Genomic DNA, 55,965 nt, shown 5'->3' on the forward strand with positions numbered 1-55,965 from the left:
CCCATGTCCAGTCCAGGAAAAACAGACCCCTCCAGGGTGGCACGATCGATGCCGAACTTGGCGTGCATCGCCCAGGCCGCATAGGCGCGAATGTCGCGCAGCGGCATCAGGTCGCGCCCGTCGTACAGATCGCCCTCGGCCAGACCCGGCCAATCGCCCATCATCCGCCCGCCGCGCACGGCGCCCCCCGCCACCAGCAGCGTGCCCCCGGTGCCGTGATCGGTCCCCGCCGATCCGTTCTCGCGGACGGTGCGTCCGAACTCGGTCATCGCCATGACGGTGGTGCGGTCCCAGTTCGCGCCCAGATCCGCCTTCAGCGTCAGGATCGTGTCGGCCAGCCGCCCCAGCATCCGCGGCAGCGTCCCCGCCTGCCCCGCATGGCTGTCCCAGCCGCCGATGGAAAAGCTGGCGATCCGCGTCTGGCCGTTCAGGCGGTCCCGCGGCAAAACGCGCGATCTCCAGGTGGTCCTGTCCCGGCTTGCCGGTGGCAAGGTCCGGCGACAGGCTGGCCACAATTTCCATCGCCTGCGCACTGGCGTCGCGGAACAACGGGTCATCGTGATAGATGCGCGTCAGCAGCTGCTCGGCCTGCGGGCTGAGGTCCATCTGCGCCTTGGGGGTCCAGCTTTTGGCCGGGGCCTGCCCCTGCAGGATGCGCATCTGCGACACCCCCACAGAATAGGCAGTCTCCGACGCCTGCCCCGGCATCGCCTGCAGCAGCCGGTTCAGCCAGCCGTCCTGCTGGGCATCCAGGTTCAGGTCGGTGCCGGTGCCGGCCTCCAGCATGGTCTGGCCGTCGAAATGGCTGCGCTTGTCGCGATAGGGCGTCGAGACCGCGGGCGCGAAGGCCAGCTGCCCGGCCTGCCACAGCGGCAACAGGTCCGACAGGCCCGGATGCAGCGCAAAGAACCCGTCCAGATCGGTGGCGCCGTGATCGGGTCCAAGCGACAGGGTCTGGCGCAGCCCCCGAAGTGCGGGGTCGCCATAGGGCTGAAACGCGTCCAGCCCGTCCATCGCGCCGCGCAGGATGATGACGACCAGGCGATTGTCGCCCGGCGCCGCCGCGAAGGTCGCCGAAGACAGCAGCGGATGCGCGGCGGCCGAACAGCCGATCAGCGCCGTCGATTTCAGGAACAGCCGCCGAGACAGCATCGCGTCACCTCCGGTTGAAATCGGCCGAGGCCAGGACCAGGGCCACGCCCTCGGCCTGGCTTTCGGCGCGCGGGACCGCCCAGGACAGCGCCTCGGACGCGGTGTCGCCCAAGGCCGCACGCAGCAACTGGCGTGCGTCGGGCAGCGGGTCGGTCAGCCGCGACGGCGCGCTGAGCGCCCAGGTGATGCGCATCGCCAGACCTTGGGGGCTGGCCCAGGCCGCCTGATCCTCGGGCCAGCCGTCGGGCCCCATGGGGCTGCCCCAGGCCTGCCCCATGGCGGTCATCGGCTGCAGCAACAGCCGCTGCAGCTGGCCCGGCTTCATGTCGCGGACCTGACGCCCGTCGACGCCAAGGCCGCGCAGGGCGGCCACCAGAAAGTCGAAGGGCTGCCGCATCTTCTGGCGGAACTGCTGCCGCAGTTCCGGCGCCTCTGCCAGCGCCAGGTTCATCGCGCCCAGATCGCCGCCGGTATCGGCGAACACGGCCGCCAGCCGGTCGACCAGCGGCTGCGGCGGTTCGTCCGCGACGAAAATGCACGGCCATCTTGCGGGCGATATGCCGGGCGGTCGCCGGATGGCGGGCCAGATCGGCGATGACCCCGCGAATGTCGTCCAGACTGGCTCGCCCCCCGCCATAGCGGGCGCCTAGAACCGTCTCGGCCCCCGGTTCGGCCTGGCCGGGACGGAAGATGCCCGTCTGCCGGGGGTGATAGGCCAGTCCGGTCAGCAGTTCGGCCAGCTGCGTCACGTCCTGCTGGGAGTAATCGGCCCCCACGCCAAGACTGTGCAGTTCGATCATCTCGCGCGCCAGGTTCTCGTTCAATCCCAACGGCTTGTCGGGATTTCTGCGCGCGCGGGCCGAATTGGGGCCGACCGACCGGTCCTGATCCAGATAGCGCACCATCGCCGGATGGGTTTCGGCCGCCAGCATCATGTCGGCGAACCGACCGGTTAGATACGGACGGATCGCATCTTGCACAAAGGCGTCGGTCATCAGGTTCCAATAGACCGTGCCACCGGTGACGGTGAAATGATCGGCCCAGAACCAGACCAGACGTTCCCCAAAGCCGGATGGGTCATCGACTGCGCGCGCGAAACGGTTCTGGATCGCCGCACGATAGATGCCGCCCAGCCTGCGCCGATAGGCGACATCGCGATCGCGGGCGGCAGGATCGCCGGCGCGGGCGGCGGCGCCAAGGTCAAGGCCCTTGTCCTGCCAGGCGCGGACCTTGTCCAGCGTCACGGCCTGCGGCCCGAACTGCGTGGCCGCCGCAACCGATGCCGCCATTCCCGACGGCTCGGCGGGCGGTGTCAGGCGCGGCGACAGGCCGAAGCCAAGGCGGATCGCGGCGATTTCAGCATAGGACGGCATCGGGCGACAGGCTCCGGCTGGTGCTGCTGTGCAGCATCATGCCATGCCCGCCGCCCGGGGTCAGGTCACTCTTTCGGCAACGCGCGCAGACGCAGGTCGCGCATCTGTTCGTTGGTGGGCTCTGACGGGGCGCCCATCATCAGGTCCTCGGCGCGCTGGTTCATCGGGAACATGATGACCTCGCGGATGTTCTGCTCGTCCGCCAGCAGCATCACGATGCGGTCGATGCCCGCGGCACAGCCCCCGTGCGGCGGCGCGCCATAGCGGAACGCCTTGACCATGCCCCCGAACCGCTTTTCGACCTCGGATGCCGGATAGCCGGCCAGCTCGAACGCCTTGAACATGATCTCGGGCTTGTGGTTGCGGATCGCGCCGCTGATCAGCTCATAGCCGTTGCAGGCCAGGTCGTACTGGTATCCCAGAACCTCCAGCGGGTCGCCCTGCAGCGCCTCCATCCCGCCCTGCGGCATCGAGAAGGGGTTGTGGCTGAAGTCGATCTTGCCGTCGTCGGTCTTCTCGTACATTGGGAAATCGACGATCCAGGCGAACTTGAACTGGTTTTCGTCGATCAGGCCCAATTCACGGCCGATTTCCGTGCGGGCGCGGCCCGCGACGGCCTCGAACTGGTCGGGACGGCCGCCCAGGAAGAAGGCCGCATCACCCTCGGCCAGGCCCAGCTGCGTGCGGATCGCCTCGGTCTTCTCGACGCCAAGCGCCTTGGCGATGGGACCGGCGGCCTCGGTCGAACCGTCCTCGGCGCGGCGCCAGATGATGTAGCCCATGCCGGGCAGGCCCTGCCCTTGCGCAAAGGCATTCATGCGGTCGGCGAACTTGCGGCTGCCGCCGGTGGGCGCGGGAATGGCGCGGACCTGCGTGCCCTCCTGCTCCAGCAGCTTGGCAAAGATGCCGAAGCCCGACCCGCGGAAGTGATCGCTGACCACCTGCATCTCGATCGGGTTCCGGAGGTCCGGCTTGTCAGTGCCGTATTTCAGCAGGCTGTCGGCATAGGGGATCAGCGGCCAGTCGGCATCCACGCGGCGGCCGCCGCCGAACTCCTCGAACAGGCCCTGGATCACCGGCTGGACGGTGGCGAAGACGTCCTCCTGACGGACGAAGGACATCTCCATGTCCAGCTGATAGAAGTCGGTCGGGCTGCGGTCGGCGCGCGGGTCCTCGTCGCGGAAGCAGGGCGCGATCTGGAAATACTTGTCGAAGCCCGCGACCATGATCAGCTGCTTGAACTGCTGGGGCGCCTGCGGCAGGGCATAGAACTTGCCCGGATGCAGCCGCGACGGCACCAGGAAGTCACGCGCGCCCTCGGGGCTGCTGGCGGTGATGATCGGCGTCTGAAATTCGGTGAAGTTCTGGTCCCACATGCGGTTGCGGATCGATCGGATGACCTTGGACCGCAGCATGATGTTGTTGTGCAGGCTGTCGCGGCGCAGGTCCAGAAAGCGATAGGCCAGCCGCGTCTCCTCGGGATAGTCCTGGTCGCCGAAGACCGGCAGGGGCAGTTCGTCCGCGGGGCCCAGCACCTCGATCTCGGTGGCATAGACCTCGACCTCGCCGGTGGGCAGCTTGGCGTTAACCAGCGACGCGTCACGCATCTTGACCCGGCCGTCGATGCGGATGACGGTCTCTGCCCGCAGCTTGTCCATCGCGGCAAAGGCCGGGCTGTCGCTGTCGGCCAGGACCTGCGTCATGCCGTAATGGTCGCGCAGGTCGACGAACAGCACGCCCCCGTGGTCGCGGACCCGGTGGACCCAGCCCGACAGGCGGACGGTGGTTCCGGCATCGGCGGCCTTCAGGTCGCCGCAGGTATGGCTGCGATAGGCGTGCATGAGCGTTTTCCCCAGTTTTTCAGCCCCCGCACAAAGCGCGGGCCGGGCGGGAAGTCAACCTCTTAGAGCGGGCCTTCAGAACGGCCGCACCACGTTGCCGCTGTAGAAATAGACGCCCATGCCGACGGCGAACAGCACGTTCCCGGCCACCGCGTGCAGCGCCCAGGCCGCCGGAAAGCCGTGCCGCAGATAGGCGCGGGCAAAGAACCAGCCGCCCACGAAGGTCATGATCGCCACGATCCAGGACCAGTACATCAGATGCGCGAACGAAAAGATGGCCGCGTTCAGCGCGATGGCCGCCCGTCCCTGGGGCAGGATCGCGCCGTAGCGGTGAAAGAACAGCGGTCGGAAGATCAGCTCCTGCGGCAGCGCCGACAGGATCGGATAGAAGGTCCAGATGACCAGCAGGAATTCGGGCCGGTTGCGGGGGATCGAGAACAGCGCTTCGGGGCGCATCCAGGCCAGGATCAGCCAGCCCGCTGCCAGCGTCGCCAGCGCGATGCCCGCCAGCTCCTGCCAGGGCATCCGCCGCCAGCCCCGCACCAGCACGCGCCAGCGGAACCCGCCGGTGATCCACAGCAGCGCCATTCCGGCCAGGCTGAACAACGCCAGCGCGGTGAACAGCTGATCGGGCGGCAGGAACAGTGCGATGGCCAGCGGCGCCCCGACATAGAGCGCCGCGAACTCGACCTGCAGCCAACGCCGCGGGGCTAGCGAACCAGACGCGCCTGCAACCATCGCGCCCAATCCGCAGCCGAGCCCGCAAAGGCGTTGATGTCCGTGTCACCGCGGATGCCCGGAACGATGCCCGTGCCGGTATACTGCCAGAACGTCCAGCGCTGGCCCGGATAGGTGACACTGGGATGATCCGCGACCGAGCGCAGCCAGAACTCGGCGTTCATGCGGCCCATCTGGTTCTCGCGATAGAAATCGACGGTGGTGTAGATGATCGGGCGCTGGCCGTAATGACGGCCGACGATCTGCATGAAGACCTCGGCCTCGCGCAGGACCTCGGCAGCCGGGGGTCGACGAGGGCAGTTGCGGGAATTGGTCCACTCCATGTCCAGGACGGGCGGCAGCGATCCGGCCTCGCGCGGGACGTTCTGGATGTACCAATATGCGTTCTCGGCGCCAGATCGACAGAAATAGTAGAAATGATAGGCGCCCCGCGGGATCCGGGCCTGCGCGGCCTCGTACCAGTAGCGGCGGAAGTTCGGGTCGGCGTGATCGCCCCCTCGGTCGCCTTGATGAAGGCGAAGCTGATGCCCGCGCCGCGCACCCGGTTCCAGTCGATGTCCCCCTGCCAACGCGAGATGTCGATGCCGTGCACCGCATGCCCATAGGGCGCGCCGTTGCGCCACTGGTGCGGCGCGCGATCGCCCAGCTGCGGGTTCGCCCCGGGTCCGGGCGCGACCTGATAGCCGCCGGGCGCCTGCCCCCGTGGCGGCGTCCGTCCGCAGGAGACGGCGAATGTCACCACCGCCAACCCCAGCAACAGCTTTGTCAGAAATTTCATGCCTGCCCCTTCTTCTGTCCGAAGATACCGCCCGCGGCGCTTTGCGCGCCATTCTGTGGCCGTTATCTCAAACCCGTGAGGCAATGTCATCGGCCCAAGCCGGTCACGGTTGCGTCAGAAGAACGCCCGGACCGTTTCGGGTCCGGGCGCGGGGAACGCGGAATGTGGGCTCGGCTCAGTTCGCGGGGGCGTCGTCGCCTGCGGGCCGGTCGGCGGTGCCGGTGGGGGCGGTGGTACCATCGGCCGGGGTATCCGCGCCGGGCGTGGTGGGTTCGCCGACATCCTCGCCCAGACCCTCGGCATCGCTGATCGGCGTGTCGGCGGGCGGGGCGGTCGTGGCGATGCCGTCTTCCTGTTCGTCCACGCCGGGCGTGAAGACGAAGAACACCAGTGCCGCCACGACCAGCGCGACGATGATGGCGATGATCGCGGGCTTGTGGTTGCGCGCGGCTTTTTCCGGCTCGTGGTTGTGGGACATGGGATCACTTTCCTGTTGGACTCGCAAGGAAACGTGGCCGGGGGTGGGCGGTTCCGCAACAGCTTGGCAAACCCCGCGCCCGTCTGCCATGAAGGCCCGACACCCGCCCCGATCAGGACCCGCGCCGATGACCGATCCCACGCTGCCCCCCGGACTAGTCGCGGACGGACCTGCGACAGCACGCCGCGCCTTCGTCACCCTGGTCAGCAATGCCGCCTACCTGCCCGGCGCCGAGGCGCTTCTGCGTTCCCTCAGGCTGACCGGAACCTCCGCCGATCTGGCGGTGATGCATCGCGGCCTTGATGCGGATGCGCTGGCGCGCCTGTCCGCGCTTGGCGCCCGGCTGATCCGCGCCGACCTGCTGCCCACGTCGGACGCCTTCGACCAGGCCCATGCCCGCGACGCGCTGCATGCACGGGCCGCATTCCTCAAGGGCGGAAAGCCGGATTTCCATACCCCCTTGGACAATTTCATCAAGCTGCGTCTGTGGCAGCTGGACTACGACGCCTGCGTCTTCATCGACGCCGACGCGATCGTGCTGCGCCCGGTCGACAAGCTGTTCGATTTCCCGGAATTCTGCGCCGCGCCCAATGTCTATGACGGGCTGGACGGGTTCGGCCGGATGAATTCGGGTGTCTTCACCGCACGCCCCGATCCCGCGACCTTCGCCGCGATGATGGCCCGTCTGGACCGGCCGGGCGCCTTCTGGCGGCGCACGGACCAGACCTTTCTGCAGGAGTACTTTCCCGACTGGCAGGGGGCTTTCGATCCACCACAACCTGCTGCAATACGTCTGGACGCACATGCCGCAGCTGTGGGACTGGACCCAGATCCGCATCCTGCATTTCCAGTACGAGAAGCCTTGGCAGGATCACCCCAAGGCCGACAGTCTGCGCCCGCTGATCGACCTCTGGCGCCAGATCGCGGCGGGCGGACCCGTGCCCGACCTGAACGCCCTGCCCGGCCCGCCCGCCTGATGCGCGTGGCCCTGACCGGCGCGTCCGGGATCGTCGGGCGCTATGCCGCGCGCGCTCTGGGCCGGGCGGGCCACGACGTGACGCCCCTGGACCGGGCCCATGGCTGGGCGTTGGGCGACCCTGCGCCGCTGCAGGGCCATGACGCGCTGATCCATTGTGCCTTCGCCCACGCGCCGGGCCACTATCGCGGCGGAGAGGGCGACGACCCCGCGGCCTTCATCGCTGCCAACCTGGACGGCACGCGTGCCCTGTTCGATCAGGCCGTGCGGCAGGGGGTCGGGCGGGTGCTGTTCCTGTCCTCGCGCGCGGTGCATGACGGTCATCCGCCGGGGATGCGCCTGCCCGACGACCTGCCCGCCGCGCCGACCACGCTCTACGGCCAGGTCAAGGCCGGGGCAGAGGCGCATCTGGCATCGCTGCCGCTGGCGGGCTGCGCGATCCGTGCGACCGGCGTCTATGGTCCCGGCCCGGCGCATAAATGGCGGACGTTGTTCGCCGATTACCTGTGCGGTCGCCCCATCGCCCCGCGCATCGCGACCGAGGTTCACGCCGCCGACCTCGCCCGGGCGCTGGTCCTGCTTCTGTCGACGGGGGTGCTGCCATCCACCGTCAACTGCAGTGATCTTGTGCTGGATCACCACGACCTGCTGGCGATCGTCCGCGACGCCACCGGCAGCCGTCACCCGTTGCCCCCGCGTGCCGATGCGTCACGCCTGCGCCTCCCGGACTGCACGGCACTGATCGGCGCCGGATGGCAACCCGGGGGTGATCGCCTGCTGCGCCACACGATCCGTCGATTGCTGCGGGACTAGGTCCCGGATCAGCGATGCCCTCGGGGGGTCCGGGGGGCAGCGCCCCCCGGCGTCGCGGGACGCAATCAGCCTCGCCGGATCGACGCCATGCCCAGCACCCGCGCCCGCTTGCGCGGATCGCTGTCGAACAGCGCCGCCAGCTGCTCGGTGATCGCCCCGGCCAACTGCTCCGCATCGGTGATCGTCACGGCCCGCTGATAATAGCGGGTGACGTCATGGCCGATGCCGATCGCCAGCAGCTCGACGGCGCGGCGCTTCTCGACCATGGCGATCACGTCGCGCAGGTGGCGTTCCAGGAAGTTGGCAGGGTTGACCGACAGGGTGCTGTCATCGACCGGCGCGCCGTCCGAGATCACCATCAGGATCTTGCGTGCCTCGGGGCGGCGGGTCAGGCGCTTGTGCGCCCATTCCAGCGCCTCGCCGTCGATGTTCTCCTTCAGCAGCCCCTCCTTCATCATCAGCCCCAGATTGGGGCGGACGCGGCGCCAAGGCGCATCGGCGGACTTGTAGACGATGTGGCGCAGGTCGTTCAGGCGGCCGGGCTGGGCCGGACGGCCCGCGGCCAGCCACGCCTCGCGCGACTGCCCGCCCTTCCAAGCGCGCGTGGTAAAGCCCAGGATCTCGACCTTGACGTTGCACCGCTCCAGCGTGCGGGCCAGCACGTCGGCGCAGATCGCCGCGATGCTGATCGGACGCCCGCGCATCGACCCGGAATTGTCGATCAGCAGCGTCACGACCGTATCGCGGAACTCGGTGTCCTTCTCGATCTTGAAGGACAGCGGCATGGTCGGGTTCGCCACCACGCGCGCCAGGCGGCCGGCGTCCAGGACGCCCTCCTCCTTGTCGAACTCCCAGCTGCGGTTCTGCTGGGCCTGCAGGCGGCGCTGCAGCTTGTTGGCCAAGCGGCTGACCGCCCCCCGCAACGGTTCCAGCTGCTTGTCCAGATAGGCGCGCAGGCGCTCCAGCTCGGCGATGTCGGCCAGATCCTCGGCGCGGATCTCCTCGTCCCAGGTCTGGGCAAAGACGCGGTAATCGGGGCTGGCCTCGCTGACCGGGGGCGGCAGGTCGGGCGGGCTGTCCTGATCGGGCATCTCCGCCTCGTCCGCCATCTCGTCCTCGGCGGTGTCGTCCATGCCGACCTGGGCCTGGCGCTCGTCCTGTGTCTGCTCCTGGCTGCGCTCGGGGCTGGCGTCGCTCTCCTCGCTGTCGTCCTGATCCTGCGATTCGCTGTCGCCGGATTCCTCGTCCTGCTCGGCGTTCTCGTCGCTGTCGTCATCCTCGGGCTGGTCCGGATCCTCGCCCAGCTGGTCGCCATAACCCAGGTCGGTGATGATCCGCCGCGACAGCCGAGAGAACGCGGCCTGATCCGCCAGCGCATCGTTCACGTCCGCCAGCGCCCCCGAGGCCTGGCTCTCGACAAACGGCCGCCACAGGTCGGCGACATGCTGCGCGCCCGCGGGCAGCGCACGCCCGGTCGCCGCCTGGCGCAGGATGTAACCCGCCGCCACCGACAACGGTGCATCGGCCGGGGCCTTGATCTGGGCATAGCCCTTCTTGTCGGCCTCGGCGCCGATCTTGGCGTCGATGTTGGACAGCGCCCCCGGCATGTCGCGCGCGCCAAGCGCCTCGCAGCGCGCGGTCTCCAGCGCCTCGTACAGCTCGCGGGCCATCGGGCCCGCGGGGGAATAGCGGGCATGGGTGCCCGCATCGTGGTGGCGCATCCGCATGGCCAGCGCGTCGGCCGTGCCGCGCGCCAACAGCACCTCGTCGCGGCCCATGCGGCGGCTGATCTGCGGCAGGCGCATCGTGTCGCCCGCAACCCCGGCCGGGTCCGCGCTGAAGGTCACGTTCAGTTCGTGTTCGCCCGCCAGCGCGCGCGTCGCCTCGGTCAGGGCCTTCTTGAACGGGTCGGCGGGGTTGTCGGATTTCTTCATCTGCGGATGGCCCCCTTGGCCGCGCGGGCCTCAGCCCGCCTTGGCGGCTGCGCTTTCCGGCAATTCCTCGTCGAACAGGCGCTGATAGAACTCTGCCACGGTCTGGCGTTCCAGCTCGTCGCATTTGTTCAGGAAGGTCAGGCGGAACGCGTATCCCACGTTGTCGAAGATGCGCGCGTTCTGCGCCCAGGAAATGACCGTGCGCGGGCTCATGACGGTGGACAGGTCGCCCTGCATGAAGGCGGTCCGCGTCAGGTCGGCCAGCGTCACCATCTGGTTGATGGTCTTGCGGCCCTTCTCGGTGTTGTAATGGGGCACCTTGGCCAGCACGATCGCGGCCTCGGCGTCGTGACGCAGATAGTTCAGCGTCGCGACCAGCGACCAGCGGTCCATCTGGCCCTGGTTGATCTGCTGGGTGCCGTGATAGAGGCCGGTCGTGTCGCCCAGGCCCACCGTGTTGGCGGTGGCGAACAGCCGGAAATAGGGGTTCGGCGTGATGACCTCGTTCTGGTCCAGAAGCGTCAGCTTGCCATCGGCCTCCAGCACGCGCTGGATCACGAACATCACGTCCGCGCGGCCCGCGTCGTATTCGTCGAAGACGATCGCGGTCGGGTTCCTCAGCGCCCAGGGCAGGATGCCCTCGTGGAACACGGTGACCTGCTTTCCGTCGACCAGCTTGATCGCGTCCTTGCCGATCAGGTCGATCCGGCTGACATGGCTGTCCAGGTTCACGCGCACGCAGGGCCAGTTCAGGCGCGCCGCGATCTGTTCGATATGGGTGGACTTGCCCGTCCCGTGATAGCCCTGGACCATGACGCGGCGGTTGTAGGCAAAGCCTGCCAGGATCGCCATCGTCGTGTCGGGATCGAACTTGTAGGTGCTGTCGATCTCGGGGACGCGATCCGTGCGGTCGGCAAAGCCCTTGACCTTCATGTCGCTGTCCAGACCGAACACCTCGCGCAGGTCGATCTCTTCGGTGGGTTTCGCGTTCATGTCCAGCATCGGCCCTAGCCCTTTCCATCACATCGGCGCATTGATCGCGCATTCGGGCAACGGGTGCAAGGCACGGCGCGGGCGGCCGCCACCCCGTGCGCGCGTTGACGCGCGAGGGTGTGCTTCATAAGGTGCCCACAACCCTTGGAAGGATGCCCCGGTTTTGACAGACGCACGCCGTTCCGAACTGGAAACCCTGATCGCCCGCACCGCCATGGGTGATCGCGACGCCTTTGACCGCCTGTACGACGCGACATCGGCCAAGCTGCACGCCGTGTGCCTGTCGGTCCTCAAGGACCGCCCCGAGGCCGAGGAGACCTTGCAGGAGGTCTATATCCGCGTGTGGCAAAGCGCCGCGCGCTATGCCTCGAACGGGCTGTCGCCGATGACCTGGCTGATCACCATCGCCCGCAACCGGTCCATCGACAGGCTGCGCGCCCGCGGATCACGACCGGTGACCGCGCCCGAAGATGCCGCGGCCTTCGTCGCCTGCAGCGCGCCGGGTCCCGAATCGGCGACGATCATGGCCCAGGAACGCCGCATGCTGGACGACTGCCTGGCCAGGCTGGCCGAGGCGCAGGCGGGCGCCGTGCGTGCCGTCTACCTCGAGGGGGTCAGCTATGCCGACCTGGCCGCGCGCGAGGGGCTGCCCATCAACACCGTGCGCAGCTGGCTGCGCCGCAGCCTGCTGCGACTGAAGGATTGCGTAAGCCAATGACCGACGATGCCCCGCTGACCCCGTCCCAGGAAGACCAGGCGCTGGCGGCCGAGCTGGCGCTTGGCCTCTTGGACGGACCCGAGGCCGCCGCCGCGACGGCCCGCATGTCCACCGACCCGGATTTCGCCCGCATCGTCCACGACTGGTACGAACGCATGGCCGGCATCGCCGAGGCACTGACCCCGGTCATGGCCCCTGCCCGCGCACGCCAGGCGATCCGCGAACGGTTGGGCCACGTCACGCCGCCCCTAGCCAACGACCCGACCGAACGGCGGGCCTGGTGGCGCGGTCCGATGGGCGCGCTGGCGGGGTTGCTGGCCGTCGCCGCGACCGCCACGTTCCTGTGGCTGCCCGGGCTGCAGCACCCCGCCGCCCCCGCCTATCAGGCACAGCTTGCGACCCAGGATCAGGCCCTGCGCGTCGCTGCCCGCATCGACGGGCGCGACATGGAGATCGCGCTGGAAAGCGGCGCCGCCCCTGATGACCGCGACTGGGAGATCTGGTGGGTGAAACCCGACGGCTCGGCCCCGGTATCGATCGGGCTGGTCCCGCGCGACGGCACCTTGCGCATGACGCTGCCGGACGGGCTGGACCCCTCGGCGGACATCCAGATCGCGCTGTCGGACGAACCGGCGGGCGGATCGCCGACCGGCCAGGCGACCGGGCCGGTGGTGGCCATCGCGCCGCTCACGTCCTTGTGATCGCGGATTGACCGGGGGGTTGCGCAACTAACCCGCGCCTGCCGCGTGTTTGGGAGTGTCGGGCGCAGAAATGCCGCCCAGAACCAAAACCGGAGGAAGTCCATGACCACCCGCTTTACCAAAGTCGGCGCTTCGATCATCGCTGCCACCATCGCGCTTGGCGCACCGGCCTTTGCCCAGAACACCATGGTGGGCGGCGCCGAGATGTTCCCGAACCGCAACATCGTCGAAAACGCCGTGAACTCGGCCGACCATACCACGCTGGTCGCCGCCGTGCAGGCCGCGGGCCTGGTCGAGACGCTGTCGGGCCCGGGCCCGTTCACCGTCTTCGCCCCCACCAACGCGGCCTTCGAAAAGCTGCCCGACGGCACCGTCGAGGATCTGCTGAAGCCCGAGAGCCTGCAGACCCTGCAGACCATCCTGACCTGCCACGTCGTCCCGACCGAGGCGATGTCGTCCGCCGTGGGCCGCATGATCCAGCAGGGCGGCGGTTCGGCCGCGCTGGAGACCGTGGGCGGCTGCACGCTGACCGCCAGCATCCGCGCCAGCGACAATGCCCTGCAGATCACCGACGAGAACGGCAACGTCGCCACCGTGCTGATCCCCGACGTGGACCAGTCGAACGGCGTGATCCACTCGATCGACACCGTGCTGCTGCCGGCGTCCTAAGACGCCCCGCAGGACCTGCCGTCCCCCGACAGGCAGGTCATGGCCCGCGCAGTCCCCTCTGCGCGGGCCTTTTTGCATGCCGATCCGTGAGTGATGGTGAAACCGCTTGCCTCGACGCGCGTTGCCGGGTGCTGATGGGCTGCGGCACGGCGCCGCATCGGGCCAATTTCCGAAGGGACACTGCATGAGCGGGTTGATCGCGCTTCTTGACGACGTAGCGGCAATTTCGAAGGTGGCGGCGGCATCGATCGACGACGTGGCAGGCCAGGCGGCCAAGGCGGGCGCCAAGGCCGCGGGGGCGGTCATCGACGACGCGGCGGTGACGCCGAAATACGTCCACGGCTTCGACGCCAGCCGCGAGATCCCCATCGTCTGGAAGATCGCCCGCGGATCGCTGTTCAACAAGCTGGTGATCCTGCTGCCGGTCGCGCTGCTGCTGTCGGCCTTTGCGCCCTGGGCCATTCCGCCCCTGCTGATGCTGGGCGGCGCCTATCTGTGCTACGAGGGCGCGCACAAGGTCGCGCACCTGTTCCACAAGACCGACACCCATGACAGCGAAAAGCACACCCATCCCGACACCGACGGTGCCGCGCTGGAGGAGGCCCGCGTCGCCGGCGCCATCAAGACCGACTTCATCCTGTCGGCCGAGATCATGACAATCGCCCTGTCCACCATCCCGACCGACGACAGCCTGCTGATGAAGGCGGTCATCCTGGCGCTGGTCGCCGTGGCGATCACCGTCGCGGTCTATGGGTTCGTGGCGCTGGTGGTGAAGGCCGACGATGTCGGGGTGCACCTGGCACAGCGCCGCACCGGTGCCGTCGCCGTCCTGGGCCGCGGCATCGTCAAGGTCATGCCCGGCTTCATGAAGACGCTGACCGTGGTCGGCACCGCCGCGATGATCTGGGTCGGCGGGCAGATCATCGTGCACGGCCTGGAGCAGCTTGGCTGGGGCGCGCCCTATCACCTGATCCATGACTGGGCCGAGGCCGCCGCCGCCGCCGTGCCCGCGGCCCCCGGCGTGGTCGCATGGGTCGTCACCGCCTTCTGCGACGGCGTCATCGGCCTGATCCTGGGACTGGCCCTGCTGCCGGTGGCGACCAAGGTCATCAACCCCATCATCGGCGCGGTGATGGGGGCATTCGCGCAACTTCGTAAAAAACCGAACGCCAACGAAACCCGTTGACCCAAACCTCCCGACGTCACAAGACTGTCACATGAGCGTTGCGATGCTGTCGTGAACTGCCGATAGGCGGGGTCAGCATCGCAACTCTGTAAGGGAGGGAAGACAACATGATCCGATACGGAACCGCATCCGCGGTGGCGCTGGTGGCGTCGCTGACTGCCGCGCAGGCAGAAACGAACATCGAATGGTGGCACGCCATGGGCGGCGAGCTGGGCGCGAAGCTGGAGGAGATCGCCCAGGGCTTCAACGACAGCCAGGACGAATACACCGTCACCCCCGCCTACAAGGGCACCTACCCCGAGACGATGACCGCCGCGATCGCCGCGTTCCGCGCGAACCAGCAGCCCGCCATCGTCCAGGTGTTCGAGGTCGGCACCGGCACCATGATGGCCGCCCAAGGCGCCATCGTCCCGGTCCACGAACTGATGGAGCAGCACGGCCAGGCCTTCGACCAGGCGGCGTTCCTGCCGGCCGTCGTCGGCTATTACACCGATACCGACGGCAACATGCTGTCGATGCCCTTCAACAGCTCGACGCCGATCCTGTATTACAACAAGACCGTGTTCGAGAAGGCGGGCCTGGATCCGAACACCCCTCCCAAGACCTGGGCCGAGCTGGAGCAGTTCAGCAAGCAGATCATGGAATCGGGCGCCGCGACCTGCGGTTTCACCACGCAATGGATCAGCTGGATCCAGACCGAGAACCTGTCGGCCTGGCACAACCAGCCGATCGGCACGCTGGAGAACGGCATGGGCGGCCTTGATGCGCGGCTGTCGCTGAACGGGCCCGTTCAGGTCAAGCACTGGGAGAACCTCAAGCGCTGGTCCGACGAGGGCATTTTCAAGTACGGTGGCCCGGTGGGCGCCGACAATGCGGGGCCGATGCTGTACTCCCAGGAATGCGCAATGCTGATGGGCAGCTCGGGCAGCCGTGCCGGCGTCATCGCCAACTCGACCGCCTACGAGGTCGGCTATGGCATGCTGCCCTATTACGACGACGTCGAGGGCGCGCCGCAGAATTCGATTATCGGGGGCGCCTCGCTGTGGGTGCTGTCGGGCAAGACGGACGAGGAATATGCGGCGACCGCCGCCTTCCTGGAATACCTGACCCAGCCCGAGGTGCAGGCCGATTGGGCATCCTTCACCGGCTACCTGCCCATCACCGCCGCGGCGCGTGAGCAGATGGCAGGCTATTATGCCGAGAACCCCGGCGCCGACACCGGCATCAACCAGATCACTCTGAACGAGCCGACCGAGAACTCCAAGGGTCTGCGCTTTGGCAGCTATGTCCAGATCCGCGGCATCATCGACGAAGAGTTCGAACAGCTTCTGTCGGGCGACAAGGACGCGCAGGGCGCGCTGGACGCGGTCGTCAGCCGCGGCGACGCGCTGCTGGAAGAGTTCCAGGCGCAGAACCAGTAACCGCCCCACCCCCTTCGGCCGGGGCCGCGCATCACGCGCGGCCCCGGTCTTTTCCCGTTTTCGCCCCAAGGTCCCGCGATGAAGCGCACCATTTTCCGAAACCAGCTGCTGCCATGGCTGCTGCTGGCCCCCCAGCTGATCATCACCTTCATCTTTTTCCTGTGGCCCGCCGGTCAGGCCATCCGTCAAAGCTTTCTGCGCGAGGATGCCTTCGGCACCCGGACGACCTTTGTCGGACTGGAGAATTTCGCCCGCCTGTGGGGCAGCCCCGAATATCTCAACAGCCTGCAGGTGACGGCGGTCTTCGCCATCTCGGTCACGGTGCTGTCGATGGGGCTGTCGCTGCTGCTGGCGATCGCGGTGGACCGGATGATCCGCAGCACGCGTGTCTATACGACGCTGCTGGTCTGGCCCTACGCGGTGGCGCCTGCGGTCGCGGGCATCCTGTGGTGGTTCATCTTCAACCCGACCATCGGCATCATGCCCTATCTGCTGGGGGGCTTGGGCTATGACTGGAACCACATCCAGGACAAGGGCGACGCCATGACGCTGGTCGTCATCGCCAGCGCGTGGAAACAGATCAGCTACAACTTCCTGTTCTTCCTGGCAGGGCTGCAGGCGATCCCGGCCAGCCTGCGCGAGGCCGCGGCCATCGACGGGGCGGGTCCGGTGCGGCGGTTCTTCGACATCACCTTTCCGCTGCTGTCACCGACGACGTTCTTCTTGCTGGTGGTCAACATCGTCTATGCGATGTTCGACACGTTCGGCGTGATCGACGCCACGACCGAGGGCGGCCCGGCACAGGCCACCAACATCATGGTCTACAAGGTCTATTTCGACGGCTTCGTCGGGCAGAACCTGGGCTCGTCCGCCGCGCAGTCGGTGGTCCTGATGGCGCTGGTCCTGGTGCTGACGGTGATCCAGTTCCGGTTCGTTGAGAAGAAGGTGGCCTACTGATGATCGAGAACCGTCCCTTCCTGAACCTGGCCGCCCACCTGACGCTGATCCTGGGCGTCTGCGTCGTGGCGCTGCCGGTCTGGGTGGCCTTCGTGGCCTCGACCCACAGCGCGACCGCCTTCATGTCGGGCACCATCCCGATGTGGCCGGGCGACCAGATGATCCAGAACTACAGCCAGATGCTGGGCGCGGGCGTGTCCACCAGCGGCACGCCCCCGGTCGGCGTGATGATGTTCAACAGCCTCGTCATGGCGCTGGCCATCGCCATCGGCAAGATCGTCATCTCGGTCCTGTCGGCCTTTGCGGTGGTCTATTTCCGCTTTCCGCTGCGCGGCCTGGCCTTCTGGTGCATCTTCATCACGCTGATGCTGCCGGTCGAGGTGCGCATCGTGCCCACCTTCCAGGTGGTGGCCGATCTGGGCATGCTGAACAGCTATGCCGGCCTGTCGATCCCGCTGATCGCCTCGGCCACGGCCACGTTCCTGTTCCGCCAGGTCTTCCTGACCATCCCGGACGAGCTGACCGAGGCCGCCCGCATCGACGGCGCCGGGCCCATGAAGTTCTTTCGCGACATCCTGCTGCCCTTGTCGCGCACCAATATCGCAGCCCTGTTCGTGATCCTGTTCATCTATGGCTGGAACCAGTATCTCTGGCCGCTGCTGATCACGACCAGTTCGGATTATTACACCATCGTTGCGGGGATTAAGCGCATGGCGGATGCCGTGGACGGTCTGCCGCAATGGCACCTGGTCATGGCGACCGCGATGCTGGCGATGATCCCACCCGTGATCGTGGTGGTCGCCATGCAGCGCCTGTTCGTCAAAGGTCTTGTCGAGACGGAGAAATAAGATGGCATCCATCACCCTCAACAATGTCGGCAAGGTCTATGCCGGCGGCGCCCGCGCCGTGGGCGGCGTCAATATCGACATCGCGGATGGCGAATTCCTGGTCCTGGTCGGCCCGTCGGGCTGCGGAAAATCCACGCTGCTGCGCATGGTCGCGGGGCTGGAGAGCATCACCGAGGGCGAGGTCCGCATCGGCGACCGCGTGGTCAACGAGATCGAGCCCGCCGATCGCGACATCGCCATGGTGTTCCAGAACTATGCCCTGTACCCGCACATGTCGGTGCGACAGAACCTGGCATACGGCCTGAAGAACCGGGGCACCCCAAAAGCCGAGATCGAACGCCGCGTGGGCATCGCCTCGGACATCCTGCAGATCGGCCCGTTCCTGGACCGCAAGCCGCGCGCCCTGTCCGGTGGTCAGCGCCAGCGCGTTGCCATGGGCCGCGCCATCGTGCGCGAACCGGCCGCGTTCCTCTTCGACGAGCCGCTGTCGAACCTGGACGCGAAACTGCGCGTCGCCATGCGCCTTGAGATCAAGGAGCTGCAGAAGCGCCTGCGCACGACCTCGATCTATGTGACCCACGACCAGCTGGAGGCGATGACGCTGGCCGACCGGCTGGTGGTGCTGAACGGCGGGCAGATCGAACAGATCGGCACGCCGCTGGAGGTCTATCGCCGCCCGGCATCGGCCTTCGTGGCCAGCTTCATCGGCAGCCCGGCCATGAACCTGATCGAGGCCAGCGCCGTCCCGCACCTGCCCGGAACCGGGCATGCGGGCCATGTGGGCATCCGCCCCGAGGATCTGAGCGTCACCGCCGACGGCCCGATCGAGATGTCGGTGCTGGCGGTCGAGGAACTGGGCGCGCAGCGGCTGGTCCACGGCAAGACCGGCGATGCCCGCATCACCATCACCCTGCCGTCCGATGCCCCCCTGTCCGATCACATGCGCCTGTCCTATCGCCCCGGCGGGCTGCACCTGTTTGACAAGGTCAGCGGCAAGCGCATGGACTGACGTGAATGAAACGTGAACATCTGACCCTTGCGGGTCGGGCGTTCCATGCTACCTTGGGGTGAACCAACGCGGAAAGGTCGCCCCATGTGCCTGTCGTTCGGCTGCTCTCACCACAATCCCATCGCCTGCATCGTGCCGCCCTATATGCTGCGGGTGCTGGCGCTGCGGGGTGACCCCGCGACGGCGGACATGGCGCGCACGCTGCTGCGCCATGACGAACAGCTGCGCGAGGAGCGCGCGGCCTGGGCCAGCCTGCCGCCCGCGCCGCAGGGCATCGCGCCCGATCCCGACCTGTGCTGCCCCGACCGGCGCATCCACGACGGCGAATTCCGCGCCGCCCTTCCCGGCCGCCTGGTCCGGGCCGAGGGCGACGCGCCGTCCGGCATCGCGGATGCCGACCTGGCCTATGACAGCGCCGGCCAAGTCTTCGCGATGTTCGCCGAGGAATACGGCCGCAATTCGCTGGACGGGCGGGGCATGCCGCTGGTGGCGACGGTCCAGCACCGCCGCAACTACAACAACGCCTTCTGGGACGGGCAGCAGATGGCCTATGGCACGGGCGACGGCAAGATCTTCCGGACCTTCCTGCAGCTGTCGGTCATCGCGCATGAGATGACCCATGGTGTCATCCAGCATTCCGGCGGGCTGATCTATGAGAACCAGTCCGGCGCGCTGAACGAACATGTGGCCGACGTCTTCGGCGCGCTGGCCGAACAGCGCGTGCTGGGTCAGACCGCACATCAGGCCGACTGGCTGATCGGGCGCGGCATCCTGGGCGCGGGCATCAACGGCGTGGCGCTGCGCAGCATGAAGGCACCGGGCACGGCCTATGCCGACGACCTGCTGGGCACCGATCCCCAGCCCTGGCACATGGATCAGTTCAACACCACGACCGACGACAATGGCGGCGTGCACATCAATTCGGGCATTCCGAACCACGCCTTCTACCTGTTCTGCAGCTATCTGGGCGGCAACGCGTGGGAGCTGCCGGGCCGCATCTGGTACCGGACGCTGCAGGACCTGAACAATCCGATGGCCAGCTTTTCCGATTTCGCCGACCAGACCCTGCGCAGCGCGGCAGCACTGGCAGGCGCGGGCAGCCAACAGGCGCTGCTGCTGCGACGCGCGTGGAAACTTGTGGGAATCGCGGTCTGATCCTATGATCCGCGGACCGGAGGACCGCATGATCATAGAGATCCGCAGCCACGGCGGCTTTGGCGGCATCACTGCCGCCACCTCGCGCCGCATCGACACCGACGCCCAGCCCGAACCCCGGGCGCAGGAGCTGTGCGCGGCCTTCCACCCCAAGGCGTTGGCCGACATGGCGGCCACCCCCTGTCCCGGCTGCCCGGATCGGATGCGCTATGCGATCACCGTGACGGACGCGACCGGCCCGCACGCCATCACCCTTTCTGAGGGTCAGATGCCCCCCGAGATGCTGGACCTGCTGGACGATCTTTAGATCCAGCCCTTCCAACGCAGGAACAGCCATGTCCCCAGGGTCGTCCCGCCCATCAGGATCAGGGCGAAGGCATAGCCCCAGGGTTCGTCCAGCTCCGGCATGTTCGTGAAGTTCATCCCGTAGACGCTGGCGATCAGCGTCGGCGGCAGGAACAGCGCCGCGACGACCGACAGGATGCGGACCGTGTTGTTCTGTTGCAGGTTGATCAGGCCAAGCGTGGTGTCCACCGCCAGGCTGACCCGCCCGCCCAGGAAATCGGCATGCACCTCCAGCGCCTGGATGTCGCGCATCTGCGCACGGGTGGCGGCGCGCAGGCGGCCCTCCTCGGGGCGGTCCTCCAGCGTGGCGGTATAGAACGCCTGCATCCGCTCGACCGTCAGCAGGGCCAGGCGGACGCGTGCCATCGTCTCGGCCTCGCGTCCGACATCCTGCAGCGCGGCCTGCAACCGGTCCGAGGCCGCGGCGACCGCGCGGCGTTCGAACACAGCAGCGGTGGTCTGGTCCAGCGTGCGGCCCGCCCCTTCCAGGATGTCGGCCAGCCGGGCGATGATCTCCTCGACAAGGCCCAGGAACAGCCGGTCGGGCGTGCCGCAGCCCAGGGTCGAGCGTTCGGCGCGTTCGGGATAGGTCAGGAACGGCCGCGGCGAATGGTGGCGCACCGTCACCAGCCGGTCCGGCGACAGGATGAACGTCACCGGCATCGAGATCCGGTCACCCCCGGCGCGCTCTCCCGGCAGCATCGCGGTCATGTAGTCCAGCCCGTCCTCGCGATAGAGGCGGTTGGACAGCTCGATCTCCTCCATCTCGGCCAGGCTGGGAACAGGCACGCCAAGCACGCGCAGCTGCGCGATCTCGGCGTCGTTGGGCTGGATCAGGTCAATCCATGCCGCGTCCGCGACATCGCGTTCTGCGGCAAGGCGCACCAGGCGACCGTTCTCGATGGAATAGGCGTAATACATGCGACGCTCCGGTCGGTTCGCCCCCGTGGTGCCCTACCGCGGACAAACGATCAAGCGGATGTGGAAAGGGGCGCCCCGGATGGGACGCCCCTGATCACCCGTTGCGGCAGAGCGATCACTTGTCGCGATAGTAATCGTCGATCTCGCGGTCGGCCTCGTCCTTGGTCCAGCCGTATTTTTCCTGCAGCTTGCCGGCCAGCTTGTCCTTGTTGCCGTCGATCTGATCCAGCTCGTCGTCGGTCAGTTCGCCCCATTTGACCTTGGTCGCGCCTTTCAGCTGCTTCCATTTGCCTTCGATGATATCCCAGTTCATTTCCGCCTCCTTTTCAGACGTTCATATGCCGGAATAACGCCCGCAGCCGCGGCAGGTTCCTAGCGGACAAGGTCCGGCGGAACGCCGCCGTCGATATGGGCCTGCAGGTTCGCCAGCGCGCGCAGGCCCATGCGGGTGCGCGTGTCGTCGGTGGCCGTTCCCAGATGCGGCAGCAGCGTGGCATTGGGGGCATCCAGCAGGGCCTGGGGCACATGCGGCTCTTGCGCATAGACGTCCAGGCCCGCGCCCGCGATGCGGCCGTCCACCAGGGCTGCGATCAAGGCGTCCTCGTCCACCACGTCGCCGCGGGCGATGTTGACCAGCACGCCTTGGGGGCCCAGGGCCTCCAGTTCGGCCACGCCGATCAGGCCGCGCGTGGCCGCACCCCCCGGCACGGCGATCACCGCCACGTGGCAGGCCGCCAGCATGGCGCGCAGATCACCGATCTGCCGGGCCGGAAAGTCCAGCCCCGCGACGGTCGAGCGGTTGAAGAACACCACCTCCATCCCGAAGCCCAGATGCGCGCGCCGCGCGATGGCCTGACCGATCCGGCCCATGCCGACGATGCCCACGGTGCGGCCCGACATCTCCGCCCCCAGCAGCTGCGTGGGGTTCCACCCGGTCCAGCCGCCCGCGCGCAGCAGGCGTTCGCCCTCGGACGCGCGGCGCAGCACCATCAGCATCAGCGTCAGCGCGATGTCGGCGGTGGCGTCGGTCACCACGTCGGGCGTATTCGTGACCGCCACACCGGCGGCGCGGGCAGCGGCGATGTCGATATGGTTGAACCCCGCGCCGAAATTGGCCAGCAGCCTGCAGCGCAGATCGCCCTGGAAGGCCTCGGCCCCGAAGGCGTCGCCAAGCGTCGGGATGATCGCCTCATAATCGCGCATCGCCTCGCCCGCCTGATCGACGGTCAGGGGCGTGTTGTCGCGGAATGTCGCGTCGCAGGCCGCGCGGATGGCGGCGGTGGCGCGGTCGGTCATCGGGCGGGTGACAAGAACCTTCAATAGAGGCGGCCTCCGTTGGGGACGGTCAGATCGGGGCGGATCAGCACGACCTCTCCGTCGGGGTCGGGCACGCCCAGGACCAGCACCTCGGACATGACGGGGCCGATCTGGCGGGGCGGAAAGTTCACGACGCACAGCACCTGCGTACCGACCAGCGTCTGGGGGTCGTAATGACGGGTGATCTGGGCCGAGGACTTGCGCTCTCCCAGATCGCCCAGGTCCAGCCACAGCTTGATCGCGGGCTTGCGCGCCTCGGGGAAGGGTTCGGCGCGGGTGATGGTGCCGACGCGGATGTCGACCTTCAGGAAATCGTCAAAGGTGATCATCCGCGACCCAGCTCCCGCCCGCGTTCGGTCGCGGCCGCCACGGTGCGCACCATCAGCGGCGTCAGGCCCACGCCCTCGTCCATCAGCACGGCCAGCCCCGCCGCGGTCGTCCCGTTGGGAGAGGTCACGTTGCGGCGCAGCACGGCCGGGTCCTCGTCCGCATGGACGGCCAGCGCGCCCGCACCCGCCACGGTCGCGCGCGCCAGTTCCAGCGACAGCGCGGGCGACAGGCCCTGCGCGACGCCTGCGGCGGCCATCGCCTCGATCAGGTGGAACACATAGGCCGGGCCGCTGCCCGACAGGCCGGTGACGGCGTCCATCTGGCCCTCATGCTCCAGCCGGACGACGCGGCCCACGGCGCGCATCAGCGCCTCGGCCAGGTCCAGGTGCGCGGGCGTTGCGGCACCGTTGCCGATCATCGCGGAAATGCCCTGACCGATGGCCGCGGGCGTGTTGGGCATCACCCGGATCACGGGGGCGCCGGGAAAGGCCGCCTCGAAGGTCGCGATGGTCGTGCCTGCCGCGACCGATATCACCAGGCTGCCCGACAGGTCCGGCATGGCAGACAGCGCGCCGCCCATCATCTGCGGCTTGACCGCCAGCACGACCACGGCCGGATCAGCCGGCAGGTCCGCATTCACGCGCAACCCGCGGTCCTGCCATTCGGGTGCCAGGTTCGGGTCGATGACCGTGACCGCGCCCGCGTCCAGCCCGCGCGCCAGCCACCCCTGCAGCATCGCCCCGCCCATGCGGCCGCATCCGACCAGGACCAGTCCGCGCGCGTTGATGTCGTCGAAATCGTTCATGTCAGGCCCGTCCGTAAGTTTCGCCCAAGGCAATCTCCAGCGCCGCGGCGGGCGAGGTGCCGCCCCATCCGGCCAACTGGAACGAAGGATAGAACCGCTCGCACGCGGCCAGGGCGGTGCCGATCATCTGGTCCACCTGCTCCGGCAGCGCGATCGCGTCCCCCGCCAGCACCAGCCCGTACCGCCAGACCATCTGCCTCTGCGGCGCGCAGAAGGTGAAGGCCCCGTCCCAGACCCGGTCGTTGGCCAGGTTGATCGTCTGATAGATGGCCGGCATGCGGTCCGCCGGCGGGTCCATGTCAAAGCTGCAGATCAGCCGCAGGACCGCGTCGCGGGGCGACCATGCCAGGGTCAGCGCATAGCGGCGCCACTGGCCGTCCACATCCATGACGATCTGATCCTCGGCCAGGCGGTCGAACTCCCAGGCGTGATGCGTGGCCACGGCTTCGACGATGTCGATCGGGTGGATGTCGTCGATGCGCATGGAGGAATCGATCTGCGTCATGGTCTGCCTGTGGCTGCGGTCTTGCGCCGCGGTGGTCCTTGGGTGGCCACACAACACCGGGGGTCGGCGGCCATGGCGCTTACAACATATCGTGGTCGGCTTTACCACTGGTGTAAAGTCCGAATTGCCCCCGCGGCGGTGGTGTCCTAGCAGGGGCGGACAGGACCAAGGGGGCGGCATGGCACGCGATCACGGCGGCAATCTGGATGCGGCGCAGGCACGGTTCGGCACGGGCGACTGGATCGACCTGTCGACCGGCATCAACCGCAGGCCTTGGCCGGTCCAGCCCCTGTCGGACACAGCCTTTCGCGCGCTTCCGATGGCTAGGGCGGAACGGGCGCTGATCCGGGTCGCCGCGGAATGGTTCGGCTGCGCGGACGACCACGTCCTGCCGATGGCCGGGGCCACGGCCGCGATCCAGCTGGTGCCGCGCCTGCGGCCCGCGGGCCACGCGGCGGTGCTGATGCCCAGCTACAACGAACATGCGGCCAGCCTGACCGCTGCGGGCTGGCGCGTCACCCCCGCCCCCGACTTGGACAGGATGGATGGCGCCGACCTGGCCGTCGTCGTGAACCCCAACAACCCCGACGGGCGGGAATGGTCGCCCCTGGTCCTGGCCGCGCTGGCACGGCGGGTCGGCCTGCTGATCGTCGACGAAAGTTTCGCGGATGCGCGCCCCGACCTGTCGCTGGCCCGGTCCCTGCCCGCGAATGCGGTGGTGCTGCGCAGCTTTGGCAAGTTCTGGGGTCTGGCCGGGCTGCGGCTTGGCTTTGCGCTGGCGGACCCGGCCCTGCTGTCACAGCTGCGCGAGGCCGCGGGCCCCTGGTCCGTCAGCGGCCCCGCATTGGAGATCGCGACCGCCGCCATGGCCGACCGGGCCTGGGCCGACGACACCGTCACCTATCATGCCGAAGCCGCGCTGAACCTTGACCGGCTGGCCGCGCGCGCGGGCTGGCGGCCCCTGGGCGGGACGCATCTGTTCCGCCTGTACGACACGCCGGACGCGCAGGTGGCCCAAGACACGCTGGCCCGCGCACATGTCTGGACCCGGCGCTTTCCCTATTCGGACCGCTGGCTGCGGCTTGGCATTCCCGGCAGCCGGGAAGAGTTCGCCCGCGTCGGGCAGGCCCTGACCCGCTAGCGCTTGCGCAGGAATTCCGTGCGCAGGACCAGGCCCCTGATGCCGTCGTGGCGACAATCGACCTCTGCCGGGTCGTCGGTCAGGCGGATGCCGCGGATCACGGTGCCCTGCTTGATCACGGTGCTGCTGCCCTTAACCTTCAGGTCCTTGATGACGACCACCTGGTCGCCGTCGGCCAGCGGCGTGCCCGCGCTGTCACGCACGATGCCGGCGGCGGCGGCCTCGGCCGCGACCTCAGAGGCGGGGCGCCATTCGTCCGTGGCCTCGTCATAGACATAGTCGTCGTCGGCCATGGTCTGCCCTTTCGCGGCTGGCGGCGCAGGGTGCCGCCCGTCACGCCTTAGGCCGCAGGGGCGGGACGCGCAACCTCTGGCGCAGGGCGTGGGGTTTGGCCATGATGGGCCTGCGAAAAGGATGCCCCCGATGATGCGACTTGCCCTGTTTCTGACGATGCTAGCGGCCCCCGCGGCCTTGGCCGACGCGCCGCTGATGGTGCTGGACCGCACGCAGCTGCCGTTCGACCTGGGGCCCGGGAACCCCGCCAACAGCCCCGCGCGGCCGGGCAATGCGCCCCATGCGGCCTGGAACTCGGCCGGAAACACCGCGAACGCGCCGACTGCACCGGGCAACCGCCCCACCGACCGCGTGAACGAGGGGCGGGTGATCTTCACCTCGGACGGGTCGGTGGTAGGCTATTACGCGCCGAACGCGGTCGGGGTGCTGAACCTGTTCGACACCCAGGGCCGGCGCATCGCCTATCGCCCGGCGCGGGGCACGAAAAGCCTGTTCACCGTGCAGGGCGCCTGGTGCGGCACGGTCGACGGGCTGCGCGACGGCAGTCTGGTGCTGGCGGTCACGCCCGATTGCGCGCGCCAGTTCATGCGCTGACACCCTATCGTCACATTCCGTCCCTAGACCGCAGCAAAGCCACCGGAGACGCAGATGAACGACTACAAGGACTGGCTGCAGGCAGAACTGCAGGAGACCCTGGACGAGGATATCGAGCTTGAGATGGAGGACGCCGCCCTGTCGGCCGAGATCCGGCGCATCTATCGCAGCCACCATCCCGACCAGATGGACCGCAAGCTGTATTTCCGCGAACTGCTGCGCCTGCAGTCCGAACTGATCCGCCTTCAGGACTGGGTCAGCCACAACAACGAACGTGTCGTGGTCCTGTTCGAGGGGCGCGACAGCGCCGGCAAGGGCGGCGCCATCAAGCGCATCACGCAGCGGCTGAACCCGCGCGTGGCCCGCGTCGTCGCCCTGCCCGCCCCGTCCGACCGGGAAAAGACGCAGTGGTATTTCCAGCGCTATGTCCCCCACCTGCCGGCGGGCGGAGAGATCGTGCTGTTCGACCGCAGCTGGTACAACCGTGCGGGCGTCGAACGCGTCATGGGTTTCGCCACCGAGGATCAGGTCGAACAGTTCTTCCAGGATGTGCCCGAATTCGAACGCATGCTGGTCCGGTCGGGCATCCGGCTGGTCAAGTACTGGTTCTCGATCACGGACGAGGAGCAGCAGATGCGGTTCCAGATGCGCATCCACGACCCCCTCAAGCAGTGGAAGCTGTCGCCCATGGACCTGCAGTCCCGCGTCCGGTGGGAGGCCTATACCAAGGCCAAGGAGGACATGTTCGAACGCACGAACATCCCCGAGGCGCCCTGGTACATCGTACCCGGCAACGACAAGAAGCGCGCGCGTCTGAACTGCATCGACCACCTGCTGGGCCTGATCCCCTATGGCGACGTGGACCACGAACAGATCACGCTGCCCGATCGCGTCTTCAACCCCGATTATGAGCGCGACGCGGTCCCCCGCGAGCTGTATGTTCCGCAAAAATACTGAACCGGGGCGACGATGCTAGAATATCATGTCTATGACGTCTTCACCGACCGGCCCTTTGCGGGCAATCCGCTGGCCGTGGTCATGGGGGCCGATGCCCTGAGCACACGGCAGATGCAGACCATCGCCCGCCAGTTCAACCTGTCCGAGACGATCTTCGTCATGGCGCCGCGCGATCCCGCGCACCGCGCCCGCGTCCGCATCTTCCTGCCGCTGGCGGAGATTCCCTTCGCGGGCCACCCCACCATCGGCTGCGCGCTGCACCTGTCGGCGGGCGACGGCGATCTGGTGCTGGAGGAGGAGGCTGGGCCGGTCCCGGTGACCATCCGAGACGGCCTGGCCGAATTCGCGGCCCCCGTGCTGCCGCAGCTGGGCGATGCGTTTGCAGCTGACCTGGCCGCCGCGGGCCTGGGCCTTGGCGCGGACCGGATCGGCTTTGGCAACCATCGGCCGGTCGTGGCCCATGCGGGTCCGGCCTTCATCTTCGTGCCGCTGCGCGACGCGCAGGCCCTGTCCGATGCCCGCCCCGCGGGGGCCGCGTTCGAGGCGCTTACGGCACGGGTCGGCAAGGTCTATGCCTATGCCCCCGACGGCGCGGGGTTCCGCGCGCGCATGTTCGCCCCCGGCAGCGGCGTCCCCGAGGACCCCGCCACCGGATCGGCCACCGCGACCCTGGCCGCCCCCCTGCTGGCCGCAGGCGTCCTGCCCGAGGGAGAAAGCCGCCTGTCCCTGCGCCAGGGGGTCGAGATGGGGCGCCCGTCGCAGCTGGGCCTGCGCATCGCCGTCAGGGGCGGCGCGCTGGCGCAGGTCTGCGTGTCCGGCCGTGCCGTTCCCGTGGCCCAAGGCCGCATCCGCATCCCGGAGGACACATGACCAAGGCTTATTGGATCGCCCATGTGACGATCGACGACCCCGACGCCTATGACGCCTATCGACGGGCCAATGCCGCGCCCTTTGCCGAATACGGCGCGCGCTTCCTGGTGCGCGGCGGGCCGCAGCAGGTGGTCGAGGGCCAGGCCCGCCCCCGCAGCGTCGTGATCGAGTTTCCTTCGCTGGAGGCGGCGCAAGCCTGTTACGACAGTCCCGGCTATCAGGCGGCCAAGGCGCTGCGCGAGCCGGTCTCTGCCGCAGATGTGATCATCGTCGAGGGCTGGCCCGGCTAGACCGCGGCCGTCTGCAGGGGCATCCTTCGGTCATGTTCATGGACCTTCTGACACGCCTGATGGGCGATACCGCCGCGCCGATCGACCGCGACGAGGCCGAACTGGCCATCGCCGCGCTGCTGGTGCGCGTGGCGCGGGCCGACGATCATTACGATCAGGCCGAACGCGACCGCATCGAACAGGTCCTGTCCCGCCGCGGCCTGACTGCGGCCGAGGCCGCCACCCGCCGCGCCCAGGCCGAGGCGCTGGAGGCGGAGGCCAGCGACACCGTCCGCTTTACCCGCCAGATCAAGGACCGCATCGCGCTGGAGGATCGTCGTGCCGTTCTGGCCGCGCTGTGGGAGGTCGCCTATGCCGACAACAGCCGCGGCGCGGATGAGGACAGCCTGATCCGCCTGGTCTCCAGCCTTCTGGGCATGACCGACCGCGAATCGGCCGAGATCCGTCAGCAGGTGCTGGCCCGGATGGGCCTAGAACCCTAACCGGTCGCGCAGCCCGAACCACGCCATCCCCGCCACCAGCAGCGGCTTGCGCAGGGCCGCACCGCCCAAAAAGGGGCGGGTGGGAACAGCGGCCATGGCGTCGAAGCGTTCGGCCTGGCCCGCCACGGCCTCGGCCATCAGCCGCCCCGCCAGCGTGGCCATCGCCACGCCATGCCCGGAATATCCGCTGGCCGACAGGCAGTTCGGCGCGGGACGGGTGAAGCAGGGCATCCGGTTCATGGTGATGGCCAGCGTCCCGCCCCAGGCATGGGTCAGGGGCACGTCCCGCAGCTGCGGATAGACCGACAGCAGATGCGGGCGGACCACCGCCGCAATGTCGCGCGGAAAGCGGTAGGTGACCGTCTCTCCACCGCCGAAGACCAGCCGCCGGTCGTCGTCGACGCGCCAGTAGTTCACGACGAATTTCGTGTCTGCCACAGCGATGCGGTCCGGCAGGATCTCGGGGTGATCATCCAGCGGCGGGGTCGCGACGATATAGTTGTTGATGGGCATGACCCGCGCGGCCACGCCCCGGTCCAGATCGCCCAGATAGCCGTTGCAGGCCAGGATGACGTGATCGGCCCGCAGCACGCCCTGATCGGTGCGGATGATGCTGGGCGCACCATGGGTCAGGCCGGTGACCTGCGCGCGCTCATGGATCACGACGCCCGCATCCCGCGCCAGCCGCGCCATCCCAAGGGCCAGCGCCAGCGGCTGCACATGCCCCGCCCCGCGGTCCAGATCGCCGCCGACATAGGCCGTGCTGCCCAAGGCCGCCGCCAGCCCGTCGCGGTCCAGGGGCGTGACCCGGTCGTAGTCGTAATGCCGCGCCAGATGGTCGGCCATGTGGCGGGCGCGTTCGACCTCCGCCCCGCTGCGGCAGGCATGGGCGATGCCGTCGCGGACCGGCACGCCGGCTTCAGCGGCGATACCGCGGACGGCGGCCTTGGCCTCCTCGGCCAGACCCCACAACCGGCGGGCCATGTCGCGGCCCAGCTGCGCCTCCAGCCAGTCGACCTCCTGCCGCTGGCCGGACCCGATCTGGCCGCCGTTGCGGCCCGAGGCGCCGAACCCCACGCGCTGCGCCTCCAGCACCCGGACCGACAGGCCGCGACGCGCCAGATGCAGCGCGGCGGACAGCCCGGTATAGCCCGCCCCGATCACCGCGACGTCCGCCCGCGCCTCGCCCCGCAGGGGCGGCAGGTCGGGCTGCGGCCCGCACTGGTCGGCATAGAGGCTGGGCGGATAGGCCCCTAGCCCGTCGTTCAGGTGCAGCAGGTTCATACGTTCAGCAGCAGATGTTCGCGTTCCCACGGGCTGATGACCTGCAGGAACTCCTTGTATTCATTGCGCTTGACCGATTCGTAGACGGCGCAGAAATCCTCGCCCAGCACGCCGCGCATGGGTGCGCTCTCGGACATCAGGTCCAGCGCGTCGCCCAGGTTGTAGGGCAGCTCGTCCTCGGACATGTAGGCGTCGCCCAGGCATTCGGCGCGCGGGTTCTCGGCCTCCAGCAGGCCCAGATAGCCGCAGGCCAGGCTGGCGGCGATGCCCAGATAGGGGTTGCAGTCCATCCCCGCCAGCCGGTTCTCCAGCCGCCGCGCCTCGGGCCCCGAGATCGGCACCCGCAGGCCCGTGGTGCGGTTGTCGCGCCCCCATTCCAGGTTGATTGGCGCCGCGAAGTCCGGGACATAGCGGCGATAGCTGTTCACATAGGGCGCCAGCAGCGCGATGGCCGCGGGCAGGTGCTTCTGCATGCCGGCGATGAAATGCAGGAAGGCCGGCGTCTCACGGCCCTTTTCGTCGGAAAAGATGTTCCGGCCCGTTTCGATATCGGTGATCGAATGATGGATGTGCATGGCGCTGCCCGGCTCGCCCTCGATGGGCTTGGCCATGAAGGTGGCAAAGCAGTCGTGGCGCAGCGCGGCCTCGCGGATCAGCCGCTTGAAGTAGAAGATCTCGTCGGCCAGGGCCACCGGATCGCCATGGTTCAGGTTGATCTCGACCTGGCCCGCGCCGCCCTCCTGCAGGATGCCGTCGATCTCGAAACCCTGGGCCTCAGCAAAGTCATAGATGTCGTCGATGACTTTGCCGTATTCGTCCACCGCCGACATGGAATAGGCCTGTTTGGCCGCCGCGCGCCTGCCCGTGCGGCCCATGGGCGGGATGATCGGCTGGTTCGGGTCGATGTTGCGGGCGACCAGGAAGAACTCCATCTCGGGCGCCACGACCGGGTTCCAGCCCTTGTCACGATAGAGCTGCACCACGCGCTTCAGCACGTTGCGCGGCGCGATGGGCATGGGGTTGCCCTGCTGGTCGGTCGCGTCATGGATGACCTGGATGGTCCAGTCCGCGGTCCAGGGCGCGGCGGTGGCGGTCGAATAATCCGGAACCATCACCATGTCCGGTTCGGTGAAGGCGCCCGACGGGTTGTCGGCCCATTCCCCGGTGATCGTCTGCAGGAAGATCGAATTGGGCAGGTAGAACTGGTTTTGCCGCGCGAATTTCGACGCGGGCATGGCCTTGCCACGGGCGACGCCCGCCATGTCGGCCACGATGCATTCGACCTCGTCCAGGCGGCGCCCGGACATGAAGTCGCGCGCGGCCTGGGGCAGTTTCTCGGTCCAGTCGCTCATGCGGCACCTTTGTCGGCTTGCGCCAGGGCGCGGGGTTGCTTGAAGAAGGCCTCGATCCGGTCGGCCAGCAGGGACGCGCCGTCTGCCTGCCCCATGCGGGCCGCAGCCCCGGCCAGCAGGTCGTCCGGAACGACACCCTTGGCGCGGGTGTCCATCAGCCCTTGGATGAAGTCGTCGCCGAATTCCGGATGCGCCTGCACGGTGAAGGCCCTGTCGCCGTAGATCAGCGCGGCGTTTTCGCAGAAGGCGTTCCGGCCCGCGACCTGCGCGCCGGGCGGCAGGGCCACGACCTGATCCTGGTGCCAGGCGTTCAGCGTGACGGGCTGGCCGCCGAAATCGTAATCCTGCGCGCCCACGGCCCAACCGCCGGGATGCTTGACCACGGTGCCGCCTAGGGCCTGCGCGATGATCTGATGACCAAAGCAGATGCCGACCATCGGCACGCCCGCATCGTGGACGCGGCGGATGAAATCCTCCAGCGGCGGGATGAAGGCGTGATCCTCATAGGCCCCGTGGCGCGAGCCGGTCAGCAGCCAGCCGTCCGCATCGTGGATGTCCTGTGGAAACTCCATTCCCTCGACATGCCAGGTGGTGAAGTCGAATCCGCGCCCGGCCAGCAGGCGCACGAACATGTCCGGATAGTCGCCCAAATCCCGCTTCAGCTGCGCCGGCGACTGGCCGCATTGAAGGATGCCGATCCGCATGAAAAACCTTGATGTTGCTTGTGTCCGAAGCCTAGTCGCCCCGCAGGGTGGGCCGCAAGGGGGGCGTTTGCGCCTTTTGGCGGTCTGGCCGCGCGGACGCACAGGCGCTAGGCTGCGCGCAACGGAAAGGATGCACCCATGCCCCATCAGCGCCCCGAGATCGACCCGGACGGCCTTGACGAATTCTCGGTCGTGTTCACCGACCGGTCCCTGAACCACATGTCGAAACGCTTTCAGCAGGTCATGCGCGATCTGTCGGCGGGTCTGTGCGAGGTCTATGGCGCGGCCCAGGTGGCGATCGTGCCGGGCGGCGGCAGTTATGCGATGGAATCGGTCGCGCGCCAGTTCGGGCGCGACGCGCATGCGCTGATCGTCAGGAACGGCTGGTTCAGCTATCGCTGGAGCCAGATCTTCGACGCGGGCGCCTTTGCCCGCGAGGTGACCGTGGTCAAGGCCCGCCCGCAAGGGAACGCGCCCCAGACCGCCTATGCGCCCCCGCCCATCGACGAGGTCGTGGCCCGCATCCGCGAGACGCGACCTGACGCGGTCTTTGCCCCGCATGTGGAGACCTCGGCCGGGCTGATCCTGCCCGACGACTATATCACCGCGCTGGCCGATGCCGCGCATGAGGTGGGCGCCCTGATGGTGCTGGACTGCATCGCGTCAGGCGCCATCTGGGTCGACATGCGGGCCACGGGCGTGGACGTGCTGATCTCGGCCCCGCAAAAGGGCTGGTCGGCCTCGCCCGCCGCAGGCCTTGTCATGCTGTCCGATCGCGCCGCCGAACGACTGGCCACCACCGACAGCGACAGCTTTGCGCTGGACCTTAAGAAGTGGCGCACGATCATGCAGGCCTATCTGGATGGCGGCCATGCCTATCACGCGACCATGCCCACCGACGCGCTGCTGGGCCTGCGCGACGCGTTGGAGGAGACCCGCGCGATGGGTTTTGACGCCGCGCGCGACGCGCAATGGCGCCTTGGCCGGGCGGTCCGCGACGAACTGTCCGCGCGCGGCATCCGCTCGGTTGCGGCCGAGGGGTTCCAGGCGCCGGGCGTCGTGGTCAGCTATACCGACGACCCCGAGGTCAAGTCCGGCAAGGCCTTTGCCGCCCTCGGCACCCAGATCGCGGCCGGCGTGCCATTGGCAGTGGATGAAGGGGCCGACTTCTCGACCTTCCGCATCGGGCTGTTCGGTCTGGACAAGCTGCGCGATGTCGACGGCACGATGGCCCGGCTTGTGCCGGTGCTGGACCAGGCGACCGCCCCGCGCGGCTAAGCCTTTGACGCGCGCGTCACGGCGGGATAGTGCCCCGCCGTGACCATGTGGCGACAGGACCCCGACATGACGCTGACGATCGACCTGGAAAGCCCGCTTGGGCCCGACCTGGACCTGCTGTTCCAACGCCACACAGCCGAGATGCATGCCGATACCCCGCCGGGATCGATCCACATGATGCCCAAGGAGGCGCTGGAGAACCCCGCCATCGCTTTCTTCGTCGTGCGCGACGCGGGCCAACCTGTGGCCATGGGTGCCATCAAGGATCTGGGCGCATCCGAGGGAGAGCTGAAATCGATGCACGTGCTGTCCGAACAGCGCGGGCGGGGCGTGTCGCGGATGCTGCTGCGGCACATGCTGGGTCACGCGCGGAACGCGGGCTATGCCAAGCTGTCGCTGGAAACCGGCGTGCAGCCCGGATTTGTCGCAGCGCGTGGCCTCTATGCCCGCGAGGGGTTCACGGAATGCCCGCCCTTCGGCAGCTATCGCGCCGACCCGCATTCGGTCTTCATGACGCTGATGCTGTAATGCAAACGGCGCGCATCCTGCGATGCGCGCCGTCGTCTTCCTGTCGATCAATCAGTGCTCGTGCGTGGGCAGAGCCTTCAGATCATCCTTGGTCCAGTTGGTCCGGGCATGTACGGTGCCGCTTTCGTCGCGCATGAAGTCCAAATCGGTCGCCGGAACCATGACCGGCTTGGCGCCGATGCCCAGGAACCCGCCAACGTCCAGAACGACCTTGGCCGAAGCGCCCATGCCATGCGTGTGCGACACGCTGCCGACGGTTTCGTCGCCCGGGCCATAGACGGTCGCGCCGTCCAGAACGGCCTCGGTCAGTTCGTCGTGGGTCAGTCGCGTGTGGTTTGCGTGGTCCATGTCGACCTCCTTCAGGTGGTGTGGCACATCAACACCGGCCCCGCGGGTGCCGTTCCATGGTCATGGGAAGGCCCTGCGCACAAGTTCGTGCTTGCCGGGGCGATTAGCGTCTGGATTGCCGATGCGCCTGCCGCTAAGAAAGGCCAGCCCGCCGGCCCCGTAGCTCAACTGGATAGAGCAATTGACTTCTAATCAATAGGTTGCAGGTTCGAATCCTGCCGGGGTCGCCATTTTCCGTTTCAGCTCAGACCCTTACCGCACCAATCGGTGCATCTTTTCCTGTCCATAAGGACAGGATGACGCCGCCACCGACTTCAGACAAAAGAGGCTTATCGGCCGGGCGTCCTTGGTGGTTGGTTTAAAGAGTTCAGACGCCCGGCCGATCTGTCACCCCTGCGGTCAAGTGCCATCCGCGGGCGTCCCCAGATCCCACCACAGCCCCGCCATGATCGCCAGCGCCTGCCGCGACAGGCTTTGCAACGCATGTTCGTCGGGCGCGTGCTGACAGCAGCCACGATAGGAATGGGGCACCCAGATCGTCGGCAGGCCCAGGATTTCCGCAAAGCATTCGTTGGGCAGCGACCCGGCCAGGTTCGGCAGCAGATGCGGGTCCTGCCCGGTCGTCCGCCGGACCGACACCGCGACCCGGCGCACCCAGTCATGGTCGGGCATCAGCCGCGTGGCATGGGCGGGATCGCCGTCCCGCGGCACGATGCGCACCGCGTGATGGCCGTGGCGGTCCAGGTGGCGGCGCAGCGCCGGCAGGATGTCGTCCGGATCGGTCCCCACAACATAGCGCAGCTGGCAGGTCGCCCGCGCGCGGCACGCGATGGCGTTCACGGGTGCGTCGGGCACGCCGGCGGTCATCGCCAGCACCGCGAAGCTGTTCCAGCCAAAGGCGCGTTCGGTGGGTGTCAGCCCGACCTCTCCCCAATCGGCATCGACCTGGGGGCCGCCCGCCTCGATCACCGGCAGGTCGCGCAGGGCGTCGCGCAGCGCGGGCGTCAGGCTGTCGGGGCGCCATTCCGGGACCTGGATCTGGCCGCGCCGATCGCAGATAGTGGCCAGCGCATGGGCCAGGATCATCGCCGGATCCGCCAGAAGACCGCCCCAGTTTCCCGAATGATGCGCCCCCGACCGCAGCTCCAGCACCAGATCAAAGGCCAGCGCCGCGCGCGATCCCATGAACAGCGTCGGCACGTCGGCCTGCAGGCGCGGGCCGTCGGATGCGATCAGCACGTCGGCCGCCAGCGCATCGGCATGGTCCCGACAGACCTGGGCCAAGCCGGGCGACCCGGTCTCCTCGGACATCTCGAAGATGATCCGCATGTTGAAACCAAGATGCCCGCGCGTGTCGATGACCGCCTGCAGCGCGGCCAGGTTGATCAGGTGCTGCCCCTTGTTGTCGGCCGCGCCACGGCCGTATAGGCGGTCGCCCTCGGCGGTCAGGACAAAGGGCGACAACCCGTCGCGCCACTGGTCGGTCTGGGCGCGGACCACGTCGCCATGACCATAGGTCAGGACCGTGGTCAGGGCCGGATCCTCGATCCGTTCCGCGATCAGCAGGGGGCCGCCGCGCGCGTCGGGATTGTCCAGCACCCGCGTGGCGAAACCCAGACCGGACAGGCGCGGTATCACCGCCTCGGTCAGATAGCGGTCCAGATGGGGCCGCTGCGCCGGGTCCTGGCTTTCGGTCGGATGTGCCACCAAGGCTGCCAGATCGGCCTGGAATCCGCCCTGGTCGAAATAACCTTCGGCGCGGGCGACCGCATCCTGTCGCGCATCGGTCATGGGCGGGCCTCCGGGCGATATCCGGCGGACGCCTCGATCAGGTGGGTGGTATAGGGCTGGGCGCCCTGCCCCGCCCGCAGATGGGACGCCGGCAGGATCTCGACGATGCGGCCGCGCTGCATCACGGCCAGCCGGTCGCACATATGGGCGATCACCGACAGGTCGTGGCTGACCATCAGATAGGTCAGCCCGTGTTCGTCGCGCAGATCGGCCAGCAGGTTCAGGATCTCGGCCTGGACGCTGACGTCCAGCGCGCTGGTCGGCTCGTCCAGCAGCAGCAGGCGCGGCTCCGCCGCCAGCGCGCGGGCGATTGCCACGCGCTGACGCTGTCCCCCGGACAGCTGGTGCGGATAGCGGAAGCGGAACCCCCGGCCCAGGCCCACGTCGTCCAGCAGCTTGACGATGCGCTGGTCGATCCGGTCCATGCCCTGCAGGCGCAGGGTTTCCGCCAGGACGGCATCGACGGAATGGCGCGGATGCAGGCTGGCATAGGGGTCCTGGAACACCATCTGGACGGTGCGAAAGAACGCCCGGTCGCGCCGCTCTCCCTTCTGGGTCTGACCGTCGACCGCGATGTGGCCGGACCAGCCGGGGATCAGACCTGCGATGGCGCGCAGGATGGTCGACTTGCCCGAACCGCTTTCGCCGACCAGGCCAAAGCTTTCGCCCTGCGCCACGTCGAAGGCCGCGTTGTGGACGGCGGTGACGCGGTCGGGCTCCTGCCCGAACCAGACGATCAGATCGGCAACGCTCAGCATCTCAGAGGCCTTTCACGACGGGGTCGCGCCAGCTGTCCTGGCGCTGGAGGACCGACAGGCGCGACACCGGCGCGTCCAGCCGCGGCAGGCTGTCCAGAAGCCCGCGGGTATAGGGGTGCTGCGCCCGGTGCAGGTCGCGGGCGGGCAGCGTCTCGACCACGCGGCCGGCATACATGATCAGCACGCGGTCGCAGAACTGCGCCACCAGGTTCAGGTCGTGGCTGATGAAGATCAGCCCCATGCCGCGGTCGCGGACCAGCCGGTCCATGATGTGCAGCACCTCGGTCCGGACCGACACGTCCAATGCGCTGGTCGGTTCGTCCGCGATCAGGATCTGCGGATCGGGGGCCAGCATCATGGCGATCATGATGCGCTGACCCATGCCGCCCGACACCTCGTGGGGATAGCTGTCCATGACGCGTTCGGGGTCGCGGATCTGCACGGCCTCCAGCATCTCCAGGGCCTTCGCGCGGGCGGCGGCGCGGGGCGCGCGGGCGTGCAGGCGATAGGCCTCGATGATCTGCTGGCCCACGGTCATCACCGGGTTCAGGCTGAACTTGGGGTCCTGCATGACCATGCTGATGCGCCCGCCGCGGATGGCGCGCATCTGCCGGTCGGGCAGGTTCAGGATGGACTGGCCCTCCAGCTCCATCCGGACGGCCTCGACCCGGCCGGGCGGACGCACCAGGCCCAGGATCGCGCGGCCGGTCATGGACTTGCCCGACCCGCTCTCGCCCACGACGCCAAGGCGTTCGCGGCCCAGGTCGAAATCGATGCCGCGCACGGCCTGGAATTCGCCCTGCCGGGTCGGGAAGGTGACGCGCAGGTCGCGCACGGACAGAAGGGGTTCGGTCACGACTTGTCTCCCTTGGGGTCCAGCACGTCGCGCAGCCCATCGCCCAGCAGGTTGAAGGCCATCGACACCAGAAAGATCGCGATGCCCGGCATGGCCGCGACCCACCAGAAGTCCAGGATATAGCCCCGCCCGTCCGAGATCATCGCCCCCCATTCGGGCAGCGGCGGCTGTGCGCCGAGGCCCAGAAAGCCCAGGCCCGCCGCCGACAGGATGATCCCAGCCATGTCCAGCGCCACCCGCACGATCAGCGACGACAGGCACAGGGGCCAGATGTGGCGGATCAGCAGGCGCAGCCGCCCCGCCCCCTGCAGGCGCGCGGCGGCGATGAAGTCGGCGTTGCGGATGGTCAGCGTCTCTGCCCGCGCCAGGCGCGCATAGGGCGGCCAGGCGGTCAGCGCCAGCGCCAGCACCGCATTGCCGATGCTGGGCCCCAGGGCCGCGACGAAGGCCAGTGCCAGGATCAGCTTGGGGAAGGCCAGAAAGATGTCGGTCACCCGCATCAGCACCTGGTCCACCCAGCCCCCGGCGAACCCCGCCACCGTGCCGATCAAGAGCCCGATGACCGGCGCGATCAGCGCGACCGTGCCCACGATGAACAGCGTGATGCGCGAGCCATGGATCAGCCGCGAGAGGATGTCGCGCCCCAAGGCGTCGGTGCCCAGCCAATGCGCGGCAGACGGCGGCTGCAGCCGGTCGGCCAGGTTCTGGGCATAGGGGTTCTGCGGCGCGATCCAGGGCGCCAGGATCGCCATGCCGATCAGCAACACCAGGATGATCAGCCCGACCATCGCCAGCTTGTTGGCGCGGAAGGTCAGCCAGCCCTGATAGATCGCACCAAGCCGCGCCTGACGGCGGGTCTGGGGCGCGTCGGACAGCAACCAATCGCGGCGTGTCATGGCGCTCATGTCGACCTCGGATCCAGGAAACGATACAGGATGTCGCTGAACAGGTTCAGCACGACGAAACACACGCCCACGACCACCGTACCGCCCAGCACCGCGTTCATGTCGCCCGACAGCAGGCCGCGGGTGATGTAGCTGCCCAGGCCCGGCCAGCTGAAGATGATCTCGGTCAGGACCGACCCTTCCAGCAGAGAGCCGAAGGACAGCGCGATGACCGTCACCAGCGGGATCGCGATGTTGCGGAAGGCGTGGCCCCAGATGACCGCGCGTTCGGACAGGCCCTTGACGCGGGCGGTGGTGATGTATTCCGCCGACAACTGCTCCAGCATGAAGCTGCGCGTCATGCGGCTGATATAGGCCAGCGAATAATAGCCCAGCAGGCTGGCCGGCAGGATGATGTGAGAGAACGCATCGCGGAACGCGCCCCAGTCCCCGGCGATCAGGCTGTCGACCAGGATCATGCCGGTCACGTTCGGCACCATCCCGTCATAGATGATCCCCTGCCGCCCCGGCCCCCCGACCCAACCCAGCATGCCATAGAAGATCAGCAGGCCCATCAGCCCCAGCCAGAAGATCGGCATCGAATAGCCGACCAGCGCCACGACCCGCGCGACCTGGTCGATGACGCCGCCACGCCGCGCCGCCGCGATCACGCCAAGGGGCACACCGATCACGACGCCGATGAAGGTCCCCAGGGCCGCCAGTTCGAAGGTCGCGGGAAAGACGCGGGCGATGTCCTGCGCCACCGGCTGCCCGGTGGAGATGGACCGTCCGAAATCGCCGCGCAGCACGTCGCCCACATAGGACAGGAACTGCACGATCAGCGGCTGGTCCAGCCCCATCGCGACATAGGCGGCGTCGTACTGGGCCTGGGTGGCGCGGTCGCCCACCACCTTCAGCACCGGGTCGATCGGCATGACCCGCCCGATGATGAAGGTGACCAGCAGCAGCCCCAAGAGCGTCAGAGCCAGCGACAGGACGGTGCCCGCCACGCTGCGCAGGCGCCTGCGGGTCAGGGCGCGGCGCCGCGACGATGCGGTCGCGGCGCCGGTCGGATCGGTCAGGGCCATTTACTCGCCCTTCGTCACCTGACGATACATGACCGACGAAATGGCGCCGCCGCTCCACCAGTTCTGGACGCCGTCGCGCAGGCCGACCTGTTCGATGCGCTGGAACAGCGGAACGATCGGGGCCTCGGCCTGGTACTGGCGCTGGATGTCCTGGTACATCGCGGCGCGGGCGTCGGCGTCCTGCTCCAGGGTGGCGGCGACAGTGGCCTCGTTCATCTCGGCCGGCACCTCATAGGCATTGCGCCAGGCCAGCAGGCCCACGGCCGCGGCCTCGTCGCTGTTGTCGGGGTTATAGGCGAAGGTCGCGGCATTGGTGTTCGGGTCCGAGTAATCCGGCCCCCATTCGCCCAGGAAGATCGGCACCTCGCGGGCGCGATAGGCGTCCAGCACCTGCGCGCCGGTCATCTGCTCGATCTCCAGCGTCAGGCCGACCTGGGCCATCGACGCCTGCAGGGTCTGGGCCACGTCCACGTATTCGCGCAGGTCGCGCACGCGGGTGGTGATGGTGCCACCCTCGATCCCCGCATCGGTCAGGATCTGGCGGGCCTTCTCCACGTCATAGGTCCAGGGCTGCTCGTCCAGCACGCCCAGATAGCCCTGGGGCAGGAAGGTCTGGTGGGTGACGAACTGACCCTTCAGGAAGCTGCCGGTGATGCCCTCGTAATCGACAAGGTGCTTCATCGCCTCGACCACGGCGGGGTTCGACAGCAGTTCGTCCTTCTGGTTCAGGCCCATGTAGAGGATGCGGCCGCGCGGCTCGTCCTGGATGGTCACGCCCTCGACCGCGGCGATGGACTCCACGTCCGTCGGCGTCAGGTTGCGCGCCACGTCGATGTCGCCCTGCTCCAGCAGCAGCCGTTGCGCGCTGGATTCGGCGACGTTGCGCACGATCACGCGCTTCATCTCGGGGGCGCCCTGCCAGTACTCCTCATAGGCGGTCAGCTGCACCGCCTCGTTCGGACGCCAGGCCGACAGCACATAGGCGCCCGACCCGGCCTCGTTCGTGTTCAGCCAGGCATTGCCCATGTCGCCGTCGACCTCGTTGGCCATGACGGTCTCCATGTCGACCACGCTGGCGATGTTGGCGGTCAGGCAGTTCAGCACGAAGGTCGGCGCATAGGGCTTGTCCATCGTCAGCGTCAGCGTGTTGCCGTCGGCGGTGATCATCTGATCGACGTTGTCGGCGGTAAAGCCGAACTGGGTCAAGATGAAGGCCGGGGTCTTGTCCAGCTTGACCGCGCGCTGCAGCGACCAGGCGGCGTCCGCGGCGCGCACGGGGTTGCCGGAATGGAAGGTCGCATCCTCGCGCAGCGTGAAGGTGATGGACAGGCCGTCCTCCGACACCGCCCATTCGGTCGCAAGGCTGGGCTGGAAGCCCGCGTCCGGGTCCAGCGGGTTGAAATCGACCAGCCGGTCATAGGTGTTGTTGTTGACGTCGTTGCCCGCGAACTCGAAGCTTACCGCCGGGTCCAGGCTGATGATGTCGTCGATCGTGTGGGCCACGACCAGGGTGTCGGCCGGCGTCTCGGCCCAGGCCGCGGGTGCAAGCGCCAGCGCCGAGGCCAGAAGCATGGCGCGCATGGTCAGGGGATATGTCATGTGAGGTTCCTGTCGGTGATCGGCCCCCGCTGTGTCGCGGGGTTGCATGTCATGCAGCCTGCCGCAGGCCCGTCTGGCATTCAATGCCAATCTGACGGCCGGCCCGACGGGAAGGGCCTAGCCCGCCCTGACATCCCCGACGACCGGCCCATCCAGCGCGGACGCGTCGCGCAGCGGGTGATCGGCGCTCATCACCTGTCCGCTGACGCGGTTTCGCCCGGCCAGCTTGCTGCGATACAGCATCCGGTCGGCCCCGGTCAGCCAGAAGGCGTTGTCGCTGCCCATGTCGCAACGCCCCGACGCGACGCCGATGCTGATCGTCACCACCCGCCCCACCTGCGACGCGCGGTGCGGGATGGCCAGCGCCTCGACGCCGGCGCGCATCGTCTCGGCCAGGTGAAGGGCGCCGTCCAGGTCGGTGCCGGGCAGGATGCAGGCGAACTCCTCGCCGCCATAGCGCGCGCACAGGTCGCCCGACCGGCGGATCGCCTGCGCCAGCGCCTGCGACACGGCCTTGAGGCAGATGTCCCCCTCGGGGTGGCCATAGCTGTCGTTGAAGCCCTTGAAGTGATCGATATCCAGCATCAGCACCGCGATCAGACCGCCGTCGCGCGCCTGCCGGTGCAGCTCTGCCTGCAGGCGGCGTTCCAGCATGCGCCGGTTGGCCAGCCCGGTCAGCGGATCGCGCAGAGCCTGTTCAGTCAACTGGTCGCGCATCCGCTTCATCTGGACGTGGTTGCGCACGCGCCGCTGCAGGGCGGCCGGGCGGATCGGCTTGGTGACATAGTCGATCGCACCGACGGCCAGCCCGCGCAACTCGGCCTCGTCATCGCCCAGGGCGGTGGCAAAGATCACCGGAATGTCGCTAAGCAGCGGATCGGCCTTGAAGATGCGGCACAGCTGATAGCCGTCCATGCCGGGCATCACCACGTCCAGAAGGATCAGGTCCGGCCTGCTTTCGCGGGCCACCTGCACGGCCTGTTCGCCGGACAGGGCAAAGCAGATCTCGTATTCGTCCTCCAGCACGGCGGTGACGATCTCGATGTTGGCGGGTTCGTCGTCGATCACAAGGATGACGGGGCGGTTGTCCATGTTCATATCCCTGGTTGACCGGTGTCGGGGTGGGGGCCGTTCAGCAGCGCATCCGCCGCGGCATAATCCAGCCGCAGCAGCGCGCGGCGCACGGGGTGGTCGTCCATCGCCATGCGGTCCAGTTGCAGCGCCTCGGCCAGCGCGTCAAAGCTGGCACGGGCGGCCATGCTGCGACGGCGGACTTGATCGCGCAGATGGCCGCGCAGCTGGGCGATCCGCGCGCTGTCGCCGGCCGGGGCGGGCGACGACGCGGCCGCATGGGGCGTGCCCGCCGCCGCCGTCAGGCTGTCGGCGGCGGCGATCGCTGCAGCCAGCGGGCCGGACAGCTGCGCCAACAGCGCGTCGATGCCGATCGTGTCATCGGCCTGCAGAGACGCCTCGATCTGCCCGGCAAGGGCCGCGATCCGGGGCAGCTCCAGCGAGGCCGCGACCCCCTTCAGGGTATGGGCGGCGCGATGCGCGTCCTGGCGTCGTCCATCGGCGATCAGTTGCGCGATCTGCGCGACAGCATCGCGGTTCCCTTCGGCAAAGGACAGGATCAGGCGGCGCAGCAGCGGCCGCTTGCCGTTCACCCGCGCCAGCGCGGCGGGGATGTCGAAGGGCGGCAGGTGGTCGGGCAGGTCCGCGGCGCCCACCCCCTCGGACCACGGGGCCGGGGCGGCGGCGGTGGGCACGATCCGCATGTGCCGTGCCAGCACCGCGATCAGGCGCGCGGGATCTACGGGCTTGGTCACGTGATCGCACATCCCCGCCTGCATGCAGGCGCGGCGTTCGTCGTCATAGGCATGCGCGGTCAGCGCGATGATGGGCAGGGCCTCGGCCGTGTGCGTCAGGCGGATCTGCCGCGTGGCGGTCAGCCCGTCCATCTCCGGCATCTGCATGTCCATCAGCACGGCGGCATAGCCCGCCGCACCGGCTTCGACCATCCGGCAGGCGACAAGCCCGTTCTCGGCGCAATCGACCAGCAGGCCCGCATCGCCCAAAAGCGCGACCGCGATCTCCTGGTTGATCGGATTGTCCTCGACCAGCAGGACGCGTTGACCGCGCATCGCCTCGGGCAGCACGGGGGCGGCGGGCAGGTCGGGCGCGACCTCGGGGACATGGCGTTCGGCCAGCCCGGGCAGCTGCTTGAGCGCATCCAGCAGGTTGCGCGCGTTGATGGGCTTGGCCAGGAACAGGTCGATCGTCTCTCCGCCGGCCTCGGCCATGACGGCGTCGACGCCGTGCGCGGTCATCACCATCGTGGCGGGCATCCGCCGCAGACCCACCCGCCGCAGCGCGCGCAGCGTCTGCAGCCCGTCCAGATCGGGCATCTTCCAGTCCAGGATCACCAGGTCATAGGGATGGCCCCGCTGATCCGCCGCCTGCACCATGTCCAGCGCGGCGCGGCCCGAGGGCGCCAGGATCACCCGGATTTGCCAGCGGGCAAAGATCGCCTCCAGCATCTTCAGCGCGATGGGGCTGTCATCCGCGATCAGGATGCGCAGGCCGCGGATCGCGCTGCAGGGCAGGATCGCCTCGGCGGCGTCCACCTGTCCGATCCCCAGGCACAGCGAGAAGGTGAACCGGCTGCCCTGCCCCGGCACGCTCTCCGCGCGGATCCAGCCGTCCATCTGCTGGACGATCTGCTTGCAGATCGCCAGCCCCAGCCCCGTCCCCCCGAACCGCCGCGTGGTCGAGCTGTCGGCCTGCGTGAACGGCGTGAACAGCCGGCCTACCTGGTCGGGCGTCATTCCGATGCCGCAATCGCTGACCGAGATCTCGACCCGGGCCTGGTCGTCCTGCCGTTCGACCAGGCGGGCGGTCAGCACGATCTCCCCATCCTCGCTGAACTTGGTGGCGTTGCTCAACAGGTTCAGCAGCACCTGGTTCAGGCGCAGCTCATCCCCGACCAGCATCTCGGGCAGGCGTTCGTCGATCTCCTGGCGCAAGGTCAGGCGGCGGGCGGCCATGGTGTCGGCCACCATCTGGACCTGGCATGACATCGCCGAACGCAGGTCGAAGGGCCGCGCCTCCAGGGTCAGCGCCCCCGCCTCGTTCTTGGAAAAGTCCAGCAGGTCGTTGATCAGGCGCAGCAGGACGCCCCCCGCGGTGCTGATCCGGCTGACATGCTCGCGCTGGCGCGGTTCCAGCGTGGTTCGCTGGACCAGGTGGCAAAAGCCCAGGATGGCGTTGATGGGGGTGCGGATCTCGTGGCTCATGTTGGCCAGGAACATGCTCTTGGTGCGGTTCGCCTCCTCGGCTTCGCGGGTGCGTTCCTCCAGCGCGGCGCTTTTTGCCACGATCTCGTCGCTCATTTTGCCGATGCGGTCGAAGGACTGGACGACCTTGTCGCTGACCCAGACCAGAACCGCGGTCTGAAACGCCACGATGGCCCCGTGCAGCAGCACCCGCGCCACGTCGCCGTCGGTCGAGAACACGGCATTCGGCAGCAGATAGAACAGCACCAGATGATGCACGGTGATCGCCGCTGCCGACATGATCAGGGCCGACCGGTCGAACCATGCCAGGTTCAGCGCCAGCACGGCATAGAAGTACATGTGCATGTCCATCTGCCAGGCGTGCCCCTCGAACACCAGCAGGAACAGCGCAGGCTCGCCCACCAGGGCCACGGCGGCGATGTTGCGCGTCGCCGGCCAGGTGCGGCGCAGCCTCCACAGCAGATGATAAAGCGCGGCAAGCCCCCCGGCCAGCGCCATCGCCGTAAACGGTGACATGCTGCCCACCCACAGCGCGGCCAGGCCGATTACCGGGACATGAGCCCAGAACAGCGTGACCAGCATCCGGCCATAGCGCGCCCGCAGCGCGTTCAGTTCGACGTTCATCGTGCCCCCTCCGCGTCCGACGCGACGCATCCCAAAGATCCCGGCGCGGGCAGCACCAGCCATGCGCCCCGCTGGTGGACGCGGTCCTCGAACCCGTCGTCGCCCGACAGCACGACCGACAGGCCGGGCAGCGCGCCAAAGGCGATCACCCCGCCCCCGGCGGCATGGACCAGGTCCAGAACCTGCGCCCGATGCAGGCCGGGACTGGTCATAACAAGGAACTGTCCCGGCGCGCCCGGGCGGGTCAATGCATGGCCCGCCAGCGCAACCAGCCCCGCCAGCGCCAGCGCCAGCGCCGGCAAAAGCGCGCCCAACGCACCCCCCTCGGTTTCGGGCGCCGTCATGTCGGCACCGGTTCCAGATGTCACGATGTGCTCCTGCCCTATCCTTGAAGTGCACAATATCCCGCAACGCGTCGTCCGTCCGCAGACCGGTCGAATGCAAGAATGTCCAAAACGATGCGGTTCATACGGAACCAGTGGCGTAACCGTGCGCCCACGGGGGGTCCGGGGGCGCGTAGCCCCCGGCCACCGCGGGACGCAATCCGCGTGCAACGGCCCTCGCAGACGGGCCGCCGAACCCCGCCCCCGCCCGGCGCTGCCATGGCTGCCTAAAAATCATGGGACAAAGCGGATCAGTCGCCCCGCACGACTGTATTTCGTGAAGGATTCCCTATTCTGAGATGGGGCAGTGGCTCCAGGCTAGTCGATCATCGCTGCATTCTGTGATCTCAACAACATCGCCCACCCGCGGGGTCGTGTGATCGACCGGCGGCTGGTTCCTATGTGCTGCTCGCTTCCAATACTCCCTCCACCGGATGCCATAAGTGACAGCGCCGGCCCGCCCATCGCTTTCCGTGACGATGACTGCGGAATCCACGCGCGGTGCTCCGCTTAGGCGGTGATCGGGCAATCCAGGATGTACCGCCCCGGACATCTCCGCGTCCCCGGCATTCCGGTCGAATGCGGCACCTGACTGGCACTTCATCCGGACGAGGGCTTTCAGCGCATCCTTGACGCCGTGCAGCTTTGACAACGCGGGTCAGGCCATGGACCTGTCGGCCTATCCGACCTAGGGTCCCTGCGCCGGCACTTTACACGCGCCCCGTCACCGGCCATGCGGCGGCTCCGGACAGGCACGGTCCGGATCAACCGCCATGGTCGCTGGTGCGATCATGCTCTGCCGGCCGGGGACTGCGGGTAACCGGGCATCGGCAGCGATCCGGGCTGCACCGCCTGTCGCGAACGTGGCTAACACAAGACCGTGCCGAATGAAATCTGAGGAGCCTTCCATGACCCACCGCATCGCCCAGATCCCCGGAGACGGCATCGGCATTCCCGTGACCGAGGCCGCCCTGCGCGTCATGGAGGCCAGCGGCGCCGACATCGCGACCGAGAGCTTTCCCTGGTCCTGCGATCATTACCTGCAGCACGGCCGCATGATGCCCGCGGACGGCATCGAGACCTTGCGCGGCTTCGACGCCATCTTCCTGGGCGCGGTCGGCTGGCCCGCCCGCGTGCCCGATGCCGTGTCGCTGCACGGGCTGCTGCTGCCCATCCGCAAGGCCTTCGTCCAATACGCCAACATCCGCCCGCACCGCCTGCTGCCCGGCGTCGAGGGACCGCTGAAGACCCGCGATTTCGACATTCTCTGCATCCGCGAGAACACCGAAGGCGAATATTCCGGCGCTGGCGGCCGCGTCCATCAGGGCACCCCGGACGAGGTCGCGGTCGAGACCTCGATTTTCACCCGCGCGGGCGTCGAACGCATCCTGCGCTTCGGCTTCGAACAGGCGCAAGCACGGCGGGGCAAGCTGGCCTCGGTCACCAAGTCGAACGCACAGCGCCACAGCATGGTCTTCTGGGACGAGGTCACCGACGAACTGGCCGCCGACTATCCGGACGTCGCTGTCACCCGCTATCACATCGACGCAATGTGCGCGCGGATGGTCATGGCCCCCGAAACGCTGGACGTGGTCGTGGCCTCGAACCTCTTCGGCGACATCCTGACCGATCTGGGCGCGGCCATCCAGGGGGGCCTGGGCTTTGCGGCCTCGGCCAATATCGACCCGACGCGCCGCAACCCGTCGATGTTCGAACCGGTCCACGGCTCGGCCCCCGACATCGCGGATCAGGGCATCGCCAACCCGATGGCGGCGTTCTGGTCGGCGGCGATGATGCTGGACAACCTGGGCCAGACGGCCCCCGCCGCCCGCATCATGGCCGCACTGGAGGCCGCCACCGCCCGCGGCATCGGCACCCACCCGGGCCGCGATACCACCGACGCCATCACCACGGCCGTTATAGCGCAGCTGTAAAGACCGCACCGACCCGCGCTCCCCGTCGGTCTCTACCGACCCAAGCCCGGCGCTTCGGCGAGCGCTGACAGATGCGTGGGTCGGTGCCGATACCAGCGCCACAGAAGATCCTGACCTCGCGCCGGGCATTCCTTGGGCACAGTCGCGGTTATCGAACCGTACATGGTTGAACGACGATGACTGGTGCCGCCCGTGCCGGCAGTCGCATATCTATGCAACACGCCGTTCTGCGGATGCTTTTGCAAAACACTATAGCGGTGATTCCTAGCCGCCCTGCGCGGATTGTGGCGCTGCAGAAAAGCAAGTCATCATCTGAATTACGGGTCTGGATTGTTGCTGATGCTAATCTCACGCCTTGGTTCGCTGAGGTGACCCATCGACGGATAGCCAGTTCCGTCCAGCCACGGTACTACGGCCTAACCTTGGTTTTACGGGAGGATTATTGATCAACGTGATGATCACAACAAGATTGCTCCGGTCGTACGTCGATAATGTTGGGAAAGTATACTGCCCTGACAAACGGACGTTATGGCAGTTGTAATTATGCTTTTGGTGAAACGACGGAATACGACGTCCGGCGTCGTCGCACGTCGTGACAAACCTGCCAGAGGGCCTTGCCGTCATTCGGGCCGACAGTATGCAGCCAGTCAGCCGCTTTCGTTGGATTGACCTGTGTAAAAGCACGGTGGTGAAACGATCAACAGAGGCCTTCATTCCTACGCCTCTCGGCGGAGAAAGCATTCACGTCCTTGTCGAGGCGAGACTAGTCACTCGCACGAAGACCTTGGCAGTGTAGCAGTCCTAACGACGCGACACGCATGCATATCGTTTTTTAGGATGGCATGCTCTGTAAGCCTAACCAGCAAATCTCTGCATGGTCTGCGCGTTCCTCCTTTCCATCGCAAAACCGACAGAAGGGCTGAATCTATAAAAAGCGGAACAGGAAAAAGCGCCGCTGGAAACGTTTCTTATCCCATGATGCCGTCACAGGTTATCATCAAATTGTGCCGCAGCATCCATACTGACCCCGCGGTCTTGCTGGCGTCCAGCTACGGACGCGCGAGAGGACACTGACTTGTCGGAACTCGGATATTGCCCGATAGCGTTACGAGTACGACTTACTCTGACGCCGAGAATGAAGCCTGGACTAGTGACGAAGCCGATCATCATGCTCGGAACCGATGCGACCGATTAAAGGCGATCTAAAATCACTGCCCAATGACGGCGGGATGAAATTTTCTCCCGGCTCGGTAATCTTGACGATCACCCATGCGCGCCTTCTCTGCGTCCAAGACAGGTCACTGTGCGCGTTCGGAATGTTTCGTCAACACGCTAGGGGAACAGCGGAACTTGCGCCGGCGGCCTTTCGGGCGCCGACGCGGAAAGCATACAGTCCGGGTCAGTTCCGGTTCTCGCCGAAGGGCAGCGGTTCGGGAGACTGGCCGCGGGTCTTGGCCAGCGACACGACCACGCCCACCGTTAGGATGAAGAACGTGATCCCAAGCGACCAGGACGGCGGGAACTTCTCCCAGCCCATCAGGTCCGCGATGAAGATCTTGGAACCGATGAAGATCAGCAGGATCGACAGCGCGTATTTCAGATAGGCGAAGCGGTGCAGGATCGCGGCCAGCGCGAAGTACAGCGCCCGCAGGCCCAGGATCGCGAAGATGTTCGAGGTGTAGACCAAATACGGGTCCGTGGTGATGGTGAACACCGCGGGAACCGAGTCGACAGCAAAGACGAGGTCCGCGATCTCGATCACGATCAGCGCCAGCAGCAGGGGCGTGGCCCAGCGGACCAGCTTGCCGGTCTTGGGATCGGGAATCTTGACCGTGAAGGCATGGCCGTGAAGCTCGTCCGTGACGCGCATGCGGCGGCGCAGCCAGTTCAGCGCCTTGTTTGTCGGCCATGTCCGTGTGATCGTCGCTGGCGAACAGCATCTTGATGCCGGTGAAGATCAGGAAGGCCGCGAACAGGTACAGGACCCAGTGATAGTTCTCGACGATGGTCGCGCCCAGGCCGATCATGATGCCGCGCAGCAGGATCACGCCCAGGATGCCCCAGAACAGCACGCGGTGCTGGTATTCGCGCGGAATCGCGAAAAAGCTGAAGATCAGCGCGATGACGAAGATGTTGTCCATCGCCAATGTCTTCTCGACGATGAACGCGGTCAGGTACTGCGCCGTGGCCTCCCCGCCCATCGTCCAGTAGATGAAGCCCGAAAAGGCGATGCCCAAGGTGATGTACATGGCCGACAGCTTGAGGCTTTCGGCGATCCCGATCTCATGGTCGTCCTTGTTCAGGACTCCCAGGTCAAAGACCAGCAGGGCGATGACCAGCCCCATGAAAAGCAGCCACATCCAGATGGGCTTGCCCAAGAATTCGCTTAGAAGAAGTTCCACGATGCCCTCGCAAGACTGAAAATGTGCGGGGCAAGGGACGACGGAAGGGCCACCGATGCACCGAGCACGCTCGATGCGGTCCGACATCGCAGCCGATCGTGACGATCATGCTGCCAGAGGGGCCCGGTCCGCAGGGCGGCGCATACCACGAATCGGCCGCCCGCACAAGCATGCGCTTATGCGGGCGGCATCGCGCGGCATTAGAACTCCAGCATCTGCCCTCGACCGGCCGGGGCCGCGACCCGGATCGGGCGCGCCTCGACCGCAAAGTCCGGTGCAAGCGACGGGCGTTGGGCGGGCGGTGCCTGATCGGTCACGGTGAATGCCCCCATCTCGGTCGAAAGGACCTGGGCCTGCTGGCGCAGCGACATGGACGCCGCCGTCGCCTGTTCTGCCACCGCGGCATTCTGCTGGGTCACCTGGTCCAGCTGGTTCACGCCGCTGTTGATCTCGGACAGGCCGATGGACTGTTCGGCGGTGGCCAGGGCGATGGCCGCGATCTGTTCGGACACGTCCGACGCCTTCTGCAGGATGACCCCCAGGCTGTCGCCCGTCCGGCCCACAAGATCGGACCCGGTCCTGACCTGCGCCGCGCTTTGCGAGATCAGGCCACGTACCTCGCGCGCGGATTCCGCCGCGCGCTGCGCAAGGCCCCGCACCTCGGAGGCCACGACCGCAAAGCCGCGACCCGCCTCTCCGGCACGAGCGGCCTCAACGCCCGCGTTCAGGGCCAACAGGTTGGTCTGGAACGCGATGTCGTCGATGACGCCGATGATGCGGGTAATCTGTTCCGACGACCGCTGGATGCCCTGCATGGCGGTGACGGCATCGGCCACGACAGCCGCGCTGGTCCGGGCGATGTCGCGGTTCTGGCCACTGGTGCGCTCCGCCTCTCGGGCGCGTTCGGCGGTCTGGCGCAGGCTCTCGTTCATCTGGTTCAGCGCCGCGGCGGACTGTTCCAGCGTGGCGGCCTGGGTCTCGGCGCGGCTGGACAGCTCTCCGGCGGCCATGTTGATCTCGTCCGCGCCGCCGCGCACCTGGTTGGCGACGTCGGTGATGCGGCGGATCGTGTCCGACAGCCCGCCCACGACACCGTTGAACGCCAGGCGCAGCGAATCATAACCCTGCGGAAAGGGATCATGCGCGGGGCTGGCGATCTGATGCGTCATATCGCCAGCGGCCAGCCGGTCCAGCCCGGTGCCGATCTCGCGCACGACGCGGGCCTGACGCTCGGCCTCGGCGCGGGCGTCGCGGTCGCGGGCGTCGCGCGCGGCCTCGGCCTCGGCCTCCAGGCGCCGGGCAGTCAGCGCCCGGTCGCGGAACACCTGCATCGCCCCGGCCATCGCCCCGATCTCGTCGCCGCGGCCGGCATGGGGGACCGGCGTCTCCAGGTCACCATCCGCCAGACGGGTCATCGCCGCCGTCATCCCCTCGATCGGACGAGAGATGATCTGCGCGCCGAACCAGACGACGACCAGCGTTCCCAGCAGCATCAGCGCCGCGGTCAGAACCGCCCGGTCGCGCGTCTGGGTCACATGCGCCATCACGGTCGCGCGCGGCACATGCATCATCAGGGTCCAGCTTTCGTCCATGCCGGGAAAGGCGACCGACCCGGTCAGGACCATCGACTGTTGCCCCTCCACCTCGGCGTAGTGCATCGGTCCCGCCGCCATCAGCGCCTGGTCCGCAGCCTGCACCGGCTGGCCCAGCAGCGCGCGGTCCTCATGCGCGATCCACAGCCCCCCAGAGCTGACCAGCCGCACGCGACCGTCGCCAAAGGGACGAAGCTCCTCGATCCGCGCCGACAGCCGGTCCAGCGATACGTCGCCGGTCAGCACGCCCACCGGCCGCGTGCCGTCGCGGACCACGCCGCTGACGGTGGTCATCAGGACCTCGGCGCCGTTCACGGGGTACAGATAGGGCGGCGTGATCAGGCTGCGATCCTCGCGCAGCGGCCGGTCGTACCAGCTGTCGGTCCCGGCCTCGGGGCGCATGTCCAACTGTTCGATGCCGATGCTCCCGTCAGGGGCGTAGAAGAAATACGGCACGAACCGCCCGGCGGCATCCGCATAGGGGCTGCCCAGATGGGCACCGTCCGGCCCAAGCGCGTCGGGTTCCAGCGCCAGCGTCATGCCGACCAGATCTGGCCGCGTGCGCAGGATCGTCGTGACAATGGAGGCCAGCGCGTCGCGATTTGCGGGATCGTCGGCGATCGCCCCCTCGATCCCGGCGACGCCGGTGCGGACGGTGTCGATGACGCTGCCGACCTCCTGCGCGATGGTCGCGGCATAGCCGGTCATCAGCGCGCCGGCATGCGCCTCGGATTCGCGGGCCGAATCGCGCGTCATCAGGCTTGTCGTCAGCGCGATCACGGCGACGATGGCAAAGGCGGTCAGCGCGGCGGCGGACAGGGCCAGCTTGGCGCGGATGGAGATGGAACGGAACGGCATGCTTGCCCCTCTCTTGGGGGTTGGTCGGGAAAGAGGTCTGTCCCGCCGGCATAGCAGCCACAGGTTTCCGATCCGTTACCGGGGCGCCGTCGAACGTGACCAAATCGATCGATCCCGACGGCCGTCGACGGCCTAGCCCTTCAGGCGCGCCATGAACCCCCGGTCGATCCGGTCCTTGACCCGCCACAGCCAGCGGCCCTGCAGGACGACGCCGTGCCACTGGGCCAGCGCCTCCTGTCCGCCAAGCGAGATGATCTTTAGATAATCCCGCTGCGGCCAGAACGCCCGGCAGGGGCGGCCCAGATGCCGCGCGGCCAGGTTCGCCGCCAGCACGGGCGCCTGACGCACGGCAAAGACACCGGCCTTTGGGCGGGGGGCGTGGGTCATGAAGGCACAGTCGCCGGCCGCGAACAGGTCGGGATCGCCAGGCACCTGCAGGCACGGCCCCACGCAAACAAAGCCCGCCTCGTCCACCGGCAGATCGCGCGCCAGCCAGTCCGGCGCACGTGCGCCGGCGATGCCCAAGGTCAGGGCGCTGTCGATCCGCCGTCCGTCGGCCAGCACCACGTGATCGGCCGCGACCAGATGCACGCGCGCCTCCGTCAGGACCGCGACCCCTGCCCTGTCCAGTGCGCGTCGCAGCAGGGTCCGGGCGCGTGGCGTCAGGGCTGCGGCGATGCGGGGCCCGGTCTCGACCAAAGTGACGGGCGCGCGCTGGCGATGGGACAGGGCAAGCGCGATCTCGGCCCCCGCCACGCCGCCGCCGATCACGACCGACGGCAGGCCCCGGTCGGGCAACGGCAGATCGGCGCGCAGCGGCTTGACGGCACGCGCATGGTCACGAAACCCCGCGATTTCAGGCATGACGCCGTGGCTGCCCACATCCAGCGCGGCCTGGGCATAGTCCAGACGCTGCGCCGTGCCGCAGGGCTGCACGGCCGTCACCCGGCGCGCGACCGGGTCGATCCCGGTGATACGCGCGCGCAGAAAACCCGCCCCGTGCCGCGCGGCGAAATCCGCCAGCCCGATGCTCAGCTGGTCGGTGTGGTAATGGCCCGCGATCAGGCCGGGATACATGCCCGAATAGGTCGCGTGTTCGGCCATGTCGACCAGCAGAACGGCCGCGTCCGGCAGCGCCGCCCGCATCGGCGGCAGCGCCAGCAGATTGGCATGCCCCGCCCCCAGCAGCAGGATGGGCGCCCCGCTCACCCCTGGGCGTTCTGATGCGCGTAAAGACCCACCGAGCGGTCCAGATGCGCCTGCATCGCCGCCACCGCGCCGTCCGGATTATGCGCGGCGATCAGGTCGGTGATGGCCTCGTGCTCGCGCAGGGTGATCTGTTCGTTGCCCGACCAGTGCAGCAGCACGCCATGATACTGGAACAGCCAGCGCAGCATCGACTGGCTGGTGGCGACCAGGATCGGGTTGCCCGAAATCGCCGCGATGCGCGCATGGAACGCCATGTCCTGGGTGACGAAGCGCGCGGCATCGCCCAGACAGTCCCGCTGCGCGGCGATCAGGTCGCGCAGGTCGGCCACGTCGGCCTCTGTCGCGGTCTGGGCGGCCATGCGCACCAGCCCGCATTCGAACATCCGCCGCGCCTGCTTCAGGTGGTCCAGCTGGTCGGGTTCCGACGACAGCAGCATCCGCGCCACGTCGTCCACGCGGCTGAGGACGCTGTCCGCGCTCAGCGCGTTGACGCGGCTTCGCTCGCCGTGACTGATGGTGATCAGGCCCATGGTGTGCAGGTGCTGCAGCGCCTCGCGCACGGCGGGGCGGCCGGTGCCGAACCGCTCCATCAGGTCGCGCTCTGACGGCAGCGGCGCGCCGGGCGGCAGCTCTCCGCTGGCGATCATGTCGCGCAGGCGGTCGAACACCTGGTCGGACAGCTTGCGCCGGACGATTCGGTCGGAAGGGTCGGTCGGTTGCATCATGCCCATGGTTTAGGACGGCCCGCGCCCGCCTGCAAATCCGGCGCGTCGTCCTGATCCCAGCCCCAGGGCGCCAGCCCCGCCTGCGCACGGGGCGTGAGGTTCGCGCGCAGGACGCGCCCGCCCAGATGCAGCCGCACCAGACCGCCCCCCTGCGCGCCCAGGACACACGCACCGGCCAGCGCCGCCAGCGCGGCCACGACCCCCGCCACCGGGCGCGGACGCCCGTCGGGCGCAAAGAGGCCACGCGGACCAAGGACCTCGGCCGGGGTCCAGACCGACAGCCCGGCGGGCGCAATGGCCGCGGCCAGCCCGCAGGCCCAGGCCGCCGCGAACCCGGTCTCCTGGCGTGGATCGTCATCGGTCATGCAGACGCGCCCGCGCCCCGGATTGGGGATGGTGCGGCTGCCATAGGGGTTGTGGCGCATGGCGATGGTCGAGGGCCCCAGCCAATAGTCCGCATCCCCCGCCAGAGCGCGCCCCGAGGCCAGGATATGCGGCACCGCCTCCAGCGCCTCGACCACCGACAGGTCGTCGGCGGCATGCACGATGGGGCAGAGCCCATGCGTCACGACCGCCAGCCCCGGCGGCGGCGGCTTGCGGTTCAACTCGGGAAAGAAGCCCGCCACGCCGCCGCCCACCGGAAGCCCCGCGAAACCCGCGCGCGCCGCCGCATGGACCTGCGACAGGGGCGCGCAGGGCGGCCAGTCCGAGCCCGGCGGCGTCGATTGCCAATCGGGCCGGGCATGGACCAGCACCGTGGCTGCGGCCAGGCCCGATGCCGCCAGCGCCGCGGCATGGCGGGCGAATTCCTCCTGCGGATCGACCCCGGGGTCGCACAGCGCCAGCAGCTCCAGATCATAGTCCGGGCCGGGCAGCGCCGCCTGCAGCGCGGCAAAACCGGCCAGGTCGCGCGCGATGTCACCAGCCGCATCCAGATGGCACAGCAGGCGCTGCGCCCCGATCGCGGCCAGATCCTGCGGCGCGCGGGCCAGATGGGCCGCATCCGCCCCGGTCAGGGCCAGTGCCGTCTGCGGAAAGCGCGGCTTTGCCACGCGGGTCTGCGGGCCGGGAACCGGGGTCATGGGCGCGGCCGGGGTCCAACGGATCGTGACGGTCTGGGTCGTCTCGCCCTCCAGACGGTAGGGCCAGGGCCGCGCAAGCGGTCGGTTGTAGGTCTTGAATGAGGCATCGCCCCATTGGCGCTGATCCTCCATCTCGAAGATGTCGCCGTCGAAGCGGCAATGGACGCGCCAGCCGCCCGCCTGATGGGTCAGGCCGGTGATGTCCATGAAGGGCTGCCACGGCGCGATCAGCGTGGGAAAGCGCGCCTGCTGCGGCGGGCCGTCCGCGTGATCGACCATGACCGGCGCCCCCGCGACCCCGGTGATCGGGTGCAGCAGCGTGAAGCCGGTGCGGTTCGTCCAGACCTGCCCCCGCGCCCCGATCACCGCCCGCGCGGTCAACCCGTCGGGCGTCAGATCGACCGTCAGCGCGGCGCGCACGCTGCCCGTGCCCATGTCATACCGCGCCGTCCAGGCGATGCGCGGGCCGTCTGGCCCGTCGGACAGGCGCAGATCGTCGATGCGGGGCACTACGGTGCCCCAGTCGCGGTCGCGGACCAGGAAGGCCAGGCCGCGGATCGCCTCGACCCCGTCCAGATGCAGGTGGCGCAGGCGGTCACCCTCCAGCACCAGCCGCGCCGGCCCGCAGGAGAGCGTCCGCGTCACGGCCGGACCCGGCTGCCGTCGCGGGCCGAGGCATAGGCGGCCTCGACCAAAGCCAGCGTGGCCAGGTTGTCGCGCCCCGAGGTCTCGGGCACCCGGCCCTCGCGCAGGCAGGCGACGAAGTCCTGCTGGATCAGCGCGACGCTTTCCTGGATGTTGT

At 68.0% G+C, this 55,965-nt stretch carries 52 protein-coding genes, 1 tRNA gene and 5 pseudogenes (2 of these 58 cut by a window edge); 22 read left to right on the plus strand and 36 right to left on the minus strand.

Going from position 1 to position 55,965, the window contains the following annotated elements; translation table 11 throughout:
* From F1642_RS06375 to F1642_RS06400, 7 genes and pseudogenes are all read right to left on the minus strand, one after another.
* Window positions 1-1,152 (minus strand): annotated as a pseudogene (locus tag F1642_RS06375) (DUF1501 domain-containing protein); it reaches 25 nt to the left of the window's first position.
* Between the two features lie 4 nt (window positions 1,153-1,156).
* On the minus strand, window positions 1,157-1,789 hold the full coding sequence (locus F1642_RS15575) for a DUF1800 family protein (protein ID WP_255522199.1): 633 nt from the start codon (window positions 1,787-1,789) through the stop codon (window positions 1,157-1,159).
* Window positions 1,743-2,525: pseudogene (locus F1642_RS15580) on the minus strand (DUF1800 family protein); the annotation flags it as partial. The pseudogene F1642_RS15580 and the gene F1642_RS15575, both read right to left, overlap by 47 nt.
* A gap of 65 nt (window positions 2,526-2,590) precedes the next feature.
* The gene (aspS, locus tag F1642_RS06385; protein ID WP_194885801.1) at window positions 2,591-4,366 is read right to left on the minus strand and encodes an aspartate--tRNA ligase; all 1,776 of its coding nucleotides are present in this window, start codon (window positions 4,364-4,366) and stop codon (window positions 2,591-2,593) included.
* Window positions 4,367-4,441: 75 nt separating this feature from the next.
* Entirely contained in the window at window positions 4,442-5,104 is a 663-nt protein-coding gene (locus tag F1642_RS06390; protein ID WP_194885802.1) for a CPBP family intramembrane glutamic endopeptidase, read from the minus strand.
* Window positions 5,077-5,873: pseudogene (locus tag F1642_RS06395) on the minus strand (GH25 family lysozyme). Before F1642_RS06395 ends, F1642_RS06390 begins: the two are co-directional and overlap by 28 nt.
* A gap of 184 nt (window positions 5,874-6,057) precedes the next feature.
* Window positions 6,058-6,360 carry a tripartite tricarboxylate transporter TctB family protein gene (locus F1642_RS06400; protein WP_194885803.1) on the minus strand — a complete coding sequence of 101 codons (303 nt, stop codon included), beginning with the start codon at window positions 6,358-6,360 and terminating at the stop codon, window positions 6,058-6,060.
* A gap of 127 nt (window positions 6,361-6,487) precedes the next feature.
* Here F1642_RS06400 and F1642_RS06405 point away from each other — a divergent pair.
* Both F1642_RS06405 and F1642_RS06410 read left to right on the plus strand, forming a co-directional pair.
* Window positions 6,488-7,337 (plus strand): annotated as a pseudogene (locus tag F1642_RS06405) (glycosyl transferase).
* Window positions 7,337-8,149, plus strand: a complete 813-nt coding sequence (locus F1642_RS06410) for an NAD(P)-dependent oxidoreductase (RefSeq protein ID WP_194885804.1) — start codon at window positions 7,337-7,339, stop codon at window positions 8,147-8,149. Before F1642_RS06405 ends, F1642_RS06410 begins: the two are co-directional and overlap by 1 nt.
* A 65-nt stretch (window positions 8,150-8,214) precedes the next feature.
* Here F1642_RS06410 and cobT read toward each other — a convergent pair whose 3' ends face one another.
* Both cobT and cobS read right to left on the minus strand, forming a co-directional pair.
* Window positions 8,215-10,083: a cobaltochelatase subunit CobT gene (cobT, locus tag F1642_RS06415; protein ID WP_148912034.1), complete on the minus strand. Its 1,869-nt coding sequence runs from the start codon at window positions 10,081-10,083 to the stop codon at window positions 8,215-8,217.
* Between the two features lie 30 nt (window positions 10,084-10,113).
* Window positions 10,114-11,085, minus strand: coding sequence for a cobaltochelatase subunit CobS (gene cobS, locus F1642_RS06420; protein WP_045981614.1), 972 nt, complete (start codon window positions 11,083-11,085; stop codon window positions 10,114-10,116).
* A gap of 154 nt (window positions 11,086-11,239) precedes the next feature.
* Here cobS and F1642_RS06425 point away from each other — a divergent pair, with 154 nt between their 5' ends.
* The 10 genes from F1642_RS06425 (at window position 11,240) to F1642_RS06470 (ending at window position 20,047) form a co-directional block, all read left to right on the plus strand.
* Entirely contained in the window at window positions 11,240-11,794 is a 555-nt protein-coding gene (locus tag F1642_RS06425) for a sigma-70 family RNA polymerase sigma factor (protein WP_045981615.1), read from the plus strand.
* The gene (locus tag F1642_RS06430; RefSeq protein ID WP_194885805.1) at window positions 11,791-12,495 is read left to right on the plus strand and encodes an anti-sigma factor domain-containing protein; all 705 of its coding nucleotides are present in this window, start codon (window positions 11,791-11,793) and stop codon (window positions 12,493-12,495) included. The genes F1642_RS06425 and F1642_RS06430 overlap by 4 nt, the downstream gene beginning before the upstream one ends.
* A 102-nt stretch (window positions 12,496-12,597) precedes the next feature.
* On the plus strand, window positions 12,598-13,164 hold the full coding sequence (locus F1642_RS06435; protein ID WP_046000986.1) for a fasciclin domain-containing protein: 567 nt from the start codon (window positions 12,598-12,600) through the stop codon (window positions 13,162-13,164).
* A gap of 184 nt (window positions 13,165-13,348) precedes the next feature.
* Complete coding sequence (locus tag F1642_RS06440; protein ID WP_194885806.1) at window positions 13,349-14,350, plus strand: DUF808 domain-containing protein; 1,002 nt, start codon at window positions 13,349-13,351, stop codon at window positions 14,348-14,350.
* 107 nt (window positions 14,351-14,457) lie between these two features.
* A complete protein-coding gene (ugpB, locus tag F1642_RS06445) occupies window positions 14,458-15,771 on the plus strand; it encodes a sn-glycerol-3-phosphate ABC transporter substrate-binding protein UgpB (protein ID WP_194885807.1) in 1,314 nt (437 codons plus the stop codon).
* A 78-nt stretch (window positions 15,772-15,849) separates the two neighbouring features.
* Window positions 15,850-16,728: a sn-glycerol-3-phosphate ABC transporter permease UgpA gene (gene ugpA / locus F1642_RS06450; protein ID WP_045981620.1), complete on the plus strand. Its 879-nt coding sequence runs from the start codon at window positions 15,850-15,852 to the stop codon at window positions 16,726-16,728.
* Window positions 16,728-17,576: a sn-glycerol-3-phosphate ABC transporter permease UgpE gene (gene ugpE / locus F1642_RS06455; protein WP_046000989.1), complete on the plus strand. Its 849-nt coding sequence runs from the start codon at window positions 16,728-16,730 to the stop codon at window positions 17,574-17,576. Before ugpA ends, ugpE begins: the two co-directional genes overlap by 1 nt.
* Before the next feature lies 1 nt (window position 17,577).
* Window positions 17,578-18,585 carry a sn-glycerol-3-phosphate import ATP-binding protein UgpC gene (locus F1642_RS06460; RefSeq protein ID WP_045981622.1) on the plus strand — a complete coding sequence of 336 codons (1,008 nt, stop codon included), beginning with the start codon at window positions 17,578-17,580 and terminating at the stop codon, window positions 18,583-18,585.
* An 84-nt stretch (window positions 18,586-18,669) separates the two neighbouring features.
* On the plus strand, window positions 18,670-19,740 hold the full coding sequence (locus F1642_RS06465) for a M4 family metallopeptidase (protein ID WP_046000990.1): 1,071 nt from the start codon (window positions 18,670-18,672) through the stop codon (window positions 19,738-19,740).
* A 28-nt stretch (window positions 19,741-19,768) separates the two neighbouring features.
* On the plus strand, window positions 19,769-20,047 hold the full coding sequence (locus F1642_RS06470; RefSeq protein WP_045981624.1) for a protealysin inhibitor emfourin: 279 nt from the start codon (window positions 19,769-19,771) through the stop codon (window positions 20,045-20,047).
* Here F1642_RS06470 and F1642_RS06475 read toward each other — a convergent pair.
* The 6 genes from F1642_RS06475 to F1642_RS06500 form a co-directional block, all read right to left on the minus strand.
* Complete coding sequence (locus F1642_RS06475; RefSeq protein ID WP_194885808.1) at window positions 20,044-21,006, minus strand: magnesium transporter CorA family protein; 963 nt, start codon at window positions 21,004-21,006, stop codon at window positions 20,044-20,046. The two genes, F1642_RS06470 and F1642_RS06475, sit on opposite strands and share 4 nt — an antisense overlap.
* Window positions 21,007-21,121: 115 nt before the next feature.
* Window positions 21,122-21,319, minus strand: a complete 198-nt coding sequence (locus tag F1642_RS06480; protein ID WP_046000993.1) for a CsbD family protein — start codon at window positions 21,317-21,319, stop codon at window positions 21,122-21,124.
* 59 nt (window positions 21,320-21,378) lie between these two features.
* Entirely contained in the window at window positions 21,379-22,326 is a 948-nt protein-coding gene (locus tag F1642_RS06485) for a D-glycerate dehydrogenase (RefSeq protein WP_194885809.1), read from the minus strand.
* A complete protein-coding gene (locus F1642_RS06490; RefSeq protein WP_194885810.1) occupies window positions 22,323-22,652 on the minus strand; it encodes a tRNA-binding protein in 330 nt (109 codons plus the stop codon). The genes F1642_RS06485 and F1642_RS06490 overlap by 4 nt, the downstream gene beginning before the upstream one ends.
* Complete coding sequence (gene proC / locus F1642_RS06495) at window positions 22,649-23,458, minus strand: pyrroline-5-carboxylate reductase (protein WP_194885811.1); 810 nt, start codon at window positions 23,456-23,458, stop codon at window positions 22,649-22,651. The genes F1642_RS06490 and proC overlap by 4 nt, the downstream gene beginning before the upstream one ends.
* A gap of 1 nt (window position 23,459) precedes the next feature.
* Window positions 23,460-23,963, minus strand: coding sequence for a YbjN domain-containing protein (locus F1642_RS06500; RefSeq protein WP_194885812.1), 504 nt, complete (start codon window positions 23,961-23,963; stop codon window positions 23,460-23,462).
* A 178-nt stretch (window positions 23,964-24,141) separates the two neighbouring features.
* On the opposite strand from F1642_RS06500, the gene cobD reads away from it, so the two are divergent.
* Window positions 24,142-25,104: a threonine-phosphate decarboxylase CobD gene (gene cobD / locus F1642_RS06505; RefSeq protein ID WP_194885813.1), complete on the plus strand. Its 963-nt coding sequence runs from the start codon at window positions 24,142-24,144 to the stop codon at window positions 25,102-25,104.
* Here the strand turns inward: cobD and F1642_RS06510 are convergent.
* The gene (locus tag F1642_RS06510; protein WP_194885814.1) at window positions 25,101-25,397 is read right to left on the minus strand and encodes an alkylphosphonate utilization protein; all 297 of its coding nucleotides are present in this window, start codon (window positions 25,395-25,397) and stop codon (window positions 25,101-25,103) included. The two genes, cobD and F1642_RS06510, sit on opposite strands and share 4 nt — an antisense overlap.
* A gap of 130 nt (window positions 25,398-25,527) precedes the next feature.
* Between F1642_RS06510 and F1642_RS06515 the strand changes: the two genes are divergently transcribed.
* The 5 genes from F1642_RS06515 to F1642_RS06535 are packed head-to-tail and all read left to right on the plus strand — an operon-like array spanning window position 25,528 to window position 28,591.
* Window positions 25,528-25,992: a hypothetical protein gene (locus tag F1642_RS06515; protein ID WP_064503567.1), complete on the plus strand. Its 465-nt coding sequence runs from the start codon at window positions 25,528-25,530 to the stop codon at window positions 25,990-25,992.
* Between the two features lie 54 nt (window positions 25,993-26,046).
* Window positions 26,047-26,949, plus strand: coding sequence for a polyphosphate kinase 2 (gene ppk2, locus F1642_RS06520; RefSeq protein ID WP_045981633.1), 903 nt, complete (start codon window positions 26,047-26,049; stop codon window positions 26,947-26,949).
* Window positions 26,950-26,961: 12 nt separating this feature from the next.
* Window positions 26,962-27,819 (plus strand): PhzF family phenazine biosynthesis protein, encoded by an 858-nt coding sequence (locus F1642_RS06525; RefSeq protein WP_046001000.1) that lies wholly within the window; start codon window positions 26,962-26,964, stop codon window positions 27,817-27,819.
* Window positions 27,816-28,109, plus strand: coding sequence for a DUF1330 domain-containing protein (locus F1642_RS06530; RefSeq protein WP_194885815.1), 294 nt, complete (start codon window positions 27,816-27,818; stop codon window positions 28,107-28,109). Before F1642_RS06525 ends, F1642_RS06530 begins: the two co-directional genes overlap by 4 nt.
* 38 nt (window positions 28,110-28,147) lie before the next feature.
* On the plus strand, window positions 28,148-28,591 hold the full coding sequence (locus F1642_RS06535) for a TerB family tellurite resistance protein (protein ID WP_370582817.1): 444 nt from the start codon (window positions 28,148-28,150) through the stop codon (window positions 28,589-28,591).
* On the opposite strand, the gene F1642_RS06540 is transcribed toward F1642_RS06535, so the two are convergent.
* Genes F1642_RS06540 through F1642_RS06550 form a run of 3 tightly spaced genes read right to left on the minus strand, consistent with a single transcriptional unit; the run spans window position 28,580 to window position 31,931 of the window.
* Window positions 28,580-29,875: an FAD-binding oxidoreductase gene (locus F1642_RS06540; protein ID WP_194885817.1), complete on the minus strand. Its 1,296-nt coding sequence runs from the start codon at window positions 29,873-29,875 to the stop codon at window positions 28,580-28,582. The two genes, F1642_RS06535 and F1642_RS06540, sit on opposite strands and share 12 nt — an antisense overlap.
* Complete coding sequence (locus tag F1642_RS06545) at window positions 29,872-31,227, minus strand: glutamine synthetase family protein (protein ID WP_046001004.1); 1,356 nt, start codon at window positions 31,225-31,227, stop codon at window positions 29,872-29,874. Before F1642_RS06545 ends, F1642_RS06540 begins: the two co-directional genes overlap by 4 nt.
* Window positions 31,224-31,931, minus strand: coding sequence for a type 1 glutamine amidotransferase (locus tag F1642_RS06550; protein ID WP_045981638.1), 708 nt, complete (start codon window positions 31,929-31,931; stop codon window positions 31,224-31,226). The genes F1642_RS06545 and F1642_RS06550 overlap by 4 nt, the downstream gene beginning before the upstream one ends.
* 138 nt (window positions 31,932-32,069) lie before the next feature.
* Here F1642_RS06550 and F1642_RS06555 point away from each other — a divergent pair, with 138 nt between their 5' ends.
* Window positions 32,070-33,209, plus strand: a complete 1,140-nt coding sequence (locus F1642_RS06555) for an aminotransferase class V-fold PLP-dependent enzyme (RefSeq protein WP_194885818.1) — start codon at window positions 32,070-32,072, stop codon at window positions 33,207-33,209.
* Between the two features lie 66 nt (window positions 33,210-33,275).
* Window positions 33,276-33,737, plus strand: coding sequence for a GNAT family N-acetyltransferase (locus F1642_RS06560; RefSeq protein WP_046001007.1), 462 nt, complete (start codon window positions 33,276-33,278; stop codon window positions 33,735-33,737).
* Between the two features lie 51 nt (window positions 33,738-33,788).
* Here the strand turns inward: F1642_RS06560 and F1642_RS06565 are convergent, their stop codons facing one another.
* Entirely contained in the window at window positions 33,789-34,085 is a 297-nt protein-coding gene (locus F1642_RS06565) for a hypothetical protein (protein WP_045981641.1), read from the minus strand.
* A gap of 153 nt (window positions 34,086-34,238) precedes the next feature.
* On the opposite strand from F1642_RS06565, the gene F1642_RS06570 reads away from it, so the two are divergent.
* Window positions 34,239-34,315: transfer RNA gene (locus F1642_RS06570), tRNA-Arg, on the plus strand.
* 169 nt (window positions 34,316-34,484) lie between these two features.
* On the opposite strand, the gene F1642_RS06575 is transcribed toward F1642_RS06570, so the two are convergent.
* From F1642_RS06575 to F1642_RS06615, 9 genes are all read right to left on the minus strand, one after another.
* A complete protein-coding gene (locus F1642_RS06575; protein WP_194885819.1) occupies window positions 34,485-35,876 on the minus strand; it encodes a M20 family metallopeptidase in 1,392 nt (463 codons plus the stop codon).
* Window positions 35,873-36,634: an ABC transporter ATP-binding protein gene (locus F1642_RS06580; protein ID WP_194885820.1), complete on the minus strand. Its 762-nt coding sequence runs from the start codon at window positions 36,632-36,634 to the stop codon at window positions 35,873-35,875. Before F1642_RS06580 ends, F1642_RS06575 begins: the two co-directional genes overlap by 4 nt.
* Window position 36,635: 1 nt before the next feature.
* Window positions 36,636-37,490, minus strand: coding sequence for an ABC transporter ATP-binding protein (locus F1642_RS06585; protein WP_194885821.1), 855 nt, complete (start codon window positions 37,488-37,490; stop codon window positions 36,636-36,638).
* A complete protein-coding gene (nikC, locus tag F1642_RS06590; RefSeq protein ID WP_046001012.1) occupies window positions 37,487-38,395 on the minus strand; it encodes a nickel transporter permease in 909 nt (302 codons plus the stop codon). Before nikC ends, F1642_RS06585 begins: the two co-directional genes overlap by 4 nt.
* Window positions 38,392-39,462, minus strand: coding sequence for an ABC transporter permease (locus F1642_RS06595; protein ID WP_194885822.1), 1,071 nt, complete (start codon window positions 39,460-39,462; stop codon window positions 38,392-38,394). Before F1642_RS06595 ends, nikC begins: the two co-directional genes overlap by 4 nt.
* Window positions 39,463-41,061, minus strand: a complete 1,599-nt coding sequence (locus tag F1642_RS06600) for an ABC transporter substrate-binding protein (protein WP_045981646.1) — start codon at window positions 41,059-41,061, stop codon at window positions 39,463-39,465.
* A gap of 117 nt (window positions 41,062-41,178) precedes the next feature.
* The gene (locus tag F1642_RS06605; protein WP_206692692.1) at window positions 41,179-42,153 is read right to left on the minus strand and encodes a diguanylate cyclase; all 975 of its coding nucleotides are present in this window, start codon (window positions 42,151-42,153) and stop codon (window positions 41,179-41,181) included.
* 2 nt (window positions 42,154-42,155) lie between these two features.
* On the minus strand, window positions 42,156-44,978 hold the full coding sequence (locus F1642_RS06610; protein ID WP_194885824.1) for a response regulator: 2,823 nt from the start codon (window positions 44,976-44,978) through the stop codon (window positions 42,156-42,158).
* The gene (locus F1642_RS06615) at window positions 44,975-45,346 is read right to left on the minus strand and encodes a hypothetical protein (protein WP_194885825.1); all 372 of its coding nucleotides are present in this window, start codon (window positions 45,344-45,346) and stop codon (window positions 44,975-44,977) included. Before F1642_RS06615 ends, F1642_RS06610 begins: the two co-directional genes overlap by 4 nt.
* A gap of 923 nt (window positions 45,347-46,269) precedes the next feature.
* Here F1642_RS06615 and F1642_RS06620 point away from each other — a divergent pair.
* Window positions 46,270-47,295, plus strand: coding sequence for a tartrate dehydrogenase (locus F1642_RS06620; protein WP_194885826.1), 1,026 nt, complete (start codon window positions 46,270-46,272; stop codon window positions 47,293-47,295).
* A gap of 1,399 nt (window positions 47,296-48,694) precedes the next feature.
* On the opposite strand, the gene F1642_RS15585 is transcribed toward F1642_RS06620, so the two are convergent.
* The 7 genes and pseudogenes from F1642_RS15585 to F1642_RS06650 form a co-directional block, all read right to left on the minus strand.
* Entirely contained in the window at window positions 48,695-49,165 is a 471-nt protein-coding gene (locus F1642_RS15585) for a hypothetical protein (protein ID WP_255522209.1), read from the minus strand.
* An 88-nt stretch (window positions 49,166-49,253) separates the two neighbouring features.
* Window positions 49,254-49,784: pseudogene (locus F1642_RS16415) on the minus strand (hypothetical protein); the annotation flags it as partial.
* Between the two features lie 113 nt (window positions 49,785-49,897).
* Window positions 49,898-52,147, minus strand: coding sequence for a methyl-accepting chemotaxis protein (locus F1642_RS06630; protein ID WP_194885827.1), 2,250 nt, complete (start codon window positions 52,145-52,147; stop codon window positions 49,898-49,900).
* Between the two features lie 132 nt (window positions 52,148-52,279).
* Window positions 52,280-53,356 (minus strand): FAD-dependent oxidoreductase, encoded by a 1,077-nt coding sequence (locus F1642_RS06635; RefSeq protein ID WP_194885828.1) that lies wholly within the window; start codon window positions 53,354-53,356, stop codon window positions 52,280-52,282.
* Window positions 53,353-54,081, minus strand: a complete 729-nt coding sequence (locus F1642_RS06640; RefSeq protein WP_046001167.1) for a transcriptional regulator NanR — start codon at window positions 54,079-54,081, stop codon at window positions 53,353-53,355. Before F1642_RS06640 ends, F1642_RS06635 begins: the two co-directional genes overlap by 4 nt.
* Entirely contained in the window at window positions 54,078-55,808 is a 1,731-nt protein-coding gene (locus tag F1642_RS06645) for a hypothetical protein (protein ID WP_194885829.1), read from the minus strand. The genes F1642_RS06640 and F1642_RS06645 overlap by 4 nt, the downstream gene beginning before the upstream one ends.
* Window positions 55,805-55,965, minus strand: the end of a protein-coding gene (locus tag F1642_RS06650) for a Gfo/Idh/MocA family protein (protein WP_194885830.1). It continues 850 nt past the right edge of the window; the window shows 161 of its 1,011 coding nt (coding positions 851-1,011); its start codon lies beyond the right edge, outside the window; the stop codon is at window positions 55,805-55,807. Before F1642_RS06650 ends, F1642_RS06645 begins: the two co-directional genes overlap by 4 nt.

This window comes from Paracoccus sp. NBH48, from assembly GCF_015390265.1.
GTDB lineage: Bacteria > Pseudomonadota > Alphaproteobacteria > Rhodobacterales > Rhodobacteraceae > Paracoccus > Paracoccus marcusii.

What these genes read in the sequence shown, in the direction of transcription:
- F1642_RS15575 (WP_255522199.1), bottom strand. Translation starts at nt 1,789, where the DNA reads ATGGCGGGGGGCGAGCCAGTCTGGACGACATTCGCGGGGTCATCGCCG.
- aspS (WP_194885801.1), bottom strand. Translation starts at nt 4,366, where the DNA reads ATGCACGCCTATCGCAGCCATACCTGCGGCGACCTGAAGGCCGCCGAT.
- F1642_RS06390 (WP_194885802.1), bottom strand. Translation starts at nt 5,104, where the DNA reads ATGGTTGCAGGCGCGTCTGGTTCGCTAGCCCCGCGGCGTTGGCTGCAG.
- F1642_RS06400 (WP_194885803.1), bottom strand. Translation starts at nt 6,360, where the DNA reads ATGTCCCACAACCACGAGCCGGAAAAAGCCGCGCGCAACCACAAGCCC.
- F1642_RS06410 (WP_194885804.1), top strand. Translation starts at nt 7,337, where the DNA reads ATGCGCGTGGCCCTGACCGGCGCGTCCGGGATCGTCGGGCGCTATGCC.
- cobT (WP_148912034.1), bottom strand. Translation starts at nt 10,083, where the DNA reads ATGAAGAAATCCGACAACCCCGCCGACCCGTTCAAGAAGGCCCTGACC.
- cobS (WP_045981614.1), bottom strand. Translation starts at nt 11,085, where the DNA reads ATGCTGGACATGAACGCGAAACCCACCGAAGAGATCGACCTGCGCGAG.
- F1642_RS06430 (WP_194885805.1), top strand. Translation starts at nt 11,791, where the DNA reads ATGACCGACGATGCCCCGCTGACCCCGTCCCAGGAAGACCAGGCGCTG.
- F1642_RS06435 (WP_046000986.1), top strand. Translation starts at nt 12,598, where the DNA reads ATGACCACCCGCTTTACCAAAGTCGGCGCTTCGATCATCGCTGCCACC.
- F1642_RS06440 (WP_194885806.1), top strand. Translation starts at nt 13,349, where the DNA reads ATGAGCGGGTTGATCGCGCTTCTTGACGACGTAGCGGCAATTTCGAAG.
- ugpB (WP_194885807.1), top strand. Translation starts at nt 14,458, where the DNA reads ATGATCCGATACGGAACCGCATCCGCGGTGGCGCTGGTGGCGTCGCTG.
- ugpA (WP_045981620.1), top strand. Translation starts at nt 15,850, where the DNA reads ATGAAGCGCACCATTTTCCGAAACCAGCTGCTGCCATGGCTGCTGCTG.
- ugpE (WP_046000989.1), top strand. Translation starts at nt 16,728, where the DNA reads ATGATCGAGAACCGTCCCTTCCTGAACCTGGCCGCCCACCTGACGCTG.
- F1642_RS06460 (WP_045981622.1), top strand. Translation starts at nt 17,578, where the DNA reads ATGGCATCCATCACCCTCAACAATGTCGGCAAGGTCTATGCCGGCGGC.
- F1642_RS06465 (WP_046000990.1), top strand. Translation starts at nt 18,670, where the DNA reads ATGTGCCTGTCGTTCGGCTGCTCTCACCACAATCCCATCGCCTGCATC.
- F1642_RS06470 (WP_045981624.1), top strand. Translation starts at nt 19,769, where the DNA reads ATGATCATAGAGATCCGCAGCCACGGCGGCTTTGGCGGCATCACTGCC.
- F1642_RS06475 (WP_194885808.1), bottom strand. Translation starts at nt 21,006, where the DNA reads ATGTATTACGCCTATTCCATCGAGAACGGTCGCCTGGTGCGCCTTGCC.
- F1642_RS06480 (WP_046000993.1), bottom strand. Translation starts at nt 21,319, where the DNA reads ATGAACTGGGATATCATCGAAGGCAAATGGAAGCAGCTGAAAGGCGCG.
- F1642_RS06490 (WP_194885810.1), bottom strand. Translation starts at nt 22,652, where the DNA reads ATGATCACCTTTGACGATTTCCTGAAGGTCGACATCCGCGTCGGCACC.
- proC (WP_194885811.1), bottom strand. Translation starts at nt 23,458, where the DNA reads ATGAACGATTTCGACGACATCAACGCGCGCGGACTGGTCCTGGTCGGA.
- F1642_RS06500 (WP_194885812.1), bottom strand. Translation starts at nt 23,963, where the DNA reads ATGACGCAGATCGATTCCTCCATGCGCATCGACGACATCCACCCGATC.
- cobD (WP_194885813.1), top strand. Translation starts at nt 24,142, where the DNA reads ATGGCACGCGATCACGGCGGCAATCTGGATGCGGCGCAGGCACGGTTC.
- F1642_RS06510 (WP_194885814.1), bottom strand. Translation starts at nt 25,397, where the DNA reads ATGGCCGACGACGACTATGTCTATGACGAGGCCACGGACGAATGGCGC.
- F1642_RS06515 (WP_064503567.1), top strand. Translation starts at nt 25,528, where the DNA reads ATGATGCGACTTGCCCTGTTTCTGACGATGCTAGCGGCCCCCGCGGCC.
- ppk2 (WP_045981633.1), top strand. Translation starts at nt 26,047, where the DNA reads ATGAACGACTACAAGGACTGGCTGCAGGCAGAACTGCAGGAGACCCTG.
- F1642_RS06525 (WP_046001000.1), top strand. Translation starts at nt 26,962, where the DNA reads ATGCTAGAATATCATGTCTATGACGTCTTCACCGACCGGCCCTTTGCG.
- F1642_RS06530 (WP_194885815.1), top strand. Translation starts at nt 27,816, where the DNA reads ATGACCAAGGCTTATTGGATCGCCCATGTGACGATCGACGACCCCGAC.
- F1642_RS06535 (WP_370582817.1), top strand. Translation starts at nt 28,148, where the DNA reads ATGGACCTTCTGACACGCCTGATGGGCGATACCGCCGCGCCGATCGAC.
- F1642_RS06540 (WP_194885817.1), bottom strand. Translation starts at nt 29,875, where the DNA reads ATGAACCTGCTGCACCTGAACGACGGGCTAGGGGCCTATCCGCCCAGC.
- F1642_RS06545 (WP_046001004.1), bottom strand. Translation starts at nt 31,227, where the DNA reads ATGAGCGACTGGACCGAGAAACTGCCCCAGGCCGCGCGCGACTTCATG.
- F1642_RS06550 (WP_045981638.1), bottom strand. Translation starts at nt 31,931, where the DNA reads ATGCGGATCGGCATCCTTCAATGCGGCCAGTCGCCGGCGCAGCTGAAG.
- F1642_RS06555 (WP_194885818.1), top strand. Translation starts at nt 32,070, where the DNA reads ATGCCCCATCAGCGCCCCGAGATCGACCCGGACGGCCTTGACGAATTC.
- F1642_RS06560 (WP_046001007.1), top strand. Translation starts at nt 33,276, where the DNA reads ATGACGCTGACGATCGACCTGGAAAGCCCGCTTGGGCCCGACCTGGAC.
- F1642_RS06565 (WP_045981641.1), bottom strand. Translation starts at nt 34,085, where the DNA reads ATGGACCACGCAAACCACACGCGACTGACCCACGACGAACTGACCGAG.
- F1642_RS06575 (WP_194885819.1), bottom strand. Translation starts at nt 35,876, where the DNA reads ATGACCGATGCGCGACAGGATGCGGTCGCCCGCGCCGAAGGTTATTTC.
- F1642_RS06580 (WP_194885820.1), bottom strand. Translation starts at nt 36,634, where the DNA reads ATGCTGAGCGTTGCCGATCTGATCGTCTGGTTCGGGCAGGAGCCCGAC.
- nikC (WP_046001012.1), bottom strand. Translation starts at nt 38,395, where the DNA reads ATGAGCGCCATGACACGCCGCGATTGGTTGCTGTCCGACGCGCCCCAG.
- F1642_RS06595 (WP_194885822.1), bottom strand. Translation starts at nt 39,462, where the DNA reads ATGGCCCTGACCGATCCGACCGGCGCCGCGACCGCATCGTCGCGGCGC.
- F1642_RS06600 (WP_045981646.1), bottom strand. Translation starts at nt 41,061, where the DNA reads ATGACATATCCCCTGACCATGCGCGCCATGCTTCTGGCCTCGGCGCTG.
- F1642_RS06605 (WP_206692692.1), bottom strand. Translation starts at nt 42,153, where the DNA reads ATGGACAACCGCCCCGTCATCCTTGTGATCGACGACGAACCCGCCAAC.
- F1642_RS06610 (WP_194885824.1), bottom strand. Translation starts at nt 44,978, where the DNA reads ATGAACGTCGAACTGAACGCGCTGCGGGCGCGCTATGGCCGGATGCTG.
- F1642_RS06620 (WP_194885826.1), top strand. Translation starts at nt 46,270, where the DNA reads ATGACCCACCGCATCGCCCAGATCCCCGGAGACGGCATCGGCATTCCC.
- F1642_RS15585 (WP_255522209.1), bottom strand. Translation starts at nt 49,165, where the DNA reads ATGCGCGTCACGGACGAGCTTCACGGCCATGCCTTCACGGTCAAGATT.
- F1642_RS06630 (WP_194885827.1), bottom strand. Translation starts at nt 52,147, where the DNA reads ATGCCGTTCCGTTCCATCTCCATCCGCGCCAAGCTGGCCCTGTCCGCC.
- F1642_RS06640 (WP_046001167.1), bottom strand. Translation starts at nt 54,081, where the DNA reads ATGATGCAACCGACCGACCCTTCCGACCGAATCGTCCGGCGCAAGCTG.